This is a genomic window from Duganella fentianensis (genome assembly GCF_009857835.1).
Classification (GTDB): domain Bacteria; phylum Pseudomonadota; class Gammaproteobacteria; order Burkholderiales; family Burkholderiaceae_D; genus Rugamonas; species Rugamonas fentianensis.
In genome coordinates this window covers 860,527-918,197 of record NZ_WWCL01000002.1, presented here as the reverse complement: position 1 = coordinate 918,197, position 57,671 = coordinate 860,527, and the positions used below count along the sequence as shown (strand labels likewise).

Annotated in this window: 46 protein-coding genes and 4 tRNA genes (2 of these 50 only partly in view); 20 read left to right on the top strand and 30 right to left on the bottom strand. The window is 60.8% G+C overall.

Going from position 1 to position 57,671, the window contains the following annotated elements; genetic code table 11:
* The 5 genes in view from GTP23_RS11870 to mltG are tightly spaced (at most 10 nt apart) and all read right to left on the bottom strand, a layout consistent with a single transcriptional unit that may run on beyond the window.
* Nucleotides 1-420, bottom strand: partial view of a GNAT family N-acetyltransferase gene (locus tag GTP23_RS11870; protein WP_161035303.1) — the 5' portion only. 102 nt of this gene lie to the left of the window's left edge; the window shows 420 of its 522 coding nt (coding positions 1-420); the start codon lies at nucleotides 418-420; its stop codon lies beyond the left edge, outside the window.
* A gap of 6 nt (nucleotides 421-426) precedes the next feature.
* A complete protein-coding gene (locus GTP23_RS11865) occupies nucleotides 427-807 on the bottom strand; it encodes a PilZ domain-containing protein (RefSeq protein WP_155435978.1) in 381 nt (126 codons plus the stop codon).
* 10 nt (nucleotides 808-817) lie between these two features.
* Nucleotides 818-1,852, bottom strand: coding sequence for a DNA polymerase III subunit delta' (locus tag GTP23_RS11860; RefSeq protein WP_161035302.1), 1,035 nt, complete (start codon nucleotides 1,850-1,852; stop codon nucleotides 818-820).
* Between the two features lie 3 nt (nucleotides 1,853-1,855).
* Complete coding sequence (gene tmk / locus GTP23_RS11855) at nucleotides 1,856-2,479, bottom strand: dTMP kinase (RefSeq protein WP_161035301.1); 624 nt, start codon at nucleotides 2,477-2,479, stop codon at nucleotides 1,856-1,858.
* A gap of 3 nt (nucleotides 2,480-2,482) precedes the next feature.
* Nucleotides 2,483-3,472 carry an endolytic transglycosylase MltG gene (gene mltG, locus GTP23_RS11850; protein ID WP_161035300.1) on the bottom strand — a complete coding sequence of 330 codons (990 nt, stop codon included), beginning with the start codon at nucleotides 3,470-3,472 and terminating at the stop codon, nucleotides 2,483-2,485.
* A 164-nt stretch (nucleotides 3,473-3,636) separates the two neighbouring features.
* Between mltG and ygfZ the strand changes: the two genes are divergently transcribed.
* The 3 genes from ygfZ to GTP23_RS11835 are packed head-to-tail and all read left to right on the top strand — an operon-like array spanning nucleotide 3,637 to nucleotide 5,676.
* Nucleotides 3,637-4,653: a CAF17-like 4Fe-4S cluster assembly/insertion protein YgfZ gene (ygfZ, locus tag GTP23_RS11845; RefSeq protein WP_161035299.1), complete on the top strand. Its 1,017-nt coding sequence runs from the start codon at nucleotides 3,637-3,639 to the stop codon at nucleotides 4,651-4,653.
* 1 nt (nucleotide 4,654) lies between these two features.
* A complete protein-coding gene (locus GTP23_RS11840) occupies nucleotides 4,655-4,942 on the top strand; it encodes a DUF4936 family protein (RefSeq protein WP_161035298.1) in 288 nt (95 codons plus the stop codon).
* Nucleotides 4,933-5,676: an NRDE family protein gene (locus GTP23_RS11835; protein ID WP_161035297.1), complete on the top strand. Its 744-nt coding sequence runs from the start codon at nucleotides 4,933-4,935 to the stop codon at nucleotides 5,674-5,676. The genes GTP23_RS11840 and GTP23_RS11835 overlap by 10 nt, the downstream gene beginning before the upstream one ends.
* A 33-nt stretch (nucleotides 5,677-5,709) precedes the next feature.
* On the opposite strand, the gene GTP23_RS11830 is transcribed toward GTP23_RS11835, so the two are convergent.
* From GTP23_RS11830 to GTP23_RS11805, 6 genes are all read right to left on the bottom strand, one after another.
* On the bottom strand, nucleotides 5,710-7,068 hold the full coding sequence (locus GTP23_RS11830; RefSeq protein WP_161035296.1) for a 3-oxoacyl-ACP reductase: 1,359 nt from the start codon (nucleotides 7,066-7,068) through the stop codon (nucleotides 5,710-5,712).
* 64 nt (nucleotides 7,069-7,132) lie between these two features.
* Nucleotides 7,133-7,564 (bottom strand): GNAT family N-acetyltransferase, encoded by a 432-nt coding sequence (locus GTP23_RS11825; protein ID WP_161035295.1) that lies wholly within the window; start codon nucleotides 7,562-7,564, stop codon nucleotides 7,133-7,135.
* Nucleotides 7,564-8,562, bottom strand: coding sequence for an MDR family NADP-dependent oxidoreductase (locus GTP23_RS11820; protein ID WP_161035606.1), 999 nt, complete (start codon nucleotides 8,560-8,562; stop codon nucleotides 7,564-7,566). The genes GTP23_RS11825 and GTP23_RS11820 overlap by 1 nt, the downstream gene beginning before the upstream one ends.
* Before the next feature lie 8 nt (nucleotides 8,563-8,570).
* Nucleotides 8,571-9,353: an SDR family oxidoreductase gene (locus GTP23_RS11815; RefSeq protein ID WP_155435968.1), complete on the bottom strand. Its 783-nt coding sequence runs from the start codon at nucleotides 9,351-9,353 to the stop codon at nucleotides 8,571-8,573.
* Between the two features lie 6 nt (nucleotides 9,354-9,359).
* On the bottom strand, nucleotides 9,360-9,662 hold the full coding sequence (locus GTP23_RS11810) for a Dabb family protein (protein WP_161035294.1): 303 nt from the start codon (nucleotides 9,660-9,662) through the stop codon (nucleotides 9,360-9,362).
* Nucleotides 9,663-9,767: 105 nt separating this feature from the next.
* Nucleotides 9,768-10,946: an acetyl-CoA C-acyltransferase gene (locus GTP23_RS11805; RefSeq protein WP_161035293.1), complete on the bottom strand. Its 1,179-nt coding sequence runs from the start codon at nucleotides 10,944-10,946 to the stop codon at nucleotides 9,768-9,770.
* Nucleotides 10,947-11,141: 195 nt separating this feature from the next.
* On the opposite strand from GTP23_RS11805, the gene GTP23_RS11800 reads away from it, so the two are divergent.
* Nucleotides 11,142-12,851 (top strand): MFS transporter, encoded by a 1,710-nt coding sequence (locus GTP23_RS11800; RefSeq protein ID WP_161035292.1) that lies wholly within the window; start codon nucleotides 11,142-11,144, stop codon nucleotides 12,849-12,851.
* A gap of 54 nt (nucleotides 12,852-12,905) precedes the next feature.
* Here the strand turns inward: GTP23_RS11800 and GTP23_RS11795 are convergent, their stop codons facing one another.
* The 3 genes from GTP23_RS11795 to GTP23_RS11785 form a co-directional block, all read right to left on the bottom strand.
* Nucleotides 12,906-14,993 carry a 3-hydroxyacyl-CoA dehydrogenase NAD-binding domain-containing protein gene (locus tag GTP23_RS11795; protein ID WP_161035291.1) on the bottom strand — a complete coding sequence of 696 codons (2,088 nt, stop codon included), beginning with the start codon at nucleotides 14,991-14,993 and terminating at the stop codon, nucleotides 12,906-12,908.
* A gap of 136 nt (nucleotides 14,994-15,129) precedes the next feature.
* Nucleotides 15,130-15,924 (bottom strand): PEP-CTERM sorting domain-containing protein, encoded by a 795-nt coding sequence (locus GTP23_RS11790; RefSeq protein WP_202412147.1) that lies wholly within the window; start codon nucleotides 15,922-15,924, stop codon nucleotides 15,130-15,132.
* 63 nt (nucleotides 15,925-15,987) lie between these two features.
* Complete coding sequence (locus GTP23_RS11785) at nucleotides 15,988-17,640, bottom strand: 3-(methylthio)propionyl-CoA ligase (protein ID WP_161035290.1); 1,653 nt, start codon at nucleotides 17,638-17,640, stop codon at nucleotides 15,988-15,990.
* 155 nt (nucleotides 17,641-17,795) lie between these two features.
* Here GTP23_RS11785 and GTP23_RS11780 point away from each other — a divergent pair, with 155 nt between their 5' ends.
* The 7 genes from GTP23_RS11780 to GTP23_RS11750 all read left to right on the top strand — a co-directional run bounded on the left by GTP23_RS11780 (nucleotide 17,796) and on the right by GTP23_RS11750 (nucleotide 23,097).
* Complete coding sequence (locus GTP23_RS11780; RefSeq protein ID WP_161035289.1) at nucleotides 17,796-19,265, top strand: protein adenylyltransferase SelO; 1,470 nt, start codon at nucleotides 17,796-17,798, stop codon at nucleotides 19,263-19,265.
* Nucleotides 19,266-19,293: 28 nt separating this feature from the next.
* Complete coding sequence (gene msrB / locus GTP23_RS11775; protein ID WP_161035288.1) at nucleotides 19,294-19,689, top strand: peptide-methionine (R)-S-oxide reductase MsrB; 396 nt, start codon at nucleotides 19,294-19,296, stop codon at nucleotides 19,687-19,689.
* A 10-nt stretch (nucleotides 19,690-19,699) separates the two neighbouring features.
* Nucleotides 19,700-20,329, top strand: coding sequence for a septation protein A (locus tag GTP23_RS11770; RefSeq protein ID WP_161035287.1), 630 nt, complete (start codon nucleotides 19,700-19,702; stop codon nucleotides 20,327-20,329).
* Nucleotides 20,326-20,598: a BolA family protein gene (locus GTP23_RS11765; RefSeq protein WP_155435959.1), complete on the top strand. Its 273-nt coding sequence runs from the start codon at nucleotides 20,326-20,328 to the stop codon at nucleotides 20,596-20,598. The genes GTP23_RS11770 and GTP23_RS11765 overlap by 4 nt, the downstream gene beginning before the upstream one ends.
* Nucleotides 20,599-20,718: 120 nt before the next feature.
* Complete coding sequence (locus GTP23_RS11760) at nucleotides 20,719-21,498, top strand: peptidylprolyl isomerase (protein WP_155435958.1); 780 nt, start codon at nucleotides 20,719-20,721, stop codon at nucleotides 21,496-21,498.
* A 99-nt stretch (nucleotides 21,499-21,597) separates the two neighbouring features.
* Entirely contained in the window at nucleotides 21,598-22,374 is a 777-nt protein-coding gene (locus GTP23_RS11755) for a peptidylprolyl isomerase (protein WP_161035286.1), read from the top strand.
* 63 nt (nucleotides 22,375-22,437) lie between these two features.
* On the top strand, nucleotides 22,438-23,097 hold the full coding sequence (locus tag GTP23_RS11750; protein WP_161035285.1) for a DNA alkylation repair protein: 660 nt from the start codon (nucleotides 22,438-22,440) through the stop codon (nucleotides 23,095-23,097).
* A 54-nt stretch (nucleotides 23,098-23,151) separates the two neighbouring features.
* Here GTP23_RS11750 and purL read toward each other — a convergent pair whose 3' ends face one another.
* Complete coding sequence (purL, locus tag GTP23_RS11745; protein WP_161035284.1) at nucleotides 23,152-27,201, bottom strand: phosphoribosylformylglycinamidine synthase; 4,050 nt, start codon at nucleotides 27,199-27,201, stop codon at nucleotides 23,152-23,154.
* A 328-nt stretch (nucleotides 27,202-27,529) separates the two neighbouring features.
* Here purL and GTP23_RS11740 point away from each other — a divergent pair, with 328 nt between their 5' ends.
* The gene (locus GTP23_RS11740; protein ID WP_371866914.1) at nucleotides 27,530-29,221 is read left to right on the top strand and encodes a response regulator; all 1,692 of its coding nucleotides are present in this window, start codon (nucleotides 27,530-27,532) and stop codon (nucleotides 29,219-29,221) included.
* Between the two features lie 206 nt (nucleotides 29,222-29,427).
* Here GTP23_RS11740 and GTP23_RS11735 read toward each other — a convergent pair whose 3' ends face one another.
* Nucleotides 29,428-33,039, bottom strand: a complete 3,612-nt coding sequence (locus GTP23_RS11735; protein ID WP_161035282.1) for a hydantoinase B/oxoprolinase family protein — start codon at nucleotides 33,037-33,039, stop codon at nucleotides 29,428-29,430.
* A gap of 98 nt (nucleotides 33,040-33,137) precedes the next feature.
* Here GTP23_RS11735 and GTP23_RS11730 point away from each other — a divergent pair, with 98 nt between their 5' ends.
* On the top strand, nucleotides 33,138-34,643 hold the full coding sequence (locus GTP23_RS11730; protein WP_161035281.1) for an NAD(P)H-hydrate dehydratase: 1,506 nt from the start codon (nucleotides 33,138-33,140) through the stop codon (nucleotides 34,641-34,643).
* Here the strand turns inward: GTP23_RS11730 and GTP23_RS11725 are convergent.
* Nucleotides 34,640-35,380, bottom strand: a complete 741-nt coding sequence (locus tag GTP23_RS11725; protein WP_161035280.1) for an ABC transporter ATP-binding protein — start codon at nucleotides 35,378-35,380, stop codon at nucleotides 34,640-34,642. The genes GTP23_RS11730 and GTP23_RS11725 overlap by 4 nt on opposite strands.
* A gap of 79 nt (nucleotides 35,381-35,459) precedes the next feature.
* On the opposite strand from GTP23_RS11725, the gene GTP23_RS11720 reads away from it, so the two are divergent.
* Both GTP23_RS11720 and mnmH read left to right on the top strand, forming a co-directional pair.
* The gene (locus tag GTP23_RS11720; RefSeq protein WP_161035604.1) at nucleotides 35,460-36,053 is read left to right on the top strand and encodes an arylesterase; all 594 of its coding nucleotides are present in this window, start codon (nucleotides 35,460-35,462) and stop codon (nucleotides 36,051-36,053) included.
* Nucleotides 36,050-37,108, top strand: coding sequence for a tRNA 2-selenouridine(34) synthase MnmH (mnmH, locus tag GTP23_RS11715; protein WP_161035279.1), 1,059 nt, complete (start codon nucleotides 36,050-36,052; stop codon nucleotides 37,106-37,108). Before GTP23_RS11720 ends, mnmH begins: the two co-directional genes overlap by 4 nt.
* A 159-nt stretch (nucleotides 37,109-37,267) precedes the next feature.
* Here mnmH and GTP23_RS11710 read toward each other — a convergent pair whose 3' ends face one another.
* The 12 genes from GTP23_RS11710 to GTP23_RS11655 all read right to left on the bottom strand — a co-directional run bounded on the left by GTP23_RS11710 (nucleotide 37,268) and on the right by GTP23_RS11655 (nucleotide 51,323).
* Nucleotides 37,268-39,178, bottom strand: a complete 1,911-nt coding sequence (locus GTP23_RS11710; RefSeq protein WP_161035278.1) for a SurA N-terminal domain-containing protein — start codon at nucleotides 39,176-39,178, stop codon at nucleotides 37,268-37,270.
* Nucleotides 39,179-39,697: 519 nt separating this feature from the next.
* Nucleotides 39,698-39,774 (bottom strand) — tRNA-Asp (locus tag GTP23_RS11705).
* 22 nt (nucleotides 39,775-39,796) lie between these two features.
* A tRNA-Asp gene (locus tag GTP23_RS11700) sits at nucleotides 39,797-39,873 on the bottom strand.
* Between the two features lie 67 nt (nucleotides 39,874-39,940).
* A tRNA-Val gene (locus GTP23_RS11695) sits at nucleotides 39,941-40,016 on the bottom strand.
* A 50-nt stretch (nucleotides 40,017-40,066) separates the two neighbouring features.
* Entirely contained in the window at nucleotides 40,067-40,339 is a 273-nt protein-coding gene (hbs, locus tag GTP23_RS11690) for a non-specific DNA-binding protein Hbs (protein ID WP_155435929.1), read from the bottom strand.
* A 232-nt stretch (nucleotides 40,340-40,571) separates the two neighbouring features.
* Complete coding sequence (gene lon, locus GTP23_RS11685; protein WP_161035277.1) at nucleotides 40,572-42,983, bottom strand: endopeptidase La; 2,412 nt, start codon at nucleotides 42,981-42,983, stop codon at nucleotides 40,572-40,574.
* A 287-nt stretch (nucleotides 42,984-43,270) separates the two neighbouring features.
* Nucleotides 43,271-44,539 (bottom strand): ATP-dependent Clp protease ATP-binding subunit ClpX, encoded by a 1,269-nt coding sequence (gene clpX, locus GTP23_RS11680; protein WP_155435927.1) that lies wholly within the window; start codon nucleotides 44,537-44,539, stop codon nucleotides 43,271-43,273.
* A 173-nt stretch (nucleotides 44,540-44,712) separates the two neighbouring features.
* Entirely contained in the window at nucleotides 44,713-45,330 is a 618-nt protein-coding gene (gene clpP / locus GTP23_RS11675) for an ATP-dependent Clp endopeptidase proteolytic subunit ClpP (RefSeq protein ID WP_371865907.1), read from the bottom strand.
* Between the two features lie 74 nt (nucleotides 45,331-45,404).
* Nucleotides 45,405-46,745: a trigger factor gene (gene tig, locus GTP23_RS11670; RefSeq protein ID WP_161035276.1), complete on the bottom strand. Its 1,341-nt coding sequence runs from the start codon at nucleotides 46,743-46,745 to the stop codon at nucleotides 45,405-45,407.
* A 32-nt stretch (nucleotides 46,746-46,777) separates the two neighbouring features.
* Nucleotides 46,778-46,864: transfer RNA gene (locus tag GTP23_RS11665), tRNA-Leu, on the bottom strand.
* A gap of 230 nt (nucleotides 46,865-47,094) precedes the next feature.
* Nucleotides 47,095-50,187: an efflux RND transporter permease subunit gene (locus tag GTP23_RS11660; protein ID WP_161035275.1), complete on the bottom strand. Its 3,093-nt coding sequence runs from the start codon at nucleotides 50,185-50,187 to the stop codon at nucleotides 47,095-47,097.
* Nucleotides 50,184-51,323 carry an efflux RND transporter periplasmic adaptor subunit gene (locus GTP23_RS11655; protein WP_161035274.1) on the bottom strand — a complete coding sequence of 380 codons (1,140 nt, stop codon included), beginning with the start codon at nucleotides 51,321-51,323 and terminating at the stop codon, nucleotides 50,184-50,186. Before GTP23_RS11655 ends, GTP23_RS11660 begins: the two co-directional genes overlap by 4 nt.
* Nucleotides 51,324-51,479: 156 nt before the next feature.
* Here GTP23_RS11655 and hpnC point away from each other — a divergent pair, with 156 nt between their 5' ends.
* The 5 genes from hpnC (at nucleotide 51,480) to GTP23_RS11630 (ending at nucleotide 56,417) form a co-directional block, all read left to right on the top strand.
* Complete coding sequence (gene hpnC, locus GTP23_RS11650; protein WP_161035273.1) at nucleotides 51,480-52,322, top strand: squalene synthase HpnC; 843 nt, start codon at nucleotides 51,480-51,482, stop codon at nucleotides 52,320-52,322.
* Nucleotides 52,323-52,387: 65 nt separating this feature from the next.
* On the top strand, nucleotides 52,388-53,221 hold the full coding sequence (gene hpnD, locus GTP23_RS11645; protein WP_161035272.1) for a presqualene diphosphate synthase HpnD: 834 nt from the start codon (nucleotides 52,388-52,390) through the stop codon (nucleotides 53,219-53,221).
* Nucleotides 53,222-53,279: 58 nt separating this feature from the next.
* On the top strand, nucleotides 53,280-54,617 hold the full coding sequence (gene hpnE / locus GTP23_RS11640) for a hydroxysqualene dehydroxylase HpnE (protein WP_161035603.1): 1,338 nt from the start codon (nucleotides 53,280-53,282) through the stop codon (nucleotides 54,615-54,617).
* Nucleotides 54,618-54,762: 145 nt separating this feature from the next.
* On the top strand, nucleotides 54,763-55,599 hold the full coding sequence (locus GTP23_RS11635; RefSeq protein ID WP_161035271.1) for a DUF1700 domain-containing protein: 837 nt from the start codon (nucleotides 54,763-54,765) through the stop codon (nucleotides 55,597-55,599).
* 11 nt (nucleotides 55,600-55,610) lie between these two features.
* Complete coding sequence (locus tag GTP23_RS11630; protein ID WP_161035270.1) at nucleotides 55,611-56,417, top strand: head GIN domain-containing protein; 807 nt, start codon at nucleotides 55,611-55,613, stop codon at nucleotides 56,415-56,417.
* A 61-nt stretch (nucleotides 56,418-56,478) separates the two neighbouring features.
* Here the strand turns inward: GTP23_RS11630 and GTP23_RS11625 are convergent, their stop codons facing one another.
* On the bottom strand, nucleotides 56,479-57,671 hold the 3' portion of the coding sequence (locus GTP23_RS11625) for a TIGR03862 family flavoprotein (RefSeq protein WP_161035269.1). Its footprint extends 61 nt past the window's final position; the window shows 1,193 of its 1,254 coding nt (coding positions 62-1,254); the start codon falls outside the window, past its right edge; its stop codon occupies nucleotides 56,479-56,481.

The following is a 57,671-nucleotide window of genomic DNA, read 5'->3' as shown; positions in this document are numbered from 1 at the left end:
CAGCCCCAGGCTGGGCTGGTTGTGGCCGAAGATGAAGCCCAGCAGCGTGTGCACCTTGATGGCCGGCGCATGGGCAATGGCCTGAGCGATGCAATAGCCGCCTACGCCCTTGCCGCGCCATGCCTCGGCAATATAGATGGAGATTTCCGAGGTACCCGAATAGGCCGGACGGCCGTAGAAATTCGAATACGACATCCAGCCCAGTATCTCGGGCTGGGCAGCGCTATCGTCTGCCCGTTCGATGATCCACAGCGGGCGGCGCTCCGGCGTGTGCTCATGGAACCATGGCAGGCGTGATTCGACCGACACGGGCTCGGTATCGGCAGTCACTTCGCGCGAAGCGACGGTGCTGTTGTAAATCGCAACGATGGTGGGTAAATCTTCTAGCGTGGCTATGCGGTGACGAAATTCGGTAGTCATGGAAACTCAGATGGTGTGGGTAGCACGGGCCGAACGCATGGCCGCGCCGAGAAACTCTTCGATGCGCTGGCGCGCCCGCTGGCCGCTCTCGTCATCGGGAAAATGCACGCCTATGCCTTGCGCGCGGTTGTTATTGGCACCGGCTGGCGTAATCCACGCGACCTTGCCGGCAATAGGGTATTTATTCGGATCATCCATCAGCGACAGAATCAGATAGATCTCGTCGCCGATCTTGTAGGGCTTCTGGGTCGGCACGAACATGCCGCCATGCTTGAGGAACGGCATATAGGCCGCGTACAGGGCGGCTTTTTCCTTGATCGCCAGCGACAGCACCGTAGGCCGCGCCTGAGGCGTCGCAGTCTGGGTGATGGGGTTGACGGTGGACATGGTATTTTCCTCAGGCACAGCTAGCCGCATAATCGAGCAACATATCCTCAAGGAACAGCTTAGGCGACAGCGGATGGTCCGCCACGGCCCGGCGTTCATTGGCCCGCTTGATCAGCGCCAGCAGACGGCTGACATGGATCTTGTCGGCCAGCTGCGCCAGTTCCTTCTGGTAGCGTGGATAGTAACGGATGTTTCCTGCCAGTTTGTAGGAAAACACGTCATAAAGCCAGCGCTGCAAGCAGGAAACTTGCGTACTCAACGGCAATTTCTGCAATTTGTCGGCCACCCGCAGCGCGTTTTCCACCGCCGGGCGGGCCAGCATCTGCAGCAATAGTTCGAGTTCTTCGCGGTTGCCGCCTTCCGACTGGGCCAGCGCCGTCAGCGGCGCACCGCCCTGCTCGCGCAGCCAGCTATCGGCGTCCGGCACACCCTGCTCCCTGAGCCAGGCCAGTGCTTGCGCATGCGTAGGCATGGGCAGGGCAAACTTGCGGCAGCGCGACAGGATGGTAGGCAGCAGCCGGTCCAGACTATTCGAGGCCAGCAGGAACACTGTGCCCGGTGGCGGCTCTTCCAGCGTCTTCAGCAAGGCATTCGACGCCGGCAGATTCAGCGCTTCGGCCGGATACAGCACCACCACGCGCAAGCCCTGGCGGTGGGTGGAAATATTCATGAAATCGGCCAGATTGCGGATCTGCTCGATCTTGATTTCGCGCGAAGGGGTCTTGCTGGACTTGGCCGTCTTTTTAGTTTCGCCCTCGCCTTCCTCACCCTCGGCCGGCAGATCATCTTCCAGCGCTTCCGGCCGCACGCGGCGGTAGTCCGGATGGTTGGCCTGCAGGAACCAGCCGCAGGAAGCACACTGGCCGCAGGCATGGCCGTCCGGCAACACGGCTTCGCACAGCAGGCTCTGGGCAAAAGCTTCGATGAAGTGGGACTTGCCGGTACCGGCCGCGCCATGGAACAGGATCGCATGCGGCATGCGGCTGCGCAGGGTTTGCAGCTGCTGCCACGCCGCTTGCTGCCATGGGTAGATATTGGCGCTCATCGCTCAGGCGGCCAGCAAGGCGTCAAGGATGGTGGCCAGCTCGGCCTGTATGTCGGCGATGCTGCGGGTCGAATCGATGATACGGAAACGCTGGGGGAACTGGGCGGCACGGCGCAGATACTCGTTGCGGGTGGCGGCAAAGAAATCGGCCTGCTCCTGCTCGAACTTGTCCAGCTCGCGGGTGGCATCGAGCCGCGCGCGCGCTACATCAAGTGGCACATCGAACAGGAAAGTCAGGTCCGGCTGCAGATCGGGATGCACCCACTGTTCCAGTGCATCGAGCTTGGCCAGCGGCAGGCCACGGCCGCCGCCCTGATAGGCAAAACTGGCATCGGTGAAGCGGTCGGACAGGGCCCAGCTACCACTCGCCAACGCCGGTGCGATGACTTGCGCGATATGTTCGCGGCGGCTGGCAAACATCAGCAGGGCTTCCGTTTCCAGATGCATTTTTTCATGCAGGACCAGATCACGCAGCTTTTCGCCCAGCGGCGTGCCGCCCGGCTCGCGCGAGCTGACCAGCGCTATGCCGGCCCGCTGGATGTGGGCGCTGACAAAAGCGATATGGGTGGACTTGCCGGCACCATCTATGCCTTCGAAAGTGATGAATTTACCGCGTTGTTGAGTCATTGCTTATCTTTGGTACTTGTTGACGGCCCGGTTATGGTCCGTCAAATTATCGGAGAACTGGCTGGTGCCGTTGCCCTTGGAAACGAAATACAGGGCGCCCGTTTTGGCCGGCGCCAGCGCTGCGGCCAACGATTGCAGGCCGGGCAAGGCGATAGGCGTGGGGGGTAAGCCGTTGCGCGTATAGGTATTGTACGGGGTGTCCGCTTCCAGATCGGATTTATGGATCTTGCCATCGTAGCGCGCGCCCATGCCGTAGATCACGGTGGGGTCGGTCTGCAGCATCATGCCGATTTTCAGGCGGTTGACGAATACGCCGGCGATCATGCCGCGCTCGGATTTCTGTCCCGTCTCCTTCTCCACGATGGACGCCATGATCAGCGCATCGTATGGCGTTTTATAGGGCAGCGCCGGATCACGCCGTGCCCATGCATCGTTCAGACGGGTCAGCAGCATGGCGTGGGCCTGACGGTAGATATGCAGGTCGCTCGAACCTTTGGCGAACAGATAGGTGTCGGGGAAGAACAGCCCTTCCGCCTGATTGAATTCGGAACCGATGGCGCTCAGCAGCTCCTTGTCCGTGAGTGTGATGGAATCATGCTTGAGGCCCTGATGGGCCGCCACGGCCGCCCGCATCTGGCGGAAGGTCCAGCCTTCGATGATGGTCAGCTGTTCCTGCGCAAATTCGCCGCGTACCAGCTGATCGAGCAGGCCCAGCGGCGTGGTGCCCGGTTTCAGTTCATAGGTGCCTGCCTTCAGCTTGCCGCTCTTGTTGGTGATGCGGGCCAGCAGATTGAACAGCAAGGGCTGGACGGGTGCGCCCGCTTCAGCGATTTGCTGCCCTGCAGCATGAGCGCCGCTACCGGGCGCAATGGAAAACTCTATCGGTTCGATTTCATCGCCGACGATGGGATGCTGCGACCAGTACATAAAATAGCCTGCACCGGCCAGCGTGCCCAGAAAGAGCAATATGAATATTTTCTTAACAAATGCCATGGTCGGAACGGATAGGGGGTCTATTGTCTACCAAATCGCACAGCTTGCCAGTTCTTGGCTGGCAACGCCAGTGTCATGTTTTGCGCCGTATCCGACGCGATCTGCTCGACATCACTATAATGAGCCCGTAATGATAATGCCTTAATCGTTAAATCGAAAAAATTATGTCTCTCTGGAATGAATTATTAGCGCCCAAGGCGCAGTCCCTGAATACTACCCAGTTGGCCGTTGGCTTTGTCGCGCCCATCACCGATCAGGGTCTGATCGCCCTCGACGGCGAAGAATCGGCCCATTTCCTGCATGGCCAGCTGACTAACGATGTCGAGCATCTGGCTGCCGGTGAAGCCCGTCTGGCCGGCTATTGCTCGCCCAAAGGCCGGCTGCTGGCCTCCTTCCTCATGTGGCGCAACGATAGCACCCTGCTGCTGCAGCTGCCGCGTGATATCCAGGCTGCCGTCCAGAAGCGCTTGAGCATGTTCGTGCTGCGCGCCAAGACCAAGCTCAGCGACGCAACCGAACAGCCGGCCCATCAGGTCGTCATCGGTCTGGGTGGCGGGCTGGCCGAAGCCGTGCTGCAAACCTGGTTTGAGCCACTGCCGGCCCGTCCGTATGGCCTGCTGCTGCATCCGCTGGGCACCCTGATCCGTCTGGCCGATGCTTTCGGCGCGCCGCGCTACCAGTGGCTGATGAGTCAGGAAGTCGCGCGTACGGTGCTGCCGGAACTGGCCGAGCGCCTGACCGTGGGCGATGCCGCCAGCTGGCAGCTCAGTTGCATCCACGCCGGCGTGCCGCAGATTAGCAAGGCTACGCAGGAACAGTTTGTGCCGCAGATGATCAATTTCGAACTGCTGGGTGGCGTGAACTTCAAGAAAGGTTGCTACCCCGGTCAGGAAATCGTCGCGCGCAGCCAGTATCTGGGCAAGCTCAAGCGCCGCACCACGCTGGTCACCATACCGGATCAGGCTGCCGTGGCCGGTGCCGAAGTGTTTGCCACCGCCGATCCCGAGCAGCCTTGCGGCATGATCGTCAATACGGCGCCGAATGGCCGTGGCGGTATCGACGCACTGGTGGAAATGAAGCTGGCTGCCATCGAGGCGGCCTCCGTGCGGCTCGGTTCGGCCGAAGGCACGGCGCTGGAATTCCACAGCATGCCCTACCTGCTGGACGCACTCGACGTCTGATATGGACCTGTACATCTATTACCGCGTCGCCGAGGCGCAGGCGGCTGCATTGCTGCCGCAGGTACAGGTCATGCAGGCCGCGCTGGGCACCCGCCACGGCGTGCAGTGCGCGCTGAAACGCCGTCCCGACGCCAAGGAGGGCTTGCAGACCTGGATGGAAGTGTACGGCGGCTGCGCACCGGCCTTCGAAGCGGAACTGGCGCAGGCCGTCTTGGCGGCTGGTCTGGCCGCGCATATCGACGGTGCGCGCCATACCGAAGTATTTGTGGATATTGCCCCATGTGCCTGATCGTTTTTGCCTGGCAGGTGGTGCCAGCCGTTCCCCTGATCGCCGCCGCCAACCGCGACGAGTACTACCAGCGCGCCACGGCGCCGGCCGGTTACTGGCCCGAACATCCGCGCATCTATGCGGGCCGCGACCTGCAGGCCGGCGGTAGCTGGATGGGTATCACCCGCGCCGAAGACGGTGGACCGGCCTCGCGCTTTGCCGCCATTACGAATATCCGCGCGCCAGCCGAACAGCGCGACGATGCGCCTTCGCGCGGCGGACTGGTGGCCGATTTTCTGGCGGGGAACATGACGCTGGAAGAATATGTGGCGCAGATCCGTCCGCAGGCGCAGGCCTACAATGGCTTCAATCTGGTGCTCAGCGATGGCCAGACCCTGATCTGGTATTCCAATCGCGGCGATGGCGATGCGCGCAACGGCAAGCCACTGGAACCGGGCGTATATGGCCTATCGAACGCGCTGCTGGACGCGCCATGGCCCAAAGTGGTGAAGACCAAAGCCCAGTTCGCCAGTCTGCTGTGTCTGGGTGCGCCGGACGAAGCCTATTTCGAAATGCTGTCCGATACCACTCAGGCACCGGACATGCGCTTGCCGGAGACCGGGGTGTCGCTCGACGTCGAGCGCATGTTATCCGCCGTGCGTATCGAAAGTCCGGCATACGGCACCCGCACTTCCACCGTGGTCAAGCTGTACACCAACGCGCCAGCCTGTCTGCACGAAATGCAGGTGCACTAGCCTGACTCAGGCTAATGCACCTCCCCTGCGGCTTCAGGCGCCGATCAGGCCCTGACCGCAGACGCGGATGGTGTTGCCCGTAAGGCCAGAGGCGCCGGGCGTGGCGAGGAAGGTAATCAGCTCGGCCGCATCGCGCGGCTGGCCGCCCTGCTGGACGGAATTCAGACGCCGCCCCATTTCCCGCATGAAGAACGGCATCTTGGCCGTCATGGCCGTTTCGATGAAACCGGGTGCCACCGCATTGATGCAGATGCCGCGCGCACCGAGCCGGCCAGCCTGCGCCGCCACATAGCCGATCAGGGCCGCCTTGGTGTAGGCATAGTTGGTCTGGCCAAAATTTCCGGCGATACCGCTGATGGACGACAGGCAGACCACGCGCCCGCCATCACGTACCGTGCCATCCTGCAGCAGTACCTTATCGATTTCCGTGATTGCGGCGAAATTCACGGCCAGCACCTGATCCCACTGAACTGGCGTCATATTGGCGATGGTGCGGTCACGCGTGATGCCGGCGTTGTGGATCAGGATATCGAGCCCGCCAAAACGCTCGCGGAAATAGGCCGACAGCCGGGCCGGTGCATCGGGCGCGGCTATATCTAGCGCCAGCGGCAACGCACCGATGCGGGCGCAGGTCTGTTGCAGTTCCTGCTCCACGGCGGGCACGTCGAGGCAAACTACTTGCGCACCTTCCTGCAACAGCCGCTCGGCCACTGCCAGGCCAATACCACGTGCACTACCCGTCACCAGCGCGACCTTGCCGGCCAGTGCAGAACTGTATGCCGGTGCAGGCGCTGCCGGCGCTACGGCGGCAGTGGCCGTCACGCGCACGGCCTGACCAGATACATAGGTGGTCTGGGTGCCGCAGAAGAACCGTACCACGCCCTCGAGCCGTTCAACCGCATCGGGCGCGACATAAGCCAGATTGACCGTCACGCCTTTGCGCCCCAGCTCCTTGCCCAGCGAACGGGCAAAACCTTCGACGCCGCGCGCCGTGGCCACGGCCACAGGGGCGGCGCTGTCGTCGTGCAGGGCTGCAACGATCAGCACACGGCCGTTCACGGCCAGCTTGCGTGCCAGTCCGTGAAAAGTTTCATACAGCGCCTGCGCGTCGGCAGGCGTACTACAACCCGTAGCATCGAACACCGCGACATCGAGCTTTTCGCTGAACCCTGACAGCACCGGCTCGCCGCCACCGTTACGCACGGCCTGCAACAGGGACGCGTGCGCATAGCTATTCGGCGCTGCCTGCAGCAGTACCGCCTTGCCAGCATACGGAGTAGTCTCATAACCGGTGGCCGAACGGGCCAGCGGCACCGGGTTAGGCAGGCCCAGCGCCTTGGCCAGCGGAGCCGTCAGCGGATTGCGGTTGAGGGTGGTGAGAAAATCAGCCATCAGTTATTGCCCTTCAAAAAATGCGGGGCCAGAACTGACCCGGAAGCTGGCGCAAGAACGCTAATTAATAGCGGTACACCATGTTGATATGGGCAATGCCCGCTTCATAGAATTCGTCGCCTTCGATCACGAAGCCGTGGCGCTGGTAGAACGGTGCTGCATGGCTCTGGGCACTGAGCGCCAGCACGCGGTCGCCCCGCGCATGGGCACGCGCCATCAGCGCCTGCAGCAGCTGGCCACCGACGCCTGTGCCACGCGCGCTCTTGCGCACTGCCATGCGGCCGATGTGACCATCCGGCAGCAAACGGCCCGTGCCAACCGCAACACCTGCGCCATCGTAGGCGATGGCGTGGATGCACACAGCATCCATCTGGTCCATTTCGAGTTCGGCCGGAACATTCTGTTCCTGCACGAAGACTTCCATGCGGATGGCCTGCGCCTGTTCCTTCAGGCTAGGCCAGTCGCCTACTGTCACACTGCAATTGGATAGCGTCATCAGATCAGTTTCACCAGTTGTTTGCCCAGATTCTGCCCTTGCAGCAGTCCCATAAATGCTTGCGGCGCGGCTGCCAGCCCTGCCGCAACGGTCTCATGATATTTCAGCTTGCCCTCGGCTACCAGCGCAGCGAGCTGTTCCAGCCCTTGCGGCCACAGGTCCATATGCTCGGTCACGATGAAGCCGCGCAGGCTCAGGCGGTTGATCAGCAGGATGCGCGAATTCTTGATCGGCATCTCCTGCCCGTTGAAGCCGCCTATCAGCCCGCACAGGGCGATGCGGCCAAACGCATTGCTGCGCGCCAGCGCGGCATCCAGCGTGGCGCCGCCCACATTCTCGAATATGCCATCGACACCATCCGGCGTGGCCGCCGCCAGATCGGCTTCGAGCTGACCCGCCTTGTAGTCCACGCAGGCATCAAAGCCCAGCACCTCGCGCACATGGGCGCATTTTTCTGGTCCGCCGGCGATGCCGACCACGCGGCAGCCCTGCAGCTTGGCCAGCTGGCCCACCACGCTGCCCACCGCGCCACTGGCGGCGGACACTACGATGGTTTCGCCAGTCTTGGGCGCGATGATCTGATTCAGACCATACCAGGCAGCCATGCCCGGCATGCCGGCCGCGCCCAGATACACGGAAAGGGGAATCCGGCTGATATCGAGCTTGCGCAGCAAGCTACCGTCGGCCACGCCCATCTCGGCCCAGCCCAGCAGGCCGCCAGCATAATCGCCCACGGCAAAATCGGCATGGCGGCTAGCCACCACCTGCCCGACAGTATTGCCTATCATGGTGTGATCGAGCGCCTGCGATGCCGCATAGCTCTTGGCTGCGCTCATGCGGCCGCGCATATACGGATCAAGCGACAGGTAGTGGTTGCGCACCAGAACTTCGCCATCGGCCAGCGCCGGTACGGCAACGCTTTCGAGGCGGAAGTTCTGTTCGGCCACCGGCCCGCGCGGACGGGCAGCCAGTACGATGCGCTGGTAAGTTGCGGGAATTTCAGGCGTCATACTGCCGACACCCCGCCATCGACTGCGAGTATCTGGCCGGTGATATGCTTGCCTGCATCCGAGGCGAACAGCACGGCCGCCCCTTTCAGGTCTTCATCGTCGCCCAGACGGCCCAGCGGCGCATCTTTGGCCAGCTGATCGGCGCCCATCTGGGCCAGCAGACCATGGGTCATCTTGGACGGGAAGAAGCCAGGCGCCAGCGCATTGACGGTGATGCCGAAACGGCCCCATTCGCCGGCCAGCGTGCGGGTAAAGTTCACCACCGCGCCCTTCGAGGTGTTGTAGGCAATGGTCTGCATGGTGCCGGGCGGATTGCCGGCCAGACCTGCAATCGAAGCAATGTTAATGATGCGGCCGTACTGGCGCGGAATCATCGAGCGCTTGCCCACCAGTTGCGAGACGAGGAAGATGCCGCGTATATTCAGGTTCATCACCTTGTCCCATGCCGCCACGGGATGATCCTCGGCCGGTGCGCCCCAGCTGGCGCCGGCGTTGTTGATCAGAATATCGATGTGGCCCAGCTGCGCCAGTGCGGCGGAAACCAGCGCTTCCGCGTCTGCTTCGCTGGACAGATCGGCCGCTACGCTGCTGGCATCGATGCCGCGCTGCTTGAGCAAGGCCACGGCCTCATCCAGTTCAGCCTGTTTGCGTGCCGAAATCACTACGCGCGCCCCCTGCTCGCCCAGCGCCAGCGCCATCTGCAGGCCCAGACCACGGGAGCCGCCCGTTACCAGTGCCGTTTTACCGGCCAGAGAAAACAATTCCTGAGTAGTACGCATGATGGTTCAGACCTCATAGTCCATGCACTGGCGCGCTTCGCGCACGGCGCCGAAGAACGGCTTCAGTGCCACATGTTGGGGATGATGCTGATAGGCGTCCAGTGCCGCCTGATCAGCAAATTCGGAGTACAGCAGCACATCGTAAGTCGCTTCCAGCCCCGGCTGGGCCACCACGGCTTCCAGCTTGAGGATGCCGGGCACAATGCCGGCGCAGGCGTCCAGCATGGCCTTCATCCTGGCGGCATTGGTGGCGCGGTCGGCCCCTTCGGCGTGCTCCTTGAGCTTCCACATGACGATGTGCTTGATCATAGTGTTCCTATCTGGCGCGGCAAGGGCGCCATCCTTGTTGACGTGGCGCGCAGCATACCGCTTTTACGGCGCTTGCACCACCACCGGCAAGGATGGCAGCCCGGCTCAGACCACTTCGAACAGGCCGGCAGCGCCCTGGCCGCCACCTATGCACATGGTGACCACCACATATTTCACGCCGCGCCGCTTGCCTTCGATCAGGGCGTGGCCCGTCAGGCGAGCACCGGAAACGCCATACGGATGGCCTACAGCGATGGCGCCGCCGTTGACGTTGAGCCGGTCCATCGGTATGCCCAGTTGGTCGGCGCAGTACAGCACCTGCACGGCAAACGCTTCATTGAGCTCCCACAGGCCGATGTCCTCGACCTTCAGACCGGCTTTCTTGAGCAGTTTGGGAATGGCGTAGACCGGACCTATGCCCATTTCATCAGGCTCGCAGCCGGCTACGGCAAAGCCGCGGAAGATGCCCAGCGGCTGCAGCCCTTTGGCTGCGGCCGTGGCGGCGCTCATCACGATGGCCATCGAGGCGCCATCGGAAAACTGGCTGGCATTGCCGGCGCTGATCACGCCGCCCGGCAGCGCCGTGCGGATCTTGGCCACGCCTTCATAAGTGGTATCGGCCCGTATGCCTTCGTCGGCGCTGATCGTCACTTCGCGCGACAGCAGCATGCCGCTGGCCTTGTCGGCCACGCCCATTACCGTCGTCATGGGCGCAATTTCTGCATCGAACAGACCGGCCGCCTGCGCCGCAGCAGCGCGCTGCTGGCTCTGCACGCCGTATTCATCCTGACGCTGGCGGCTGATGCCGTAGCGCTTGGCCACGGTTTCGGCCGTCTGCAGCATGGGCCAGTAGAGTTCCGGTTTGTGTTGCGCGAGCCACACTTCCTTGTACATATGCAGGTTCATTTCCTGTTGCACGCAGGAGATGGACTCCACGCCGCCGGCCGCATAGATGTCGCCTTCGCCGGCAATGATGCGCTGGGCCGCGGTAGCGATGGTCTGCAGGCCGGACGAACAGAAGCGGTTGATGGTCATGCCGGCCGTGCTGACGGGGCAGCCCGCGCGCAGGGCGATCTGGCGGGCGATATTGCCGCCCGTGGCGCCTTCCGGATTGGCGCAGCCTACCAGCACGTCTTCCACTTCACCCGCCTCAAGTCCGGCCCGGCTGATCGCCGCCTGCAGGGCATGGCCGCCCAGCGTGGCGCCATGGGTCATGTTGAAAGCGCCTTTCCACGATTTGGCCAGCGGGGTACGTGCAGTCGAAACGATTACAGCATCCATCATCGGAGTCTCCGTTATAGGTTAGAAAACCCAGCATAGCACACTTGGAGACAAATAAGCACGATCGTTCGCAAACCCCGTGTAAGCGGGCGGTAAGTTCACCGCAAGCACTGCGTAAGTTACGCGGCTCACACTAGCAGCAGGCTGATGAACTAGCAATCTTTCCAGCCATAACAATAAAAGACTCAGGAGACCAACATGGTGCGAGGCGCTGCAGTACGCCCACAGCATCCATCACCGCCGTTAACTGCGCAGGAACGCAAGGTCATCATCGGATCGTCGCTCGGCACCGTATTCGAATGGTACGACTTCTATCTGTATGGTGCGCTGGCGCCGATTATCGCCAAACAGTTCTTTGTCAGCGATAGCGCGACCAGCTTCATCTTCGCCCTGCTGGCTTTTGCCGCCGGCTTTCTGGTGCGCCCGTTCGGCGCGCTGGTGTTTGGCCGTCTGGGCGATCTGGTGGGCCGCAAGCACACTTTTCTGATCACCATTTTTATCATGGGCGGCTCGACTTTTCTGGTCGGCCTGCTGCCGGCCTATCACGCCATCGGCATTGCGGCGCCCATCAGTCTGGTCATCCTGCGTGTGCTGCAAGGGCTGGCACTGGGCGGCGAATATGGTGGCGCGGCGACCTATGTGGCCGAACATGCGCCGGACGGCAAGCGCGGCCTGTTCACCTCGTGGATACAGACTACCGCCACGCTGGGCCTGCTGCTTTCCCTGCTGGTAATACTAGGCACACGCATGGCCACGGGCGAAGCCGAGTTTGCCCACTGGGGCTGGCGCGTGCCTTTCCTGGTTTCCGTGATCCTGCTGGGGATCTCCGTATGGATACGCATGTCCATGGGCGAATCCCCCATGTTCGCGCGCATGAAGGCGGAAGGCCGTGGTTCCAGCGCGCCGATACAGGAAGCCTTCGGCCGCTGGTCCAATCTGCGCCTGGCCATCATCGCCCTGTTCGGGCTGACCATGGGCCAGGCCGCCGTGTGGTACACGGGCCAGTTCTATGCCTTGTTCTTCATGACCCAGACGCTGAAGATCGATGGCGCCACGGCCAATCTGATGAGCGCCATGTCGCTGGCACTGGCCACACCATTTTTCGTAGTGTTCGGCAAACTGTCGGACCGTTACGGGCGCAAATGGATCATCCTCAGCGGCTGCGTGCTGGCCGCCGCCACCTATTTCCCCCTGTTCGGCGCCCTCACCCATTACGGCAACCCTGCGCTCGAGGCAGCGCTGGAAAAAGCGCCCGTCACACTGATCGCCGATCCGGCTTCCTGCCATTTCCAGTTCAGCCCCAGCAACACCATCCGCTATCCTTCATCCTGCGATATCGCCGCCAGCCTGTTATCGAACGCTTCGGTGGCCTATGCCCATGAGGATGCGCCGGCCGGCAGCATCGCCCGCATCCGTATCGGCACGACTGAACTGGAAGCCTTCAACGCCAGCATGACAGCCAGCGGGGTCGATTTCGATCAGCCCAGCAAACTGGCGGAAACCCAGCTCAAGAAGGCACTGGCGGTGAGCATCAAGGCGGCCGGCTACCCTAGCCGGGCCGATGAAGGCCAGATCCACAAGCCCATGGTGGTGGCCATCCTGTTTGTACTGGTGCTGTATGTGACCATGGTGTACGGCCCCATCGCCGCCATGCTGGTAGAGATGTTCCCCACCCGCATACGCTACACGGCCATGTCGCTGCCCTACCATCTGGGCAATGGCTGGTTCGGCGGCCTGCTACCAACGGTGTCGTTTGCACTGGTGGCCTACAAGGGCGATATCTACTACGGCCTGTGGTATCCGATTGCCATCGCCTTGCTGACGGCCGTGGTCGGTACACTGTTCCTGCGCGAGACGCGTGGCGCCGGCGCAAAACACAAGGCCGCACAGGGCGGCCTTGAAGACTAATACGGCAAAGCGCTGGCGCGACCGAGATCAGCCGCCCAGCAGCAAGGTTCCAGCTTAGCTGTTAAAGCCCTTGCCTTCGCCCGCCAGTTTGACCAGCAGCGGCGCCGGCTGCCATGCACTGCCCTGATAGCCGCGCGCATACTGCGCCATGGCTGCCAGTACATTCGCCAGCCCCACCGTATCGGCATAGAACATCGGGCCGCCGCGGAACAGCGGGAAACCATAACCGGTCAGGTAGACCATATCGATATCGGAAGCCCGCAGGGCAATGCCCTCTTCCAGAATATGGGCCGCTTCATTGACCATGGAGTACACCAGACGTTCGACGATTTCCTGGTCGCTGATCTGGCGCCGGGTAATGCCTAGCTGGGCCGAGTGCTGAACGATCATCGCATTCACCTGCTCGTTCGGATAGGCTTTGCGGTCGCCCGCCTTATAGTCATACCAGCCGCCGCCCGTCTTCTGGCCGAAACGGCCCATTTCGCACAGCAGGTCGGCGCTGCGCGAATAAGTGATCTCGGGGCTCTCGATGGCGCGGCGCTTGCGGATCGCCCAGCCGATATCGTTACCGGCCAGATCGCCCATACGGAAAGGCCCCATGGCAAAGCCGAACTTCTCGATGGCCTGATCGACCTGCTCGGGCAGCGCACCTTCGTCCAGCAGGAAACCGGCCTGACGGCTGTACTGCTCTATCATGCGGTTGCCGATAAAGCCGTCGCACACACCGGACACCACGCCGGTCTTCTTGAGTTTTTTCGCCAGCGCCAGCGCCGTCGCCAGCACATCCTTGCCGGTCTGGGCGCCGCGCACGATTTCCAGCAGCTTCATTACGTTGGCCGGGCTGAAGAAATGCAGGCCGATCACGTCCTGCGGACGGCTGGTGAAGCTGGCGATGCGGTTCAGGTCCAGCGTGGAGGTGTTGGAGGCCAGAATGGCACCCGGCTTCATCACGCTATCGAGCTGACGGAACACGGTTTCCTTGACGCCCATGTCTTCGAACACGGCTTCCACCACGATGTCGGCCTGGGCGATATCGGCATAAGCCAGCGTGCCCGTCAGCAGAGCCATGCGCTGCTCCAGCTTCTCGGCCGTCAGCTTGCCCTTTTTCACCGTGTTGTCGTAATTCTTGCGGATGGTGGCCATGCCCTTGTCCAGCGCTTCCTGCCGGGTTTCCAGCAGTACCACCGGAATGCCTGCGTTGAGGAAGTTCATGGCAATGCCACCGCCCATGGTGCCGGCGCCGATCACGGCCGCCTGCTTGATGCTGCGCACCGGCGTATCGGCCGGCACATCGGGCACCTTGCTGGCCACGCGCTCGGCGAAGAAGGCGTGACGCAGGGCTTTCGATTCAGTGGTCTGCATCAGATGCAGGAAACGCTCGCGCTCGAATTTCAGGCCATCTTCGAATTTGCGGGTGACGGAAGCGGCCACCGTTTCGACGCACTCGAGCGGCGCAGGGAAAGGACCGGCCATGGCTTTGACGGTATTGCGCGAGAATTGCAGGAAAGCTTCATGATTCGGATAGTCGACCTTGCGCTCGCGCACTTTCGGCAGCGGACGCGCATCGGCCACTTTATCGGCAAAGGCGATGGCTTGCGCCAGCAGATCGGAACCGGCCTCGTAGACCGCATCGAACAGGGCCGTGCCGGCCAGCTTTTCCGACGCCACCGGGGTGCCGGAGACGATCATGTTCAGGGCCATCTCCAGCCCCAGCACGCGTGGCAGACGCTGGGTGCCGCCGGCACCGGGCAGCAGGCCCAGCTTCACTTCCGGCAGCGCAATCTGGGCGCCCGGCAGCGCCACGCGGTAGTGGCAGCCCAGTGCCAGTTCCAGCCCGCCGCCCATGCAGACCGTGTGGATGGCCGCTACCACCGGCTTGGTCGAGTTTTCCACCGTGGCGATCAGGGTATGCAGGCTGGGCTCGGCCAGTGCCTTGGGCGAATTGAATTCCTTGATATCGGCGCCGCCCGAGAAGGCTTTGCCGGCGCCGGTGATGACGATGGCCTTGACTGCTGCATCGGCCAGCGCCTGCTGTATTCCCTGCACCGCAGCCGTACGGGTTGCCAGGCCAAGGCCGTTGACGGGAGGATTGTTCAGCGTAATGACGGCTACTGCGCCGTGAACCTGATATTCAGCAGTCATGTCTCTTCCTTATAGTGTTGGTGCATGGAGTCCATGCCACTATACCGCATAAAAGAACGGTCGTATTATTATTTTTACTGACGGAAGTCAGGTGGCCAGCGCGGCGGCCGGCCACCAAAGCGCAGCGGGCGCTGCCTCAGGCTTGCGGACGGCGGCGGCGGGCGGCGATGCCCAGTACGCCCAGACCACCCAGCAACAGCATGGCGGAGGCCGGTTCCGGCACAGCTGCTGCATAGCCTTCGTATTGCAGCTGGGCCGATGCGGGGTCCCACACCAAGGAGCCTTGCAGCCCGTAGCTAAAGCCTTTCTGGCTATTCAGGCTGGCCAGCGTGGCACTATCGAGCTGCACCTGCAGCGTCAGGCGCTGACGGTCATACTGCAGCAGATAGTCCTGGGTGGCATAGTTGGAGGTGGTCAGCAGATACTGGTAGATAGGTGTGGCGACGCCGTTGGAATCGAAGTTGTAGCCGAATACCACATCCTGTGCAGCACTCGACGAACTATCTTCTGCGTAATTACCCGCCACTTTGTTAATCAGCGTCAGCGGCGCACCGTTGTTGTTGCCGGCCACCGAGGCGCTGCCCACGGTCAGACGGGCCGACTGGCTAGTGGGTACATATTCGCGCACCTGTTCGCGCACATAGCTCCGCACCACCCCTTCGCAGAACAGATAGCTGCCGCCTGCGGGGCATGGCGTGGAACCATGGGTTTCATTGGCCAGCTGGTAGCCGCCCAGCGCCGGGGCGCTGAGCTCGAAGCCGGCGGCCTGCACCTGCACGGTCAGGGTGGCTGCCGTGAAGGTGAAGTTGCTAGGCAGCAGACTGGCCATGCTCACATTCGATTTCAGTGGATCCAGCTCGAAACTGACCGTAGCAGCCTGGGCCGAACAGAGGGCGGAGCTCAGGGCCGCGGCCATCAGTACATTCTTCATAATGATATTAAAAATAAACTTTGAATAATGAAATGATAACCTATTGCAGGCTGCCGGTCGAGTTCAGGTAGCCGCCTCGCCCAGCAGATGGCTGCGGTACTGTTCGCGCAAACGGTTCTTCTGAATCTTGCCAGTGCCGCCTACGGGCAGGTGCTCGGCGAACACCACATCGTCCGGCAGCCACCATTTCGCCACCTTGCCCTCGAAGTGGGCCAGCAGGCTGTCGCGGTCCAGCGTCTGGCCGGGGCGCAGCACTACCACCAGCAGCGGGCGCTCATCCCACTTCGGATGGGCCACACCGATGCAGGCGGCCTGCATGACCGCCGGGTGCGACATGGCGATGTTCTCGAGGTCGATAGTGCCTATCCACTCGCCGCCGGACTTGATGACGTCCTTGCTGCGGTCGGTAATCTGCATGAAGCCATCGGCATCGATGGTGGACACATCGCCGGTGGGGAACCAGCCATCTTCCAGCACCTCGCCACCCTCGTCCTTGAAATAGCGCGCCACTATCCACGGGCCGCGCACCATCAGATGGCCATAGCTGACGCCATCCCACGGCAGTTCCTTGCCATCGTCGTCGACAATCTTCATATCCACGCCGTAGATGGCATGGCCCTGTTTCTGCAGGATTTTGCGCTGTTCTGCGCGACTCATGGCCAGATGCTTGCTCAGCAGCCCGCCCGTGGTCCCCAGTGGCGACATTTCCGTCATGCCCCAGCCATGGATGACTTCCACCCCGTATTCGTCGATCAGGGTATTCATCATGGCCGGCGGACAGGCCGAACCGCCGATCACGGTACGGCGGAAAGTGGAGAACTTCAGGCCATGTTCGGTCGCATAATTGATCAGCCCCAGCCAGACGGTCGGCACGCCGGCCGAGAAAGTCACGCCTTCGCTTTCCATCAGTTCGTAGACGGATTTGCCATCGAGCGCACCACCGGGGAACACCATCTTGGCACCGGACAGGGGTACGGAATACGGCAGCCCCCAGGCATTCACATGGAACATGGGCACCACCGGCATCACCGTGTCGCGCGAGGACACGTTCAGCACGTTCGGCAGCGCCGACGCGTAGGCGTGCAGCACGGTGGAGCGGTGCGAATACAGCACGCCTTTCGGGTTGCCCGTGGTGCCCGAGGTGTAGCACAGCGTGCAGGCCGAGTTCTCGTCGAACTGGGGCCACTGGTAATCGTCCGAATGGGCATTGATCAGGTCTTCGTAGCACAGCAGATTCGGGATCGCCGTGTGGGCCGGCATACGCTCCTTGCCACCCATCAGGATGTAGCCCTTGATCGTGCTGCAATGGGGCGCAAATGCTTCCACCAGCGGCAGGAAGCAGAAATCGAACATCAGGTACTGGTCTTCCGCATGGTTGCAGATGTAGGCCAGCTGTTCCGGATGCAAACGGGGGTTCATCGTGTGCAGCACGGCGCCCGAGCCGGATACGGCGTAATACGCCTCGAGATGGCGGTAACCATTCCACGCCAGCGTCGCGACCCGCTCGCCCATGCGCACGCCCAGCGCATGCAGTGCATTGGCCAGCCGCCTGGCGCGCTGATGGCAGTCGCGGAAGGTATAGCGGTGGATATCCCCCTCGACCCGGCGTGACACGATTTCGCTGCTGCCGTAATGGCGCGCAGCAAATTCGAGGATGCTGGAAACGATCAGGGGCTGGTTCATCATCTGGCCCATGACAGGACTCTGAGGGTACATGGCTATCTCCGAAAACATTGGTAAATGATGAACGAGTGTGGTTTGCCGGCAGCTACACCGTCAATGGTTTTCGATGCTGCAACGCAGCAGCAGCAAACACGGTAGAATCGCGCACGCTGCAATCTGCCACGCTACCGAACAGGAAATCAACTGCCATGCCTCTGCCGCTGGACCATACGCTGGACAACTCCTACGCTGCCCTGCCGCCAGCCTTCTATACCCGGCTGATGCCTACTCCGCTGCCCGCGCCCTATCTGGTGGCCGTCAGCGACCAGGCCGCCGAGCTGATAGGCCTGAACGCTGCGCAGGCCGCTGAAGGGCTGGAGGTATGGATAGGCAATGCCGTGCCACAGGGCGCCACGCCGCTGGCCGCCGTGTATTCGGGCCACCAGTTCGGCGTGTGGGCGGGCCAGCTCGGGGATGGTCGCGCCATCCTGCTCGGGGATGTCACCACGGCTGCCGGCCCCATGGAACTGCAGTGGAAAGGCGCGGGCCAGACGCCCTACTCGCGCATGGGCGACGGCCGCGCCGTACTGCGCTCGTCCATCCGCGAATTTCTCTGCTCGGAAGCCATGGCGGCGCTGGGCATACCGACTTCGCGCGCGCTGGCGCTGACCGGCTCCGATCACGGCGTGATGCGCGAGACCGTGGAAACGGCCGCCGTGGTGGTGCGCATGGCGCCCAGCTTTGTACGTTTCGGCTCGTTCGAGCACTGGTACTACCGCAAGCAGCCGGAACAGCTGAAAATACTGGCCGATTACGTGCTCGCGCGCTTCTTCCCCGCCCTGCTGGAGCAGGAACAGCCTTACGCGGCCCTGCTGCAGGAAGTCACCGAGCGCACGGCGCGCCTGATGGCGCAATGGCAAAGCGTGGGCTTCATGCATGGCGTGATGAATACCGACAATATGTCCATCCTCGGCCTGACGCTGGACTACGGCCCGTTCGGCTTCATGGAAAGCTTCGATCCCGGCCATATCTGCAACCACACCGACCAGCACGGCCGCTACAGCTATGCCAACCAGCCCGAGATCGGCCACTGGAACTGCTACGCGCTGGGGCAGGCGCTAATGCCGCTGATCGACGACGTGGCACTGGCGCAAGCGGCGCTGGACCGTTACCAGCCCGTGTTCGGCGCAGAGATGGAGCGGCTGCTGCATGCCAAACTGGGACTGAGCCAGCTGCCCGAACAGGCCGAAGCAGACCGCAGCCTGTTCGATGCCATGTTTGGTGTGATGGAAGCCAATGCCGTCGATTTCACCCTGTTCTTCCGCCACCTGTCCCAGCTAAAACGGGGCGACGCCAGCGGCGACAGCGCCGTGCGCGATCTGTTCATCGACAGGGAGGCGTTCGATCGCTGGGCCGCGCAATACCGCGCCCGCCTGCAGCACGAAGCAGCTGACGATGGCCAGCGCGCTGCGGCCATGAACCGTGTCAACCCGAAATACGTGCTGCGTAACTATCTGGCGCAAGTAGCCATTGAAAAGGCGCAGAATAAGGATTTCAGCGAAATTCACCGCCTGCTGTCAGTTTTACGCCACCCGTACGACGAACAACCGGAACATGCGGCGTATGCCGCATTGCCACCCGACTGGGCCAGCCATCTTGAGGTAAGCTGCTCATCCTAGCACCCCACTTTTAAGCGAGTGATAAGCCATGCAAGATAAAGTCATCCGTACCGACGCCGAATGGCGTGCCATGCTAGAACCTATGGAGTATCAGGTCACCCGCCACGCCGCAACGGAACGCGCTTTCACAGGCAAATTCTGGGATCACCACGCTGCCGGCGTGTACACCTGCGTCTGCTGCGACACGCCGCTGTTCCGTTCCGACGCCAAATTCGATTCCGGCTGCGGCTGGCCCAGCTATTTCGAAGCCATCGATCCGCGCCATGTGATCGAAAAAGTCGACCGTTCCCATGGTATGCTGCGCACCGAAATCCTGTGCGCCGTGTGCGACGCCCATCTGGGCCATGTTTTCCCGGATGGCCCGCCGCCTACCGGTTTGCGCTACTGTATTAACTCTGCTTCCTTACGCTTCGACCCACAATAACCGAGACACCATGAAATTCCTGTTCGATCTGATTCCCCTGATACTGTTTTTCGCAGCATACAAATTATCGGGATGGAATGCCGAGGCGGCCCAGCACTTTATTAACACCTATCTGAGCGGCATCGTGTCGGGCGGCTCCGTCACGCCCGATCAGGCTCCCATCGTGATCGCCACGCTGGTCGGCATACTCGCCACCATGGCCCAGATCGGCTATATCAAACTGCAGGGCCGCAAGGTCGATTTCGTGCTGTGGTTCTCGCTGGCCATGTTCATCTTCTTCGGCGGTCTGACCATCTATCTGCATGATGAAGACTTCATCAAATGGAAACTCAGCATCGTCTACTGGTTCTTCGCTTCCGGCCTGCTGGTGAGCGAGCTGGTGTTCAAGAAAAACCTGATGCGCAAGTCCATGGAAGAAATCGTCGAACTGCCGGACCTGATCTGGTCGCGCCTGAATCTGGCATGGATTTGTTTCTTCACTGCAATGGGCTTCCTCAACTGGTATCTGGCTTTCGTCCTGTTCAAAGGCGATACCAGCGCGTGGGTCAGCTTCAAGGCTTTCGGCTCTACGGCCATCATGTTTGTGTTCATCGTGGCACAGACCATCTATCTGTCGCGCCACATAAAGGATCAGGTATGAGCGATACCCGACTCGAACGCATGCGCAGCCGCATGCAAGCGGCCCTGCAGCCGCAGGAACTGGTGCTGGAAGACGATTCCGCCCTGCACGCCGGCCATGCCGGCGCAGCCTCCGGCGGTGGCCATTACAACGTCAGAATTGTTTCGTTACAATTTGAGGGGCTCAAACTCGTCACAAGACATCGACTCGTGTATGATTCTGTGCACGATATGATGCATAAAGAAATACATGCATTAGCCATTACTGCATTGGCACCGTCCGAAGTATGATGTAACGCGAGGTATGGGCGCTGTCCTATTCGTTGCAAAATAATTGAACAGAACAACAAATAGCTGATCCAACTCCCTGCCTAGCACTCCGCTTAATCTTTCCCCTTACAGGAATAAATAATGACTTTCAAGCCAGCCAAGTTGCTGATTGCACTTCTCGCCGTTATCGCCGTACCTGCTTTCGCACAGAACGTTGCCGTTGTTAATGGCAAAGCTATCCCGACCTCGCGCGTGGACGCCGTGGTCAAGCAAGTTGTTGCACAAGGCCAGCAGCCAGATTCGCCACAGCTGCGCGAACTGATCAAGAAAGACCTGATCGGCCGCGAAGTGCTGATGCAGGAAGCGGAAAAACAGGGTTTCGCCAAGGACGCCGCAGTCAAAGCACAAGTGGAAAATGCCCGTCAGGCCATCATCATCAACGCACTGGTGGGCGACTATATTAAGAAAAATCCGGTTACCGATGCCGACATCAAGGCGGAATACGACCGCTTCGTGGCCCAGAACGGCGACAAGGAATACCATGTACGCCACATCATGATGGCCACCGAAGCGGAAGCCAATGACGTGATCGCCAAGATCAAAGGCGGCGCCAAGTTCGAAGAACTGGCCAAGAACTCGAAAGACACCGGTTCGGCTGCCAACGGCGGCGATCTGGACTGGGCAGTGCCAGCAGCCTTCCCGCCTGCCTTCTCGGCCGCTTTCGTAGCGCTGCAAAAAGGCCAGGTTACCGAGAAGCCAGTACAGACGCCTAACGGCTTCCACGTGATCAAAGTGGACGACATCCGCGCTGCCAAACTGCCTACCCTGGAAGAAGTCAAACCACAGGTTGCTGAAGCGCTGGCACAGAAGAAAGTTCAAGCCTATCAGGAAGAACTGGTCAAGAAAGCAAAAGTGCAGTAATGTTGCACTAGGCGGCGCCCTGCGGGGCGCCGTTTTTGATTTAGCGTTGGTACCATGCACCGCCGAGTGCGATTTCTTGTTTTTTTATAGGATTTAATAATGATGTTGAAGCCAACCCGCATGATGTTAGCCCTGATCGCTGTTGCTGCAGCGCCAGTCTTCGCGCAAAACATAGCGACCGTGAATGGCAAAGCCATTCCAGCGTCCAAGGTAGATCAGGTGGTCAAACAGGTGGTGGCCCAGGGCCAGCAGCCAGACAGTCCGCAGCTGCGCGAAATGATCAAGAAAGACCTGATCGGCCGCGAAGTGCTGATCCAGGAAGCGGACAAGCAAGGTTTCGGCACCAAGGCTGAAGTCAAGGCCGCCATCGAAAATGCCCGTCAGAGCATCATCATCAACGCCATGCTGGCCGATTACCTGAAAAAGAATCCCGTCAAGGATGCCGACATGAAGGCCGAGTACGACAAGTACAAAGCTGCCATGGGCGAAAAAGAATACCACTCGCGTCACATCCTGGTGGGCACCGAGCAGGAAGCCAAGGACATCATCGCCAAGCTGAAGAGCGGTGGCAAGTTCGAAGAACTGGCCAAAGTATCGAAAGACGGTTCGGCTAACAACGGCGGCGATCTGGGCTGGATGACCCCGGGCAAACTGGTCAAGCCTTTCGCTGATGCCATGGTCGCTCTGAAAAACGGCGAAATCACCCAGACCCCGGTGAAAACCGAATTCGGTTTCCACGTGATCAAGATGGAAGAATCGCGCGCAGTCAAACTGCCATCGTTCGAAGAAGTCAAAGGCCAGATCAACGAAGCCATGCAGCAGCGTAAAATCGCCGCACTGCGTGAAGAGCTGATGGCCAAAGCCAAAATCCAGTAAACCGTTTATACGGTAAAACCAAAGCGCCTCACGGGGCGCTTTTTTATTGCCTGCTCAAACGCCATGACGACCGATACGCTGATCACCCTTCGCACCACCCTGCTCGCTGCAGCGGAAGCTGAACATGCACCAGCCATGCGCGCCTATATGCGCGACCAGTTCGAATTTCTCGGCGTGCGTACGCCGCAGCGGCGAGCCGCCTGCAAACCCGTGCTGGCAACGCTGAAAGGCCAGCCTGCATCAGCGCTGCTGGAACTGGCAGGCGCCTTGTGGCAGCAGCCGGAACGAGAATTCCAGTACGTCGCCATCGATCTGCTGGCGCTGCACTGGAAGCAGCTCGATGACAGCCACCTGCCCGCCCTGCTGCAGCTGGTGCAGCAGCGTTCGTGGTGGGATAGCGTGGACGGGCTGGCCGGCGTGATCGGCGACGTGCTGCGCTACCAGCATGCGGGCATGGATGACGCCATCGCCCATCAGAACTTGTGGGTGCGCCGCATCGCCCTGCTGCACCAGCTGGGCTGGCGTGGCAGAACCGACTGCGAACGGCTGTTCCGCTATGCGCTGCAGTGCGCCCACGAGCAGGAATTCTTCATCCAGAAAGCCATAGGCTGGGCCCTGCGCGACTATGCGCGCCACGACCCGCAGGCGGTGCACCGATTCACCAGCGAACACCAGCAGCAGCTGGCGCCACTCAGTTATCGCGAAGCGCGCAAGCACCTGTAAGCAGGCGGACGAAAAAAAGGCCGGCATCTGCCGGCCTTTTTGCAATCTCGCGGCTTAGCCGACGAACTTGCGGGCGTTACGGAACATGCGCATCCACGGCGAATCCTCGCCCCATGCGTCCGGATGCCACGATTGCTGCACGGTGCGGAATACGCGTTCGGCGTGCGGCATCATCACGGTGAAGCGGCCATCAGCCGTGGTCACCGAAGTCAGACCCTGTGGCGAACCGTTAGGGTTGTACGGATAGGCTTCCGTCGCCGCGCCACGGTTGTCGATGTAACGCATGGCGGCCACGGCCTGAGCGATGTCGCCGGTCTGGCTGAAGTCCGCATAGCCTTCGCCGTGGGCGATGGCGATGGCCGTCTGGGTGCCAGCCATGCCGCTGAAGAAGATAGACGGCGAATCCAGCACTTCCACCATGGCGAAGCGGGCTTCGAACTTCTCCGACTTGTTGGTGGTGAACTTAGGCCACGCGTGAGCGCCCGGAATGATGGACTTCAGATTGCTCATCATCTGGCAGCCGTTGCACACGCCCAGGCCGAAGCTGTCGGTACGGGCAAAGAAGCGCGCGAACTGGTCGGACAGTGCGTTGTTGAACAGGATGGTCTTGGCCCAGCCTTCGCCTGCACCGAGCACGTCGCCGTAGGAGAAACCACCGACAGCGATAATGCCCTGGAAGTCATCGAGCTTGACGCGGCCAGCAATCAGGTCGCTCATGTGCACGTCGACAGCAGTGAAGCCTGCCTGATGCATCACGTAAGCCGTTTCGATATGCGAGTTGACGCCCTGCTCGCGCAGGATAGCCACGAGTGGACGCACGCCGGTAGCGAGGAATGGCGCGGCCACGTTCTCGCTCAGATCGAAAGTGATACGCGGGGTCATGCCCGGATCGGTTTCGTCCAGCAGACGGTCGTATTCGGCATCGGCGCAGGCCGGATTGTCGCGCAGGCGGGCGATACGCCAGCTGGTCTCGCTCCACAGACGGTGCAGCGCCGAACGTGGCTGTGCGTAGATGGTCTTGGCATCGCGCGTGAATTCGATCACACCGCGGTCATTCGGCTTACCGATGATGTGGCTGCAGGCACCGAGGTTGTAGCTGCGCAGTACATCCATCACCAGCGACTTCTCTTCGGCGCGTACCTGAATTACCGCACCCAGTTCTTCCGAGAACAGCGCGCGCAGGGTCTGCTCGTTGCGGCGCTCGGCGATCTGGCCAGCCCAGTTCTTGGCGTCGCCCTGATCGGCACCATGGCCCTGATCCAGCGTCAGGATGTCGAGATTGATCGACAGGCCGGCACGGCCAGCGAACGCCATTTCCGTCAGCGTGCCGTACAGGCCACCATCCGAACGGTCGTGGTAGGCCAGCAGCTTGTCTTCCTTGTTCAGTTGCTGGATGGCGGCGAAGAAGCCTTTCAGGTCTTCCGGGCTATCCACGTCCGGCGTTTCATTGCCCAGCTGGCCCATCACCAGCGACAGCGCCGAAGCACCCATACGGTTTTTGCCGCGGCCCAGATCGATCAGGATGATGGAAGTATCACCGAGGTCGGTGCGGATCTGCGGGGTCAGCGACTTGCGTACGTCGTAGACAGGCGCAAACGAGGACACGATCAGCGATACCGGCGAAGTCACGGCCTTGCTCTCGCCTTCGTCTTTCCAGGTGGTGCGCATCGACAGCGAATCTTTACCAACCGGGATGGAGATGCCCAGTGCCGGGCACAGTTCCATACCCACAGCTTTCACCGTGTCATACAGCGCCGCATCCTGGCCGGGCTGGCCGCAGGCAGCCATCCAGTTGGCCGACAGCTTGATGTCGGAGATATCGTTAATCGGTGCGGCAGCGATATTGGTCACGGCTTCTGCCACGGCCATACGGCCCGAAGCAGCAGCGTCGATCACGGCCAGCGGGGTACGCTCGCCCATGGCCATCGCTTCGCCCTGGTAGCCTTCGAAGCTCATGGCCGTCACAGCGCAATCAGCCACCGGCACCTGCCATGGACCGACCATCTGGTCGCGCACGGACATGCCGCCCACGCTACGGTCACCGATGGTGATCAGGAAGGATTTGTCGCCCACGGTAGGCAGCAGCAGCACGCGCTTGGCCACTTCTTCCAGATCCATGCCGGTCAGGTCGATGGCAGGGAAATCGTTCTGCACATGGTGTACATCGCGCTGCATCTTCGGCGGTTTGCCTAGCAGGACTTCCATCGGCATATCGACCGGCGAGTTGCCCAGTTCGGGATCGATCAGCTTGAGCTGGCGTTCTTCGGTGGCCGTGCCGACCACGGCGAACAGGCAGCGCTCGCGCTCGCACAGACCTTTAAACAATTCCAGATTTTCCGGAGCGATCGCCAGTACATAGCGTTCCTGCGATTCGTTCGACCAGATCTCTTTCGGTGCCATGCCGCTTTCTTCCAGCGGAATCTTGCGCAGATCGAAGATGGCGCCACGCTTGGCGTCGTTGGTGATTTCAGGGAAGGCATTCGACAGACCACCGGCGCCCACGTCGTGGATGGAGATGATAGGGTTCTTAGGCCCCAGCTGCCAGCAGCTGTTGATCACTTCCTGGGCGCGGCGTTCCATTTCCGGATTGCCGCGCTGTACCGAGTCGAAGTCCAGATCAGCCGTATTGGTGCCGGTCGCCATCGACGAAGCAGCCGAACCGCCCATACCGATGCGCATGCCCGGGCCGCCCAGCTGCACCAGCAGGCTACCGACCGGGATATCGTTCTTGTGGGTGTGCTGCGCCGAGATATTGCCGATACCACCGGCAATCATGATCGGCTTATGGTAGCCCATCACGGTGTCGTGCGCGCCGGCGAACTGCTTGCCGATGTTCTGTTCATAGGTACGGAAGTAGCCGCCCAGTACCGGACGACCGAATTCATTGCTGAAGGCGGCGCCACCGAGCGGGCCTTCGATCATGATCTGCAGTGCCGAAGCGATGCGGTCAGGCTTGCCGTAGGCTTTGCCGCTGTCGCGGTAATCGGCCACGGCACCGGTCACGCTGGCATCGTTTTCCCATGCCTGCACGGCACCCGGCAGCATCAGATTCGATACGGTGAAACCGGTCAGGCCAGCTTTCGGCTTGGCGCCACGGCCCGTTGCACCTTCGTCGCGGATCTCGCCGCCGGCACCGGTAGAGGCGCCCGGGAATGGCGAAATCGCGGTCGGGTGATTGTGGGTTTCCACCTTCATCAGCGTGTGGGTCAGTTCCGTCACGGGCGCGTACTGGTGCGCTTCGCCCTGCGGGAAGAAGCGCATCACTTCCGCGCCTTCCATGATGGAGGAGTTGTCGCTATACGCTACCACGGTGCCCTTAGGCTGCAGCTGGTGGGTGTTCTTGATCATGCCGAACAGCGATTTGGGCTGGGCTACGCCGTCGATGGTCCAGTCGGCGTTGAAGATCTTGTGGCGGCAGTGCTCACTGTTCGCCTGCGCGAACATCATCAGCTCCACGTCGGTCGGGTTGCGGCCCGCTTTGGTGAAGGCGGCGTCCAGATACTCGATTTCATCGTCCGACATGGCCAGACCGAGGTCGGTGTTGGCTTTTTCCAGCGCGGCCTTGCCGGCGCCGATCACGTCCACGGTTTCCAGCGGACGCGCTTCCAGCGTGCGGAACAGGCCCGCTGCTTCATCCGGATGGCGCAGCACGGATTCCGTCATGCGGTCGTGCAGCAAAGCTGACACGGCCTGGGCCTGTTCGGCGTTCAAGTGCTTGGTCGCGCCTATGCTGCTGCCCAGTATGCCGGCCTTGAGGTTGATACGGTAGGCAATCCCCCGCTCTACCCGCTTCACATGGGCCATGCCGCAGTTGTGCACGATATCGGTCGCTTTCGAGGCCCATGGCGAAATGGTGCCCAGACGGGGAATCACGAAGAATTCCTCGACAGCGCCTTCCGTGTTGTCCGGATGGGCAGGCTCACCGTAGGTCAGCAGTGCGCCGAGGCGGCGGCTGTCGTCGTCGGACAGGGGCGCGGAGGCATCGATAAAGTGAACGAAGCGCGCCTGAACGGCGGCAATGGCAGGCAGCACAGCTTGCAGTTGGGTCAACAGGCGTTGGCTACGGAATGCGGACAGGGCATTGGAGCCCGGCAGAATCAACATGGTTGGAAGATGGTTGATGCAGCAAGGCTGCGGATTAAAGGGCGATGAGGCATGAGGACACGATTGCTACTTATGTCTTACTACGGATGTCTTACTACCTGAGTGGCAGAATTCCTTTGCGCGCATTATACCCTTTACCACGCTGTCTATACAGCGCCACAACAGACAAAAACTGCTTTCAAAGCAACATTTTCCACCTTCTACGGCCCAAATATTGACCAAAAATGGCGCTTTCAGCGTGTTTTGGTAACATTTTAGGTTGCCTTAGAGTATGCTAGATTCAACATTAACTTAATGCGCTAAGATGGCCGAAAATAGTGATTTGTCAGTGTTGATCGTGGACCCTAATCCGGGCATGCGCGGCAACCTGCACAATATGCTCGCCCAGGCCGGCATCACCAAGATCGATTACGCGGTCAGTTCTGGTACTGCTATCCGGCAACTGGCGAAGAAACCGTTCGATATCGTGCTCTGCGAGTACGACCTGGGCAATGGCAGTGGCGAGCAGAATGGCCAGGATGGCCAGCAGCTGCTGGAAGACTTGCGCGCCCATAAATTACTACCGCCCTCGAGCATCTTCATCATGCTGACTTCGGAAGGCGTGTACAGCAAGGTTATCGGGGCGGCCGAACTCACTCCCACCGACTACGTCCTCAAGCCGTTCACGGTGGATATGCTGCAGCAGCGTATGCGCCGCGCCATTACCCGTCGCGCCGTATTTCTGCCTGTGCACCAGCTGGCCGAAGCGGGCAATATCGGCAAAGCCATCGAAGAATGCCGCAGCCGCGAGGCGGCCAACCCGGCCTATGCCACCGATTTCGCCCGCCTGCGGGCGGAACTGCTGATGAGCAAAGGCGAATACGCCGAAGCGGAACTGGTGTATCAGATCATCGTCATCAATCGCGCCATCGCCTGGGCGCAAATGGGCGTAGCACGCTGCCAGTTCGCGCAGGAGAAATATGCCGACGCCTGCGCCACGCTGGAGGGCCTGCTGTCCGCCTATCCCAAATTCATGGCCGCCTACGACCTGCTGGCACGCACCCACGAAGCGCTGGGTGCGCAGGAAACGGCCAAGAAAATCCTTGAAGACGCGGTAGCTATTTCGCCCAATCTGGTGGGACGGCTGCGCCATCTGGGCGAAGTGGCGCTGGAGACAGGCGACGTGGTGGCCGCCGAGAAAGCCTTCAAACAGGTGGTGGCCAAAGCCAAGTATTCGGAATTCCGCGATCCGGAAGATCACGTCAAGCTGGTCAGGACGCTGGTGGCCAAGGGCGACACGGGCCAGATCAGCGGCGTGATCCGCGATATGGAACGTTCGCTACGCAGCAGCGCCAATGTGGATGCCTGCCGCGCCGTGGCGGCCGGCATGCTGCACGAGATGACGGGCAACCGCAAAGGCGCAGCCACAGAATTTAGTAACGCCGTCAGCGCGATCGCCGTCAGCCGCGGCCTGTCGACAGAGCTGAAAGTGGGCGTGGTACATAGCTGTCTGAATGCCGAGCTGGATGCGCAAGCCTCCGAGCTGATGCTCAACCTGATGAACGACACGGACAGCGGCGTGTCCATGGATGATGCGGTGCAGGTGTTCGAGAAAGCCGGCCGCCATGATCTGGCCGAAGGCATGAGTAAGGAAATCAAGCATCAGGTGGAAGAACTGATAGAGCACGCTTCCGAACAGCGCAGCCAGGGCGATCTGCGTGCGGCAGTCGATACGCTCAATGCCGGTCTGCGCAAGGCGCCGGCCAATATGTCGCTGGCGCTGGCCGCTACCTCGGCCATCCTCAAGCAGCTCGATGATCTGGGCTGGGAAGCCCAGCTAGGCAAGCACTGCGCCACCCTGCTGGGGCGCATGCGCCTGCTCGATCCCCATCACGCTGCACTGGCCCAGCTGGAAGCCCAGTTTGCCCACACCCAGCGTAAATACGGGATAGCTGCGCTGGTGGAATCAGAGCATCAGCGTGCCGGGGATGTTAGACCAGTAGGCGATCAGGTACCACGAGATAAAGTACAGAGCGCATAAAGCCGCCGCCGACTGGATGGCAGCATGGGTCTGGGCGCCGGCGCGCAATAATCGGGTAAGCGTACGCACAGTCTTCTCCGCTAGTGTCATTAAGTGAAGCCATGACTGTACGCGCGCTACTCTGCAGCAGCAAGCCGGCGCCGCCGGGTACCGCCAGACGGTACCGGGGGTAGCGCAGCGCCGGCCCGAATTGCGACCGGCTCTGGCTACTCGCTGGCGGCGGCACCATAACCGCCGCCGCCCGGCGTTTCGATCACAAACATATCACCGGCCTGCATATCGGCTTTGCCGATGTGCGGCAAGTGTTCCACCCTGCCGTCGGCCCGCACCACGCTATTCAGGCCGCAGGCACCGGCGCTGCCCCCCGCCATGCCGAACGGCGCATACACGCGGTTATTCGACAGGATGGCTGCCGTCATGGCTTCGAGGAAGCGCACTTTGCGTACCCCGCCATCGCCGCCATGCCAGCGCCCTGCTCCGCCGCTGCCGCGCCGTATGGTGTAGCTCTCCAGCCGCACGGGGAAACGGAATTCCAGTATCTCGGGATCAGTCAGGCGCGAATTGGTCATATTGGTCTGGACTACGCTGGTGCCGTCGAAGCCGGGGCCCGCACCGGAACCGCCGCTGATGGTTTCGTAATACTGGTAGCGCGCGTTACCGAAGGTGAAATTATTCATGGTGCCCTGCGCAGCGGCCATCACGCCCAGTGCGCCATACAGCGCATTGGTGATGCAGGTCGAGGTCTCCACATTGCCCGACACCACCGAGGCCGGATAGTGGGGATTGAGCATGGAACCGGCCGGTATGCTGACCTTGAGCGGCTTCAGACAGCCAGCGTTAAGGGGAATGTCGTCATTGACCAGGGTGCGGAACACATACAGCACGGCCGCCATACAGACGGCGGAAGGCGCATTGAAGTTGTTGTCCAGCTGCGCCGAGGTGCCGGCAAAGTCGATTTCGGCGCTGCGCTCGGCCTGATTAACGCGGATCGCCACCTGTATGCGCGCGCCGTTGTCCAGTTCCAGCGTGTAACTGCCATCCTGCAGTGCGCTGATCACGCGCCGCACGGCTTCCTCGGCATTGTCCTGCACGTGACCCATATAGGCCTGTACCACTTCCAGCCCGAAGTGGGCCACCATCTTGCGCAATTCTTCAACGCCCTTCTGGTTGGCCGCCACCTGCGCGCGCAGATCGGCCATGTTCTGGTCGGGATTGCGGGCCGGATGGCGCGCCGCAGCCAGCAGCGCACGGGTTTCTGCTTCGCGCAAACGGCCACCGGCCGCGCCATCAACCAGCTTGAAGTTATTGATCAGCACACCCTCGTCCTCGATCACGCGCGAATCGGGCGGCATGGAGCCGGGCGTGGTGCCGCCTATGTCGGCATGGTGGCCACGTGATCCAACATAGAACAGCAGCGTGCTGCCCGCTTCATCGAACACCGGCGTAATCACCGTGACGTCAGGCAGATGGGTGCCGCCGTTGTAGGGATCGTTGAGCATGTACACATCGCCGGCCTGCATGCGGCCTGCGTTTTCCCGCATCACGGTCTTGATGCTCTCGCCCATGGAACCCAGATGCACAGGCATATGCGGTGCATTGGCGATCAGGTTGCCGTCGGCATCGAAGATGGCGCAGCTGAAGTCCAGCCGCTCCTTGATGTTGACCGAATAGGCCGTATTCTGCAGCCGCAAACCCATCTGCTCGGCGATGGACATGAACAGATTGTTGAAGATTTCCAGCATCACGGGGTCAGCGCTGGTACCGATCGCGCGCCGTTCGGGCAGCGCCGCGATACGGCGCAGCACCAGATGATCGTGCGGCGTGACTTCGGCCTGCCAGCCCGCTTCCACGATGGTGGTGGAGTTCTGCTCGGCGATGATGGCCGGTCCTTTGATCAGATCACCGATGCGGGTATGTTCGCGCGAATACAGGCTGGTCTGGCGCCATTTGCCGCCCGTGTACATGGGCACCACGGCTTGCGGCAGCAGGCCGGTCATGCGGCGCGGTGCCGGCTCCACAGTTTCGCCAGGGGCGTCGGATTTGCCTATGGCTTCCACCGATACGGCTTCGACGATCAGGCCACGGGCCGGCATCAGGAAGGAATAGCGCTTGCGGTAGGCCGCTTCAAACTGGGCCTGCATGCTGTCCAGCGTATCAAACAGCACGATCAGCGCACTGTCCGTTCCTTCGTAGCGCAGGTGCACGCGGCGCATCAGGCTGATACGCTCCGGCGCCACACCCTGTGCCTGCAGATCGGCCGTGGCCAGCGCCCCCAGCTGCTCGAGACGCTGTGCCACCGGCTCCAGTGCCTCCTGCGCCAGCCTGATTTCCACTGCCGCTTCGCGCATCGCGCTCTGGTCGGCCAGTCCCATGCCGTAGGCCGACATCACGCCGGCCAGCGCATGCACGAACACCGTCTTCATGCCCAGCGCATCGGCTACCAGACAGGCATGCTGGCCGCCGGCACCGCCAAAGCTGGTCAGCACATATTCCGTGACGTCATGACCGCGCTGCACCGAAATCTGTTTGATGGCATTGGCCATATTGCCCACTGCGATATCGAGGAAGCCTTCCGCCACCTGCTCGGCGCTGGTTGCGCGCCCCGTTGCAGTGGCAATCTCCTCCGCCATGGCGGCAAAGCGGGCGCGTACGGCCGCCGTATCGAGCGCCTGCTTGCCATCGGCGCCAAACAGATGGGGGAAAAAGCGTGGCTGTATCTTGCCCAGCATGACGTTGCAGTCCGTTACCGCCAGCGGGCCGCCACGCCGGTAGCTGGCCGGCCCCGGATTGGCACCGGCACTGTCGGGGCCTACCCGATAGCGGCTGCCATCAAAATGCAGAATGGAGCCACCGCCGGCGGCCACCGTATGGATGCTCATCATGGGCGCGCGCATGCGCACACCGGCCACCTGCGTCTCGAACACGCGCTCGAACTCGCCGGAAAAATGCGACACGTCAGTCGAAGTGCCGCCCATATCGAAGCCGATGACCTTATCGAAACCGGCTAGCTGGCTGGCCCGGACCATGCCGACGATGCCGCCGGCCGGGCCACTCAATATGCTGTCCTTGCCCTGAAAGGCCCGCGCATCCGTCAGGCCGCCGTTCGACTGCATGAACTGCAGGTTCACGCCGGGGAGCTGCTGCGCCACCAGATCGACATAGCGCCGCAGTATTGGCGACAGATAGGCGTCGACCACCGTGGTATCGCCGCGCGCCACCAGCTTCATCATGGGGCTGACCTGATGCGATACTGAGATCTGGCTAAAACCGATCTCGCGCGCCAGTGCTGCCACCTGCGCCTCGTGCTCGGTATAGCGGTAGCCGTGCATGAAAACGATGGCCAGTGTACGCAGGCCTTCGTCAAAGGCCGCCTGCAGCCCTGCTCTGGCCTGTACCAGATCAAGCGCCTGCACCGTCTCGCCATGGGCGCCCATGCGTTCGTCGATCTCGATCACGCGCTGGTACAGCAGTTCGGGCAGCACGATGTGGCGGTCGAACAGGCGCGGACGGTTCTGGTAGGCGATGCGCAAGGCATCGCCGAAGCCGCGCGTAATCGCCAGTGCGGTAGGCTCGCCCTTGCGTTCCAGCAGCGCGTTGGTAGCGACCGTGGTGCCCATCTTGACGGCGGCGATCTGCCCGACCGGCACGTCCTGGCCCGCAGCGACACCCATCAGCTGGCGTATGCCGGCCACGGCAGCATCGGCATAATGTTCAGGATTCTCCGACAGCAGCTTCAGGGTGCGCAGACGGTTATCCGGCATCTTCGCCACGATGTCCGTAAACGTACCGCCACGATCTATCCAGAACTGCCAATCCATACCTGCCTCACGACGATGAAAATAAGCGCCTATTGTAGTAGCACCCGCAGCTCCCGTGCGAGGCCGGAAACACATAATTTCGATGCTAGAATTGCAGCATGAATCCACTCTATACCGTCGCCGAAATCCGCGCCATCGAGCAGGCTGCCGCTGCCACCCTGCCACCCGGCGTACTGATGCAACGGGCCGGTCAGGCCGCTGCCAATGCTGCGCTGGACCTGCTGCCCGTTGCCGCCTCAGGTGCGCGCGTGCTGGTACTGGCCGGCCCTGGCAACAACGGCGGCGATGCACTGGAGGCTGCCGCCCATCTGGCATTTGCCGGCGCCCGCGTCAGCGTGATCCACTACGCACCGCCTGGCGATAGTTCGCCCGAGCGCCAGGCCGCGCTACAGCGGGCGCTGTCCTGTGACGCCCTGTTTGCCGACTATACGGCGGAACTGGTGGGCAGCCAGCCATGGTCGCTGGTGATTGACGGATTATTCGGCATCGGCCTGCAACGGCCGCTGGCCGGCGCCATCCGCCAGCTGGTGGAACAGGTGAATACGCTGCGCTGCCAGATACTGGCACTCGATGTACCTAGCGGCCTGGATGCCGATACGGGGCAGATAGTCGGGCCGCAGGGCATCGCACTGCGCGCCAGCCACACCCTGACCTTCATCGCCAACAAGCCCGGCCTGCATACGGCCGATGGCCGCGACTATGCCGGGCTGGTCGATGTGGCCAGACTCGATATCGATTGCACGCTGGTGCCGCCCGCGCGCCTGCATCTGAATGACGTGGCCTACTTCGCCCGCCACCTGCGCAACCGGCGCCAGAACAGCCACAAAGGCAGTTACGGCAACGTCGCGGTGATCGGCGGTGCAGAAGGCATGTGCGGCGCACCGCTACTGGCAGCACGCATGGCGCTGCACGCGGGGGCCGGACGGGTGTACGCCCTGTTTGCGGGCACGCCCCTGCCCTATGATGCAGGCCAGCCAGAGCTGATGTGCAGCGCCGCGGCAGGCTACGATTATGCCAGTGCCACGGTGGTTGCCGGACCGGGGCTGGGCAGTTCGGCCCATGCCCGCCAGCTGCTGGCGCAAGCCATCGCTGCCGATACGCCGCTGCTGCTCGACGCCGACGCGCTGAATCTGCTGGCGGCCGATGGCGCGCTGCAGCAGGCGCTGTGCGCACGCACGCAAGCGGCCGTACTGACTCCGCATCCGCTCGAGGCAGCCCGTCTGGCAGGCGTGAGCATAGGCGAGATACAGGCCGACCGGATACACTCGGCGCGCCAGCTGGCGGCACGCTATCAGTCCGTCGTGATCCTCAAAGGTTCGGGCACGGTGATCGCCACCCCGGCGGGCGATGCTGTCATCAACAGCACCGGCAATGCGGCGCTGGCTACGGCAGGCACGGGCGACGTGCTGGCCGGTCTATGCGGCAGCCTGCTGGCGCAAGGCTGGCCGCAATGGCAGGCCGCACTGGCAGCCGTCTGGCTGCACGGCATGGCTGCCGACGTACTGGTGACGGAAAGCGGCAACGCCATCGGCCTGACGGCCAGCGAGCTGATACCGGCCATACGTACGGCCATCAACCGCATGGTGGCACACCACGCTATCTAGACCAGCCGTCCCGCCGCAATCGTCAGGGTGCGGTCGCAGCGCGCCGCCATGCTCTGGTCGTGGGTGACCAGTACCAGCGTCGAACCATGCTGGCGATTCAGTTCGAACATCAGCGCGATCACGGATTCTCCCGTGGCCGCATCCAGACTGCCGGTAGGTTCGTCGGCAAACAGCAAGGGGGGCTCGGTGACGAAGGCCCGCGCCAGCGCCACGCGCTGCTGCTCGCCACCGGACAGGTATTTCGGATAGTGGCGCAGACGGCTGGCCAGCCCGACGCGCTCCAGCATGGCCTCGGCCCGCGCTCTGGCATTGGCGATGCCGCGCAGCTCCAGCGGCAGCATGACGTTTTCCAGCGCCGTCAGGTGGGACAGCAGCTGGAAGGACTGGAACACAAAGCCCAGCCTCTCCTTGCGTAGCAGGGCGCGCCCGTCCTCGTCGAGCCCATAGATATCCACGCCGTCGATCAGTACCGTACCTGCGCTGGGCGTATCCAGCCCCGCCAGCAGCCCCAGCAAAGTGGACTTGCCGGAGCCGGAAGCCCCCACTATCGCAAGCGTCTCGGCCTTTTGCACGGTAAAATCGAGGGGATGAAGTATGGTCAGCTCGCCGCTGGCATCAGCCACGCGCTTGGCGAGGCTGCGTACTTCTATGGCTCCATGGGCTGGCAGCGCAGCGTTTGTGGCATTATGGACCGTCGTAGTATCCAGTCGGGCAGAACGTTCAGGAAAATCAGGCATGCTTGAAAGCTTAATTCGTTTATCGGGGTTGAACACCATACCTCGCCGTTGTACACAGTGGTTGACCATAGCGTTGGTGATGGCGCTGGCCACCGCCTCGGGCAGCGCCTATTCTGCACCAAAAACCGTTCTGGTGCTGGGCGATAGTTTATCGGCCGAGTACGGGCTGGCGCGCGGCACGGGCTGGGTGGCTCTGGCCGACGAAAAGCTGCGCAGCCAGAAAATCGAAGCCACCATCGTCAACGCCAGCGTCAGTGGCGAGACCACCAGCGGTGGCCGCAGCCGCCTGCCGGCGCTGCTGGAAAAGTACAAACCTGCGCTAGTGGTCATCGAGCTGGGCGCCAATGACGGCCTGCGCGGCCTACCCGTCGCCGCAGCAGAAGCCAATCTGCTGGCCATGAGCAGCGCAGCTCGCAAGGCCGACGCGCGCGTGCTACTGATCGGCATGCGCATGCCGCCGAATTACGGCCGTGATTATGCCGAGCGTTTCTATGCCATGTATGGCACGCTGGCCAAGCAGATCCAGGCCCCACTGGTGCCCTTTATGCTGGAAGGCGTGGCCGACAAGCCCGAGCTGTTCCAGCCTGACCGCCTGCATCCGCTGGCCAGCGCCCATCCCGTCATACTTGCCAATATCTGGCCTACCCTGCAGAAGTCCATCAGAGCCAAATGAAATACCCCGAAGTTCTAAAGCTGGAGCAGGTCCTCCCCCAGCTCGAGCAGTTCGATGCCATCATCGATGCGCGCAGCCCTTGCGAATATGTGATCGACCATCTGCCGGGCGCCATCAACGCGCCCGTGCTCGACGACGCCCAGCGCATCACGGTGGGCACCATGTACAAGCAGGTAGGCTCGTTTGAAGCCAAGAAGCTGGGTGCAGCGCTGGTGGCGAAGAATATCGCCCAGCACATTGAAACGCTGTGGATCGAGCAGCCACGCGAATGGCGTCCGCTGGTCTACTGCTGGCGCGGCGGCAACCGTAGCGGCGCCATGGCGCACATACTGGCCAAGATAGGCTGGCCCGTGGTGCAGCTGGACGGCGGCTACAAGGCCTTCCGCGCGCACGTCAATGCGGAGCTGGAACAGCCCCCGCAATTCGCTTTCAAAGTCATCTGCGGCACTACCGGCAGCGGCAAGAGCCGCATGCTGGAGGTATTGGCCGGTCAGGGTGCGCAGGTGCTCGATCTGGAGCAGCTGGCGGCCCACCGTGGCTCGGTACTGGGCGGCCTGCCTAGCCAGCCGCAGCCCAGCCAGAAAGCGTTCGAGACGGCGATCTGGAATGCCTTGCGCCGCTTCGACTCTGCCCGCCCCGTGTTTGTGGAATCAGAGAGCAAGAAGGTAGGCAATCTGCGCGTCCCTGCTGCGCTGATGGAGCGCATGCGCGGTTCCGATTGCATCGCCATGACGCTGAGCCGCGCCGACCGCGTGCGCCTGCTGATGGAGGACTACCAGCACTACACCAGCGATGCCGCTGCACTCAACGAACAGCTTGCGTATCTGACGCCGCTGCATGGCCACGAACGCATCAAACGCTGGCAGCAAATGGCCAGCAGTGGCGAAATGGCCGCACTGGTGGAAGAGCTGCTGGCCGAGCACTACGATCCGGCCTATCTACGCTCCATAGACCGCAACTTCGTGCGCTATGAACAGGCGCAGGAGTTAAAACTGGACGCGATCGATGCTGCCAGTTTCGCCACCGGTGCGCGCAAGCTGATCGAACTATCCTGAGATACATATTGGCAGCCAGCCAAGGCGCTCTTCGCGCTCTGCCGGAAATGTAGACCGGACAAAGCGCTCAAATAGAAAAAGCCGGCATTGCCGGCTTTTTCTTTATCACCTGATTTTAGCACCGGATACTGGCCAGTCTGCACCAGCCAGTGATCGCGCTTACTTGACTTCCACCACCGTCGCCGTGGCGATAGGCTTGAGGATCTTGACCTTGGCCTTCTGCTTCAGCAATTCGATGTAGTCGTGCATTTCCTGTTGCGCCACGATGTTGTTGATCTGCTCGGCTTCTGCCTTGCGACGCTCTTCATCCTGTACGGCTGGCTGCTGTACTTTGCTGATACGGTACACGCCATAACCCATGCCCGGCACGTCCACGCCCACATAGGCTGGCAGCTTGGTGGTATCAGCCTTCATGATTTCCTGCATGGCCAGACCATTGATGCCTTCAGGCTTGGAACGCGATACCAGCTTGGCGCCAGCGAAGCCGGCTGCATCGCCCGATTTCTTGAAGGCGGCAAGCTTGTCGGCACCCGATTTGGCAGCCAGCTTGGCAGCTTCTTCCATCGTCACGCGCTGACGGATGGCGGCATCGACTTCGGCCAGCGGACGCTTGGTCGCTGGTTTGAATTCGACGATACGGCCGGCCACCAGGGTGCTCGGTGCAGTCTCCACCGCTTCCGTATTGCGCTTGCTGCTGATCGATTCGTTCGAGAACAGTGCAGTCAGGAACTTGGCGTTGTTGTAGGGTGCAGCGCCAGCTGCAGGGCCCGGTGTACGACTCACGTTGACGGCCGTTTCAATTTTCAGGCCCAGCTTGTCAGCCACAGGCTTCAGGCTGTCAGCCTGTTCGTACACGGTGTTCGAGAAGGTCTCGGCCATTTCCGAATACTTCTTGGCAGCTTTCTGCTTCTTCAGCACGGCGGCCACTTCGGTTTTTACTTCGTCCAGCGGTTTTACCACCGCAGGTTTCAGCGCGGTCACGGTCAATACGTGGAAACCGTATTCCGACTGCACAGCATCGCTGATTTCGCCCTGCTTGAGCTTCATCACAGCCGCTTCCACTGGTGCTGGCAGCGCACCTTTGGTCACGATATCGAGGTCACCGCCCTGCTCGGCCGATACGGCATCATCCGATTTGGTCTTGGCCACTTTAGCGAAGTCGGCCGGCGCTTTGCGCAGTTCGGCCACGATGGCTTCCGCCTTGGCTTTGGCAGCAGCGACTTCGGCAGCACTAGCGCCTTTTTTCACAGCCACCAGCACGTGGGCAGCACGGCGGCTTTCCGGCGTGGTGAAGCCAGCCTGGTTGGCATTGTAGTAGGCAGCTACGTCTGCATCGGTGACGCTGATCTGGCTCAGCACCGAGTCGCTATTGAAGACCACGTATTCGATCTTGGCCTGCTCAGGTACTTCGAAGAATTTGGCGTTCTTGTCGTAGAAGGCCTTGACCATGTCGTCGGTCACTTTGACCTGTGGCACGAAATCCGCCACTGGCAGCAGCAGTTCCTGCACTTCACGCTCCTGCGCGCCGATATCGGACAGGGTTTTGGCCACGGCACGCGGCGCGAAGCCGGTGGCCTGAATGGCGTTACCCAGCTGCTGCAGGGTCAGGTCGCGGCGCAGACGCTGGTCGTACATGCTGGGCGTCATGCCCTGTGCCGCCAGTATCGATTTATAACGTTCCATGTCGAAAGCGCCTTCGCCACCGAACTGTTCCTTGATCACGCGCTGCAGCAGCGTATCGCTCACGGTCAGGTGCGAACGCACGACTTCGGCAGCAATGGCACGCTCGGCGATCAGCTGGTCCAGCAGATTCTGCTTGAACTCGGGCGTATCGAACATTTTCTGGTCGAACTGGGCGCCCAGACGCTGGCGGTAATTGTCCAGCTGGTTACGCACGGCATTATCAAATTCCTGCTGGGTCAGCGGCTTGCCATCGATTTTGGCGATCGTATTGGCGTCGTCGCCGAAGCTCTTATAACTACCGATGCCGACGAAAGCAAACGACGGCACGATGATAATCGCCAGGAAAATCTGCATCAGGCGTTGATGGGTACGAATAAATTCAAACATGGTCTGCCAATTCGGATTGAGTGGGACTTGCACATACAAAAAAGGCGAACTCGCGTTCGCCGATTCCAGTTGGCCGATTTTACAGTGCAGCCCCCTCTATAGCAAGTGTAAATCCTTGGCAAAACAGACACATTGCAACGGCACCAAAACGAAACGCCCTCCAGAACCAGCCCTCCAGTTCGCTTGCACCACCCCGCTGCTGGCGACCGTTACATGAAATGAATAAAAAATATCCAATTCAAAACTACTACCGGGCAGTTCCAGCCCTGGCCAACAATGCGCGTTACAAAACCGCCTCAATAACGATTTTATAAAATCCCCTAGCGCGACCTGTTAACCATGCATAACTATAAAAGTGGTTGACGTTCAAACATCTTACAAGGGAGCTAATAAAAGCCTGCGCACGATACGATAAGTTAATTTTCATTTGCGCATGAATAAAAATCCGGAAAATGAATAATCGGACGCGCAAAAAGAAAAACCCCGTAGCTAATTATTAGCTACGGGGTATCTTGTTCTTGGCGGAGCGGACGGGACTCGAACCCGCGACCCCCGGCGTGACAGGCCGGTATTCTAACCAACTGAACTACCGCTCCTATACGAGTACTGTGGTTTTGTTGGCGGAGCGGACGGGACTCGAACCCGCGACCCCCGGCGTGACAGGCCGGTATTCTAACCAACTGAACTACCGCTCCAGCAAAACACACTAGGTACTACTAACTACTTTTTACTGCTTGCTACTTCTTACTACTACCGCAAAACTGGTGGGCGGTGAGAGGCTCGAACTCCCGACCTAAGCCTTGTAAGGGCTCCGCTCTACCAACTGAGCTAACCGCCCAATTTCGCGCTTTGGTGAGCTAGCTAACATCTGCTGCTCACCGAAGTCCGTTAGTTTACAGCATCTTTCAAAGCTTTACCAGCTTTAAATTTAGGAACTTTTGCTGCTTCGATGGTGATCTCTTCTTTGGTGCGTGGATTGCGGCCGGTACGGGCAGCACGCTCGCTCACCGAGAAGGTGCCAAAGCCGACCAGGGTGACGCTGTCGTTCTTTTGCAGGGTGGTGGTTACGCCATCGATCACCGCGTCCAGTGCGCGAGCCGCAGCCGCTTTCGAAATATCAGCGGTCGCTGCGATATGGTCGATCAATTCAGTCTTATTCAAAGCAATTCCCCGTCACAAAGGTTATATCGTTTTAGCCCGCGAGCATGCATTTAACTGCATCTTGCAGGTCTGGAAAAATCTCAGGCCGTATTAAACAAGCCAGCCTGCACTTGTGTCAAGGACTGCACTATAGAAATACCCCTCAAAATAACAAACGGGCACTATAAAAGTGCCCGTTTGTGGCGTTAGCGAGAATTAATCGCTATTTGCCCGATGAATGGTCTTCGGCTGATTAGTGCTTCACCACTTCCGTCTGGCCGTCCGATTTCGCGGCAGCAGCGGCCACCGCTTCGACCGGCGCCGTTTCCGTCAGCGGTTCAGGCAGACGTTCAAGCGCGATTTCCAGCACTTTATCGATCCAGCGGACCGGCACGATTTCCAGCTTGTTCTTCACGTTGTCCGGAATGTCGGCCAGATCCTTGACGTTCTGCTCGGGGATCAGCACGGTCTTGATGCCGCCGCGCTGGGCCGCCAGCAGTTTTTCTTTCAGACCACCGATAGGCAGCACTTCGCCGCGCAGCGTAATCTCGCCCGTCATGGCCACGTCAGCACGCACCGGGATGCCGGTGAAGACCGACACCATGGCCACCGTCATCGCAGCACCAGCGGATGGGCCGTCTTTCGGCGTCGCACCTTCCGGCACGTGGATGTGGATGTCGCTCTTCTCGAACACTTCGTTCTTGATGCCGAGGCGCTGGGCACGGCTGCGCACCACCGTACGCGCCGCTTCGATCGACTCCTTCATCACGTCGCCCAGTGTACCGGTGCGTATCACGCCACCCTTGCCCGGCATCGACACGGCCTCGATGGTCAGCAGATCGCCACCCACTTCCGTCCAGGCCAGACCCACCACCTGACCGATCTGGTTATCTTTCTCGGCCACGCCGAAATCGTAGCGGCGCACACCGAGGAATTTATCCAGATTTTTCGAGGTGACGGCAATCTTCTTGTCGGATTTCTTCAGCAGCAGCATCTTCACCACCTTGCGGCAGATCTTCGACACTTCACGCTCGAGCGAACGCACACCGGCTTCCCGCGTGTAGTAGCGGATGATGTCGCGCAGAGCCGATTCGGCCACGGAAATCTCGTCCTCTTTCAGACCATTGTTCTTGATCTGTTTCGGCAGCAGATAGCGCTGGGCAATGCTGGTCTTCTCGTCTTCCGTGTAGCCGGACAGGCGGATCACTTCCATACGGTCCAGCAGTGCCGGCGGGATGTTGTACGAGTTCGAAGTCGCGACGAACATCACATCGGACAGATCGAAATCGACTTCGATGTAGTGGTCCGAGAAGGTATGGTTCTGTTCCGGATCGAGCACTTCCAGCAGCGCCGAGGAAGGATCGCCACGGAAGTCCGCACCCATCTTGTCGATTTCGTCGAGCAGGAACAGCGGGTTGCGCACACCGACCTTGGCCAGCGATTGCAGCACCTTGCCCGGCATCGAGCCGATATAGGTACGGCGGTGACCGCGGATCTCGGCTTCGTCACGCACGCCGCCCAGTGCCATACGCACGAACTTGCGGTTGGTAGCGCGGGCAATCGACTGGCCCAGCGAAGTTTTACCCACGCCCGGAGGACCGACGAAGCACAGGATAGGCGCTTTCAGCTTGTCCACGCGCTGCTGTACTGCCAGATATTCCAGGATACGTTCTTTGACTTTTTCCAGACCGTAGTGGTCGCCTTCCAGCACTTTTTCAGCATTGGACAGATCGTTGTTGACCTTGGACTTTTTCTTCCATGGCAGGCTGACCAGCGTATCGATGTAGTTGCGCACCACCGTCGCTTCGGCCGACATGGGCGACATCAGCTTGAGTTTCTTCAGCTCGGCATTGGCCTTGTCCAGTGCCTCTTTCGGCATCTTGGCAGCGGCGACTTTCTTTTCCAGCTCATCCAGATCGGCGCCGTCTTCGCCCTCGCCCAGTTCTTTCTGGATGGCTTTGACCTGCTCGTTCAGGTAGTACTCGCGCTGCGATTTCTCCATCTGGCGCTTGACGCGGCCACGGATACGCTTCTCCACCTGCAGAATATCGAGCTCGCCTTCGAGCTGGCCCAGCAGATGTTCCAGACGCTTGGTCACGCTGAAGATTTCCAGGATCACCTGTTTCTGCTCGAGCTTGAGCGGCAGATGGGCAGCCACCGTATCAGCCAGGCGGCCGGCATCGTCGATGCCCGACAGCGAAGCGAGGATTTCCGGTGGGATTTTCTTGTTGAGTTTGACGTACTGGTCAAACTGCTGAACGATGGCGCGGCGCATCGCTTCGATTTCCGAATCGTCGCCCTGCTCGGAATCGAGCGGCGTCAGATCGGCCACGAAGTGGGCCGGCGTATCAGTAATGCGGTTGATGCGTGCACGCTGAGCGCCTTCCACCAGCACCTTGACGGTACCGTCCGGCAGTTTCAGCATTTGCAGAATATTGGCCACGCAGCCGATTTCATAAATATCGGAAGCAGAAGGTTCGTCCTTGGCAGCGGCTTTTTGGGCGGCAAGCATGATGCTCTTGCCTTGCTCCATTGCGGCTTCCAGCGCCTTAATCGATTTTGGGCGTCCTACGAACAGCGGTATCACCATATGCGGGAAAACTACAACGTCCCGCAACGGCAATAACGGCAGTTGAGTTTGCTCAGTTAATTTGGAAGTTGTCATGGCGTACCTTATGTGAAAGCGTGTTTATGATGTGGGCGCGAAGATCCAGATCACAAGACCGTCATCGTCAATTTGTTCTTATATACAAAGAATATTTCCGAATAACGATAAAACTCTAAGAGTGATAAACAGCACGTAAATAAAAAAGCCACGCGTGACAAACGATGCTGTCACGAGTGGCTTTCCGTTTGAAGCCTGCTTACTCTTATTGAGTCAAATTGTACCGCCTTGCCCCGCAGATGCGAAATGAAATTTGTCGAAGTGCGCGGCAAGTGTGCACAAGTTAATTAATTCTCACCAGAGGCTTTAGCAGCTTCTTCATAAATCAGCAATGGTTTCGCGCCGCTGGTAATCGTATTTTCATCGATCACTACTTTGGTCACATTGCTTTCATTCGGCAATTCGTACATGGTGTCGAGCAGCGCATGTTCGAGTATCGAACGCAGGCCGCGCGCACCCGTCTTGCGGGCCAGGGCTTTCTTGGCGATCGCATGCAGAGCGGCCGGACGCACTTCCAGTTCCGCGCCTTCCATGTCGAGCAGCTTGGCGTACTGCTTAACCAGTGCGTTCTTAGGCTCGACCAGAATCTGGATCAGCGCTTCTTCCGTCAGCTCGGCCAGCGTGGCCACAACCGGCAGACGGCCCACCAGTTCAGGGATCAGGCCGAACTTGATCAGATCTTCCGGTTCCGCTTCCTGCAGCACGTCGGAAGCGCTACGCTCTTCCTTGCTCTTCACGGTAGCCGAGAAGCCGATGCCGGATTTTTCCGAACGTTCGGAAATCACCTTGGCCAGGCCATCGAATGCGCCACCGCAGATGAACATGATGTTGGTGGTATCGATCTGCACGAAATCCTGATTCGGGTGCTTGCGGCCGCCTTGCGGTGGCACCGAAGCCATGGTGCCTTCGATCAGCTTCAGCAGCGCCTGCTGCACACCTTCGCCCGACACGTCGCGGGTAATCGAAGGGTTGTCCGATTTACGCGAAATCTTGTCGATCTCGTCGATGTAGACGATGCCGCGCTGGGCTTTCTCGACGTCATAGTTGCAGCTTTGCAGCAGCTTCTGAATGATGTTTTCCACGTCCTCACCCACGTAACCGGCTTCGGTCAGGGTGGTCGCGTCGGCGATCACGAACGGCACGTTGAGCATGCGCGCCAGCGTCTGCGCCAGCAGGGTCTTGCCGGAGCCGGTAGGGCCGACCAGCAGGATGTTGCTCTTGGCCAGTTCGATGTCGTCTTTCTTGCCCAGATGCTTGAGGCGTTTGTAGTGGTTGTACACCGCTACCGACAGGATGCGCTTGGCAGTCTGCTGGCCGATCACGTACTGGTCGAGCAGATCCTTGATTTCGGATGGCGTCGGCAGATCCGACTTGGCGCCCGTGACGGACTCGATGGCCGAGGTTTCATCACGAATGATGTCATTGCACAGATCGATGCACTCATCGCAGATGAAGACCGATGGGCCGGCGATGAGTTTCTTTACCTCGTGCTGACTTTTGCCGCAAAACGAGCAGTACAGTAATTTTTCGCCGCTGGAGGTTTTTTTGTCTGACATGGGGCTTTATCTAAGAGTTACAGTAGGATGCGTAGTCGCTGGTGAAGTTGCCTAAACCTTAATTTAACTTCCCCAACACTATACATCTACCTGACATGCTACCTGAAATAAAAACGAAACGCCCGAACGATGGATCGCCCGGGCGTCTCTTTAGCAATACGGTACTGGATGCATCAAGCCCGGTTGGTCAACATCTTGTCGATCAAGCCGTACTCTACCGCTTCTTCCGCCGACATGAAACGGTCACGATCCGTGTCTTTGGCGATCTGTTCCACGGTTTGACCCGTACGTTCCGCCATGATCGAATTCAGACGGTGACGCAAATACAGGATTTCCTTGGCCTGGATTTCGATATCCGAAGCCATGCCCTGCGAGCCACCCGAAGGCTGGTGGATCATGATACGCGAGTTAGGCAGCGAGAAACGCTTGCCCTTGGCGCCAGCGGCCAGCAGGAAGGCGCCCATGGAGGCAGCCATGCCGGTGCACAGCGTCGAAACATCAGGCTTGATGAACTGCATGGTATCAAAAATCGCCAGACCGGCCGACACCGAGCCGCCAGGAGAATTGATGTAGAGCGAGATGTCCTTGTCCGGATTTTCGCTTTCCAGGAACAGCATCTGGGCGACAATCAGGTTGGCCATCTGGTCGTGCACAGGGCCGACCATGAAAATGACCCGTTCCTTCAGCAGGCGCGAGTAAATGTCATACGAACGCTCGCCGCGACCGCTTTGTTCGACCACCATAGGCACGAGGCCGAGCATTTCAGTGTCCAGCGCTGGATTACGGTTCATACCAGTCATTCTATTTCCTTGTGAAGCAGCATAAAGCCGGAGTTGGCATCTTACCGCATCCGGCTTTTTCTGTATTACGCTTGAGCGTTGCTTCCCATCAGTTCGTCAAAGGCTACTTCCTTGGACGAGGTTTTCGACAGGCCCAGTACGTAGTTGACGACGTTTTCTTCCAATACAAGGGCTTCGACTTCAGCCAGACGACGACGGTCGCTGTAGTAGTACTTCAGCACTTCGCGCGGATCTTCGTAGCTCTGGGCGAAATCTTCAACCTGGGCTTTCACCTGTTCAGGCTGGGCTTGCAGATTGTTTTCGTTCACCAGTTGCGACAGGATCAGGCCCAGACGTACGCGACGTTCGGCTTTGTCTTTGAACAGTTCTGGTGGGAATGGTACGTCTTTCACGTTCATGCCGCGTTGCGCCATGTCCTGACGGGTCATTTCAGCCAGACGCTCGGTGTCCTGCGCGATCAGCACTTCTGGCACGTCCAGGGTGGCGGTTTTCACCAGCGCTTCCATCACGGCTTCCTTGTTGCGTGCTTTCACACGGCCAGCCACTTCGCGTTCCAGATTGACTTTGATGTCTTCGCGCATTTTAGCCACGTCGCCATCGGCTACGCCCAGCGATTTAGCGAACTCGGCGTCCACTTCCGGCAGGTGGGCCCATTCCAGTTTTTTCAGGGTGATGGTGAACGAAGCGGTTTTACCGGCCACGTCTTTACCATGGTAGTCCTCTGGGAAAGCCAGTGGGAAGGTCTTGGCTTCGCCCACTTTCAGGCCGACGGTAGCGGCTTCGAATTCTGGCAGCATGCGGCCTTCGCCCAGTACGAAAGCGTAGTCGTCCGCTTTACCGCCCGGGAATTCCACGCCGTCGATCGAACCAACGAAGTCTACGGTCACGCGGTCGCCGTTGGCAGCAATTGCCTCGCCGCCGTCGCCGTGTTCGCCAGCTTCGCCTTTGGTGTGGAAGTGCACGCGCTGTTTGCGCAGGATGTCGATGGTCTTGTCGATTTCGACTTCCGATACGGCCGCTTTCACGGTTTCGATTTCTACGGTGGTCAGATCGCCGATCACGACTTCCGGGTACACTTCGAAGGTAGCGTCGAAGCTCAGGATGCCTTCTGCCGAACCTTCTTTCGGTTCGATGCGCGGGTAGCCAGCAACGCGCAGCTGGGCTTCGTTAGCGGCGTCGTTGAACGCACGGCCAACTTTATCGTTCAGCACTTCGGTTTCGATCTGATAACCGTATTGTGCGGCGACCATTTTCAGCGGCACTTTACCTGGACGGAAGCCCGGTGCTTTAGCCGTTTTGGCTTGCACTTTCAGGCGCTTCTCAACTTCAGCGCGGACCTCGGTCAGCGGGAAGGAGATCGTGATACGACGTTCAAGTTTGCCCAAGGTTTCGACTGCAGTTGCCATGTAAAAATCGTCCAAAAAAATAGTAATACTGTTGGTGCGAGGAGGGGGACTCGAACCCCCACACCATTGCTGGCGTCAGGACCTAAACCTGGTGCGTCTACCAATTTCGCCATCCTCGCGGCTTGTTTGCACAAAAGCAAAGGGCGACCCGTAAGTGAAAACGGTCGCCCTTTTCCTGCGTGACCGGTAGTAATCCGCAGGAGCTTTCAACTTCAACGCGGTATTCTAACGGGTTTTTCGGCGGAATGTGGTGATTTTTATTAGCTCACCAACATTCCACCGGGTTTCTATTGCAATTCGGCCCGGTTTTGCATATTTCATAGGCAAAACCGGGCTGTTTTTAGCCTGTTCAGGCCACTCTTTGGGGCTTTTTGACACGGAACCAGGCTGCATACAGCGCCGGCAGGAACAGCAGCGTCAGCGCCGTCGCCAGTATCAGGCCGCCCATGATGGCCACGGCCATAGGTCCCCAGAACACGGAACGCGACAAGGGAATCATGGCCAGCGCCGCGGCAGCCGCCGTCAGTATGATAGGACGGCAGCGCCGCACCGCCGATTCCACCACTGCATCCCAGGGCTCGGCACCGCCGGCGATATCCTGCTCGATCTGGTCTACCAGAATCACCGAGTTACGGATAATCATGCCGAACAGCGCGATGATGCCCAGATTGGCCACGAAGCCCAGCGGACGCCCCAGCAACAGCAAGGCCATGGCGGCTCCGGCCACGCCGAGCGGCCCCGTCAGGAACACCAGCAAGGCGCGCGAGAAACTGTGCAGCTGCAGCATCAGCAAGGTAAAGATGATGAAGATGGCCAGCGGCAGATTGGCGGAAATCGATGCTTCGGCCGAACCGCTATCCGCCGCCGCACCTTTGACGCGGATGTCATAGCCGGCCGGCAGCTGCTCGCGCAGCGCCTTGAGTTTAGGCTCGATCTGGCTGGACACGGTAGGCCCCTGGATGTTGTCGCTCACGTCGGACTGCACGGTGATCGCCCATTCCCGCCCTTCGCGCCACACCACCCCCGGTTCCCAGACGAAATGGGCACGGGCCAGCTGGCTCAGTGCCACCGATTTGCCGCTGGCAGTAGGAATATTCGTATTGTTCAATACCGTAATACTGTTGCGCTCTTCCACTGGCTGGCGAATCTGGATATCGATCAACTTGATGTCCTCGCGGAATTGACCGATGGTGGTACCGGACAGTACGGTATTGGCCGCCCGCATCACCGTCTGCGAACTCACGCCCAGTGCCCGCATACGGTCCTGATCCAGATCGAGGCGCAGCACCTTGATGGACTCGTTCCAGTTATCGTTGACACCCACCGTATTCGGGTTGGCGCGCATGATGTCTTTGACCTGATCGGCAATCGCGCGCACCTTGGCCACTTCGCCGCCCGTAACGCGGAACTGCACGGGATATGGCACAGGCGGGCCGTTAGGCAGCAGCTTGACACGGCCGCGCACCTCGGGGAAATCGTGCTTGAACACGTCGACAATTTTCTCACGCAGGGCCGAGCGCGCCTGCAGATCCTTGGGCAGCACCACGATCTGCGACACATTCGACTGCGGGAAAATCTGGTCCAGCGGCAGATAGAAACGCGGACTACCCGTGCCCACATAGCTGGTGTAGCTGATCACCCCGTCCTGCTGGCGGATAAAGGCCTCGAACTTCTTCACCTGGGCTTCATTGGCGGCATAGGTCGTACCTTCCGGCATCCACATCTCCACCATCAGCTCGGGACGGCTGGAATCCGGGAAGAATTGTTTCTCGATGAATTTGAAGCCATACACGCCCAGCGCAAAGATCAGCATGGACGCGACGATGGTGGTCTTGCGGAATTCCACGCACCAGTTGACCATGGCGCGGAAGCGACGGAAACCCGGTGTATCGAACAGTTCGTGGCCGTGGTCGCCGGCCGCATGCGGTTTAACTTTCAGCAGCACATAACCGATGTAGGGCGTGAACACCACGGCCACCACCCAGGAAATCACCAGCGCCAGCGCGTTCACGGAGAACAGCGAGAAGGTGTACTCGCCCGCAGCCGACTTGGCCAGACCGATAGGCAGGAAACCGGCCACCGTAATCAGGGTGCCGGTGAGCATGGGAATCGCCGTGGACGTGTAGGCATAGGTAGCCGCATCGAAGCGCGACATGCCCTCTTCCATCTTACGCACCATCATCTCGACAGCGATGATGGCGTCGTCCACCAGCAGGCCCAGCGCGATAATCAGGGCGCCCAGTGAAATCTTGTGCAGATCGATGTCGAGCATGCGCATGCACAGGAAAGTCACGGACAGCACCAGCGGAATGGTCAGCGCCACCACCAGACCGGGCCGCGCATCAAGACGGAACGGTTTGCTATGCAGACCGAGTGCCACAAAGCTCACGGCCAGCACGATCAGCACGGCTTCGATCAGTGTATGGACGAACTCGCCCACCGACGCTTTGACGGCTTCCGGCTGATTGGACACGCGCTCGAGTTCGATACCAACAGGCAGCTTGGCTTTCAGTGCTGCCACTCTGGCTTCCATATTCTTGCCCAGCACAATGATATTGCCGCCCTTTTCCATCGATACACCCAGGCCGATGACAGCCTTGCCGTTGTAGCGCATGGTATTGCCGGGCGGGTCCTGATACTGGCGCTTGATGGTAGCAAAATCGCCGAGCCGGAAGGTGGTGCCGTTGGCGCGCAGCTCCAGATTTTCCAGATCTTTCAGCGTTCTGAGCGCCCCCGTCACGCGCACCTGCAGATTATCGGTCGGCGTCACCAGCACGCCGCTGGCTTCCACCGCATTCTGGGTGGCAATCTGGTTGGCGATCACCTCGATAGGCACACCGAGCTGGGCGAATTTATGGTGCGAGAACTCGATATTGATTTTCTCGTCCTGCACGCCGAACAGTTCGACCTTGGAAACCAGCTTCACGCCCAGCAGCTGCTGGCGCACGAAGTCGGCATAGTCCTTCATTTCGGCATAGGTATAGCCGTCGCCGGACAGGGCGAAGATGGAACCATAGGTATCACCGAATTCATCGTTGAAGAACGGCCCCTGCACGCCGCCCGGCAAAGTGCCGCGGATATCGCCTATCTTCTTGCGCACCTGATACCACGCTTGCGCCACCTCTTTGGGCGGTGCCGATTCGCGCAGTTTCAGCATGATGGTGGTTTCGCCCGGCTTGGAATAGCTGGTGATTTCATCAATGTCCGGCGTTTCCTGCAGCTTTTTCTCCAGCTTGTCCGTCACCTGCTCGGCCATCTGCAGCGAAGTGGCGCCCGGCCAGATGGCCCGCACCACCATCATGCGGAAGGTGAACGGCGGGTCTTCATCCTGCCCCAGATTGCTGTAGCTGAGCATGCCGCCTATCAGCAGCACGGCGATCAGGTAACGCGTCAGCGGAATATGTTCGAGCGCCCAGCGGGAAAGATTGAAGCCGCCCTTCATTTAGCACTCCCTGCTTGCGCCGCTGCACTGGCGCTGGCGGCGGCCGGCATATCCTGACCCAGTATCCGCACCTGCTGGCCCGGCTTGAGCAGATTGACGCCGGCCGTGACCACCGTCTGGCCAGCCTTGACGCCGCTGGACAGCACGATGTCGTTGCCGACGGCGCCGCCCACCATCACCGGCACCAGCTTGACGGCATTGCGTTCCACCAGCCAGACCGAGGTCGCCGATTTTTCATAGAACAGTGCCGTCAGCGGCACCTTGATCTGCGGCGCTGCCGTCTTGGCATTGAACTGCACCACGGCCGTCATGCCCAGTTTGGCGTCGTCCAGCGTATCGGGGATGGTGACCTTGACGGTATAAGTACGGGTGGCCGCATCGGCCACCGGCGAAATCTCGCGGATCTTGCCCGGCACCGTGCGCTGCGGATCGGCCCACAGGCGGATCTGCACATCGGACACGCGGCGCAGACTATCTACCTTGTCTTCCGGCAGGCCGATCACGACTTCCTTCTCGCCCTGTTTGGCCACCCGCACCACGGGCGTACCAGCCGCCACCACCTGCCCGACTTCCGCATCCACCGCCGTCACCACGCCATCGATATCGGCCACCAGCGCGCTATAGCCTGCCTGATTCGACTGGCCGCGATAGGCCGCATGTGCCGCATCGACATTGGCCTGCGCGGCCTTGAAACCGGCATCCTTGGCATCGAGCACGGCAGCGCTGACGAAGTTTTTGGCACGCAATTCCTGATAGCGTTTGAGTTCCGCCTGGGCCAGATCGCGATTGGTTTCCGCCGAACGCAGCCCCGCCAGCGCCTGAGCCTGGGCCAGCTGCAAATCCTGCGGGTCCAGCTGCATCAGCACCTGGCCTTTTTTCACCACTGTACCTACATCAACCTTGCGCGCGACAATCTTGCCGCCCACGCGGAAACCGAGGCGGGACTCTACTCGGGCCCGTACTTCGCCGGAGAATTCGGCATCCACAGCCACATCACTGGCGGCCAGCACCACGGCACGCACAGGACGCACTTCTTCCGTCTTCTCGACGGGTTTGGAGCAGCCTGCCAGCAAGGCGACCGCAAAAGCTACAATAGTGAGGGGGTAGATCTGCTGCTGTCTGGTGAAGTCGGTCACGGTTTCTTCCTTTAGCTTGCCCTAGAGTGTAGATGGCACTAAGATTACGATTTGGAAATTAATGACTTTCCGTTAATTTATTATAAGCCGAGCCCATCCGTTTGCAAATGACTTTGGCGTCATTAATTTTAAAATCTGCTTTTAGGCTTTGCTTTTATGTCGGTTGACCACTACGAAAATTTTCCCGTTGCCTCAATTTTGTTGCCTGGCCGGCTAAGGCCTGCGGTTGAAGCCATCTATGCCTTTGCCCGCAGTGCCGACGATCTGGCCGATGAAGGTGAGGCCACGCCCGAGCAGCGGCTGGCCGATCTGAACGCTTACGAGGCCGAACTGGCCCGCATCGATGCCGGGGGCGATAGCAGCGAATCCATGTTTGCCCGCCTGGCCGCCGCCATCCGCCGCCATGAACTGCCGATCAAACCTTTCTACGAGCTGCTGTCTGCCTTCAAGCAGGATGTGCTGGTCAGTCGCTACCAGACCTATGACGCCCTGCTCGACTACTGCTCGCGCTCAGCTAATCCGGTAGGCTATCTGATGCTGCACCTGTATGGCGCCGCCGATGAGGAAAACGTACGCGACTCCGATGCCATCTGCACCGCCCTGCAGCTGATCAATTTCCTGCAGGATGTGGCCATCGATCTGCACAAGGAACGTATCTACATTCCGCTGGAAGACCTGAACCGCTATGCCATTTCGCCAGCGGCACTGGACCATCCGAGTGCGCGGCCACGCTGGCGCTCGATGATGAAGTTCGAAGTGGAACGGGCCCGTGCCCTGATGCTGAGCGGCGCGCCGCTGGCGCTGCGCCTGAAAGGCCGCATCGGTTTCGAACTGCGCATGGTGGTACAGGGCGGCCTGCACATCCTCGACGCCATCGAAGCGGCCGAATACGATATCTTCCTGCACCGCCCCAAGCTGGGCAAGCGTGACTGGCTGCGCATCTTCTGGGCGGCCGTGCGCATGAAAAAGCAGATGCGCCTGATGTACGGACTGGCCTGAAGCCCCACAGGCCAGTCCATAACCGATAGAATAGCGGCTTCCAAGTCATTCTTGCTTTTTTATCCATGTCTCCCGACGACTACTGCCAGCAAAAGACCGCACAAAGCGGCTCCAGTTTCTACTACAGCTTTCTGTTCCTGCCGCCGGAACGTCGTCGCGCCATCACTGCCCTGTATGCGTTCTGCCGCGAGGTAGATGACACCGTGGATGACTGCACGGATGAATCGGTAGCCCGCATCAAGCTGGCCTGGTGGCGCAAGGAAATCGCCAATATGTATGCGGGCCAGCAAAGCCATCCGGTCACGCAGGCGCTGCAGCCCCACCTGGCCCAGTACGACCTCAAACAGGAACATCTGCAGGCCATCATCGACGGCATGGAAATGGATCTGAACCAGACCCGCTACCTCGATTACGCCGCACTCAGCAAATACTGCTGGCATGTGGCCAGCGTGGTGGGCATCCTGTCGGCCAGCATCTTCGGCGCCACCCGGCCGGAAACCCTGCGCTATGCCGAGAAGCTGGGCCACGCTTTCCAGCTCACCAACATCATTCGCGACGTGGGTGAAGATGCGCGCAAAGGCCGCATCTACCTGCCCATCAACGAATTACAGCAGTTCAACGTCACTGCGGCCGACCTGCTCAACGCACGCCACAGCGAGAAATTCGAACAGCTGATGGCCTTCCAGACTGCCCGCGCCCAGGCCGCCTACGATGAAGCTTATGCCCTGCTGCCCAGGGAAGACCGGCGCGCCCAGCGTCCCGGCCTGATGATGGCCGCCATCTACCGCACCCTGCTGACGGAAGTGGAAGCCGACGGCTACCACGTGCTGACCCAGCGCATCTCGCTCACCCCTATCCGCAAGCTGTGGCTGGCGTGGAAGACTTACATCCGTGGTTAAGCCCGTAGTGGAACAGCGCGGCAGCGGCGCGGCGGGCGGCAAGCCGGGCGCACCGGCCGTGGCCGTCATCGGCGGCGGCTGGGCCGGCTGTGCCGCAGCGGTGGAGCTGGCCAGCGCCGGCTACAAGGTCACGCTGCTGGAGGCAGCCCGCACGCTGGGCGGCCGGGCCCGCCGTATCGAAACCGACCGGCGCCAGCTCGACAATGGCCAGCACATCCTGCTCGGTGCCTACAGCGCCACCCTGAGCCTGTTGCGCCGCCTCGGCGTGGATGCCCGTCAGGCCCTGCTCACCCTGCCCCTGCAGATGCGCTACCCGCCTGCCAGCGGCGGCATGGATTTCATCGCGCCGCGCCTGCCCGCGCCGCTGCATCTGGCGTTCGCCCTGCTGCGTGCCAGTGGTTTGAGCCGCGCCGACAAACTCAGTCTGGCGCGCTTTTCCAGTACCGCGCGCTGGGCTGGCTGGCAACTCGATCAGGATTGCAGCGTCAGCGAACTGCTGCAGCGCTGGGACCAGACCGGGCCGCTGATCCGGCTGATGTGGCGCCCGCTCTGTCTGGCCGCCCTGAATACCCCGCCGGAACGGGCGTCGGCGCAGATTTTCCTGAACGTGCTGCGCGACAGTCTGGGTGCAGGGCGCAGTGCGTCCGACATGCTGTTGCCGCGCCACGACCTGTCGCGCCTGTTGCCGGAAGCGGCCGCCAGCTATATCAGCGAGCGTGGCGGTTCCGTGCGCACGGGCGCCAGCGTCAAAGCCATCCGCAGCATCGAAGGCCGGCTGTGGCAGCTCGATATCAGCGGCGCCGCCGTGGGCGGCAACTGGAGCACCTATTTTCCGCAAGTGGTGATCGCCACCGGCGCCAGCCAGGCAGCCGGCCTGCTGCACGCCATCCCGGAGTGCGACACCAGCGCCATCTGCCAGCAGCTGACGGCACTGGAGCCGGAAGCCATTACCACCTGCTATCTGCAATACGGCACGGATGTGCGCCTGCAGCAGCCGTTCTACGCCCTGCTCGACGATCCCAGCCGCCAGCACTGGGGCCAGTTCGTGTTCGACCGTGGCCAGCTCGACGCCCAGCAGCAAGGCTTGCTGGCCGTGGTGATCAGTGCGGCCGCCGAAGCCGCCACCCTGCCGCAGGAAGAGCTGGCCCGCGCCATTGCGTCCCAGCTGTCCGCCAGCCTGCACCTGCCGCAATTGCAGCAGCCCGGCTGGTTCAAGGTGATTACGGAAAAACGCGCCACCTTTGCCAGCAGCCCCGGCCTGCAGCGCCCCGCCAACGCCACCGGTCTGCCCGGCCTGCTGCTGGCCGGCGACTACACGGCCGGCCCCTATCCGGCCACGCTGGAAGCTGCCGTACGCAGCGGGCTGGCGGCGGCACGGGCCATCAGGCTGGGCTAGGCGGCAACCGTCTGGGCGGCGAATTTGGTCGTCTATTCCTGTATTTCTGCATTTCATCACATGGACGTGGAAACTGGACGGGGATCTCGATACAGTAGCACCATAGGCCATATTGCAAACGTTTGCTACGCACCACGAAGACGCTATGAACAAGCAGGCATACCTCGAACAACTCAGACTTGCGCTGCAGGGTCTGCCACCCCATACGGTGGCGGCCACGCTGGCCGACTATGAACAACGCTACATCGACGGGCTGGTGGCCGGCCGTAGCGAAAGCGAAATCTATCAGGAACTGGAGCCGCCACGCCAGGTCGCCATGGCCCTGCGCACGGCCGCCCATCTGGACGCCCAGCTCAATCAAGCGCAGAACGGCCAGCCGGCTGCCGATGCCAGCCCGAAGAAACGCCCCTTCCACCTGCTGCGCATGCTGGGCTCGCTCGTCGGACTGGCCCTGTTCAACCTGTTCATGGTCATCCCCGCCGCCGTCTACGCCTGCCTGCTGGGCGCCGTGTATATCTCGGCGTTCGCGTTTTACATCGGCGGTATCGCCCTGGTTTCCAGCGGCCTGTCAGGCCAGAACGAACTGGCGCTGGAAGGCCCGCTACGCCATGTGATGGCCTATACCAGCAGCCACTTCGACACCGACGAGGAACAGCAGGCCGGCGAAGGCTGGCGCATGTCCATCGATAGCATGGGCGTGCAACTGCATCAGGATACGGAATCGCCGCGCAGCCAGAACACGGACGACAATCTGAGCCGGGGCGGCCGCCTGCTCAACCGTGCCGAGGCCGTTGCCGCCGGCGATCTGCACATCACCACCGACTTCGATAGCGGCGCCCGCACCACCCAGAGCCTGATCGGCTTCGGCCTGATCCTGGGCGGCATAGGCTTCTGCCTGCTCGGCGTAGTGCTGAGCCGCTACACGATGACCGGCCTGAAACGCTACGCCGCCGCCAACCTCTCGCTGCTGCGCGGCCAATAGGAAACACTGTCATGCGCTCACTGCTTAAAATCGCGACCAGCCTGCTGTTACTGGCGTTTGTGCTGATCGGCATCAGCTACTCCATGCTCAAGGCTTATGGCACTACCAGCCCCGCCAGTTCGGCCGGGCGCGCGCTGGCCGGCGAAACCCGGCCGATAGACGGCATGGCCCATACCGTCGAAATCAATGGCCCCATCGATCTGATCCTCGCCCAGGGCCAGCCGGCCAGCCTGAAAGTACGGGGCGAGCAGCGTTCACTGGCAAATATCGAAACCATACAGGACGGCAGCGAGCTACACATCGGCACCAAGGGCATGCTGCTCAATCCGCGCCACCGCCTGCGGGTAGAACTGGTACTGCCCGATCTGCAGGAACTGGTGGTCAACAGCAGCGGCGAAACCCGCGTGCAGGGCTTTAGCGGCGACAAGCTGGACTTGCAGCTGCACGGTTCCGGCAATCTGGATTTCAGCGGACGCTACCGCACGCTCACGGCCGGTATCCATGGCAGCGGCCATCTGAATCTGAATGCCGGCAATAGCGATCACGTTACGCTGGAAATGATAGGCTCGGGCATGCTGACAGCTGCCGGCAGCTGCAAGGATCTGAATGCCGAAGTGACCGGCTCGGGCGACCTCGACGCGCGCCATCTGAGCGCCGATAAAGTGGTGCTGAACCAGCGCGGCTCGGGCGGCAGCCAGGTATTTGCCCGCCGCAGCGCCGACCTGACGTTGCGCGGCAGCGGCGATGTGCTGGTGCTGGGCCGTCCCGACCAGCGTACCGTGGACCGCAACGGTTCCGGCGATGTAAGCTGGGAATAGCCTGTCCGGCTGTGCTGCCGGACAGCGGCCGGACTTAGCCGGTCTTAGAATAGACCGACGGTCAGCGCGCCGCCAGCCATTGCAGCGCATCGCGCGCTGCAGCCTGGCCACCGGCCAGACAGGCGGTCAGCAGATAGCCCCCCGTGGGTGCCTCCCAGTCCACCATTTCACCGGCCACGAAGACACCAGGCAAGGCCGCCAGCATGCAGCCTTGCAATGCCTCCCAGCGCACCCCGCCGGCGCTGCTGATGGCTTCATCGATAGGCCGCGGCCGCAGCAAACGCAGCGGCAGCCGCTTGATGGCCTGCGCCAGCATTGCCGTATCGGCGTACGCTTCCTTGCTCAGGCATTCGCGCAGCAAACCTGCTTTCACGCCCTTAATGCCGAGCCGGCTCTGCAGATGGCTGGCCATGGAACGGGCGCCACGCGGGCGCTGCACTTCGGCCAGCACACGCTCGGCGCTAAAATCGGGCAGCAGATCGAGATAGATGGTGGCATGACCATCGGCGTTGATCTGCTCGCGCAGCGCGGCCGATAGTGCGTAAATCAGGCTGCCCTCGACACCGCCCGCCGTGACCACGAACTGGCCCTGGCGGTAAGCCATGGTAGCGTCGGCTGTACGCGCAGCTATCGCCACCGTGGTCAGAGGTTCGCCCGCATAGCGTGCGCTGAAGTGGCTGCTCCAGTCCACATCGAAGCCGCAATTGGCCGGCTGTAGCGGCGCCACTGCCACGCCGTGCCGGACCAGCACTGGCAGCCAGCTGCCATCCGAACCTAGCCGCGCCCAGCTGCCGCCACCCAGTGCCAGCACCACGGCATCGGCCTGCACCAGCACTTCGCCCTCGGGCCCTTGCAGCAGCAGTGCGCCGTCGCGCCAGCCCAGCCAGCGGTGGCGCATATGGAACTGCACGCCCGCGACACGCAGACGGTGCAGCCAGGCACGCAGCAGCGGCGCTGCTTTCATATCGGTGGGGAATACCCGGCCCGAAGTGCCGACAAAGGTTTCGAGGCCCAGACCATGCACCCAGTCGCGCACGGCCTGCGGGCCGAAGGCATCGAGCATGGGGCGCAGCGGCACCGCGCTGGCGCCATAGCGGGTGACAAACTGGGCATACGGTTCGGCGTGCGTGATATTCATGCCGCCCCGTCCGGCCAGCAGGAATTTACGGCCGACCGAAGGCATGGCATCGTACAGATCGACCTGCACGCCGGCCAGTGCCAGCTGCTGTGCGGCCATCAGGCCGGCAGGCCCGC

Coding starts and splice junctions, on each gene's coding strand:
- GTP23_RS11865 (WP_155435978.1), bottom strand. CDS start 807: ATGTCCACCGTCAACCCCATCACCCAGACTGCGACGCCTCAGGCGCGG.
- GTP23_RS11860 (WP_161035302.1), bottom strand. CDS start 1,852: ATGAGCGCCAATATCTACCCATGGCAGCAAGCGGCGTGGCAGCAGCTG.
- tmk (WP_161035301.1), bottom strand. CDS start 2,479: ATGACTCAACAACGCGGTAAATTCATCACTTTCGAAGGCATAGATGGT.
- mltG (WP_161035300.1), bottom strand. CDS start 3,472: ATGGCATTTGTTAAGAAAATATTCATATTGCTCTTTCTGGGCACGCTG.
- ygfZ (WP_161035299.1), top strand. CDS start 3,637: ATGTCTCTCTGGAATGAATTATTAGCGCCCAAGGCGCAGTCCCTGAAT.
- GTP23_RS11840 (WP_161035298.1), top strand. CDS start 4,655: ATGGACCTGTACATCTATTACCGCGTCGCCGAGGCGCAGGCGGCTGCA.
- GTP23_RS11835 (WP_161035297.1), top strand. CDS start 4,933: ATGTGCCTGATCGTTTTTGCCTGGCAGGTGGTGCCAGCCGTTCCCCTG.
- GTP23_RS11830 (WP_161035296.1), bottom strand. CDS start 7,068: ATGGCTGATTTTCTCACCACCCTCAACCGCAATCCGCTGACGGCTCCG.
- GTP23_RS11825 (WP_161035295.1), bottom strand. CDS start 7,564: ATGACGCTATCCAATTGCAGTGTGACAGTAGGCGACTGGCCTAGCCTG.
- GTP23_RS11815 (WP_155435968.1), bottom strand. CDS start 9,353: ATGCGTACTACTCAGGAATTGTTTTCTCTGGCCGGTAAAACGGCACTG.
- GTP23_RS11810 (WP_161035294.1), bottom strand. CDS start 9,662: ATGATCAAGCACATCGTCATGTGGAAGCTCAAGGAGCACGCCGAAGGG.
- GTP23_RS11805 (WP_161035293.1), bottom strand. CDS start 10,946: ATGATGGATGCTGTAATCGTTTCGACTGCACGTACCCCGCTGGCCAAA.
- GTP23_RS11800 (WP_161035292.1), top strand. CDS start 11,142: ATGGTGCGAGGCGCTGCAGTACGCCCACAGCATCCATCACCGCCGTTA.
- GTP23_RS11795 (WP_161035291.1), bottom strand. CDS start 14,993: ATGACTGCTGAATATCAGGTTCACGGCGCAGTAGCCGTCATTACGCTG.
- GTP23_RS11790 (WP_202412147.1), bottom strand. CDS start 15,924: ATGAAGAATGTACTGATGGCCGCGGCCCTGAGCTCCGCCCTCTGTTCG.
- GTP23_RS11785 (WP_161035290.1), bottom strand. CDS start 17,640: ATGTACCCTCAGAGTCCTGTCATGGGCCAGATGATGAACCAGCCCCTG.
- GTP23_RS11780 (WP_161035289.1), top strand. CDS start 17,796: ATGCCTCTGCCGCTGGACCATACGCTGGACAACTCCTACGCTGCCCTG.
- msrB (WP_161035288.1), top strand. CDS start 19,294: ATGCAAGATAAAGTCATCCGTACCGACGCCGAATGGCGTGCCATGCTA.
- GTP23_RS11770 (WP_161035287.1), top strand. CDS start 19,700: ATGAAATTCCTGTTCGATCTGATTCCCCTGATACTGTTTTTCGCAGCA.
- GTP23_RS11765 (WP_155435959.1), top strand. CDS start 20,326: ATGAGCGATACCCGACTCGAACGCATGCGCAGCCGCATGCAAGCGGCC.
- GTP23_RS11760 (WP_155435958.1), top strand. CDS start 20,719: ATGACTTTCAAGCCAGCCAAGTTGCTGATTGCACTTCTCGCCGTTATC.
- GTP23_RS11755 (WP_161035286.1), top strand. CDS start 21,598: ATGATGTTGAAGCCAACCCGCATGATGTTAGCCCTGATCGCTGTTGCT.
- GTP23_RS11750 (WP_161035285.1), top strand. CDS start 22,438: ATGACGACCGATACGCTGATCACCCTTCGCACCACCCTGCTCGCTGCA.
- purL (WP_161035284.1), bottom strand. CDS start 27,201: ATGTTGATTCTGCCGGGCTCCAATGCCCTGTCCGCATTCCGTAGCCAA.
- GTP23_RS11735 (WP_161035282.1), bottom strand. CDS start 33,039: ATGGATTGGCAGTTCTGGATAGATCGTGGCGGTACGTTTACGGACATC.
- GTP23_RS11730 (WP_161035281.1), top strand. CDS start 33,138: ATGAATCCACTCTATACCGTCGCCGAAATCCGCGCCATCGAGCAGGCT.
- GTP23_RS11725 (WP_161035280.1), bottom strand. CDS start 35,380: ATGCCTGATTTTCCTGAACGTTCTGCCCGACTGGATACTACGACGGTC.
- GTP23_RS11720 (WP_161035604.1), top strand. CDS start 35,460: ATGGCGCTGGCCACCGCCTCGGGCAGCGCCTATTCTGCACCAAAAACC.
- mnmH (WP_161035279.1), top strand. CDS start 36,050: ATGAAATACCCCGAAGTTCTAAAGCTGGAGCAGGTCCTCCCCCAGCTC.
- GTP23_RS11710 (WP_161035278.1), bottom strand. CDS start 39,178: ATGTTTGAATTTATTCGTACCCATCAACGCCTGATGCAGATTTTCCTG.
- lon (WP_161035277.1), bottom strand. CDS start 42,983: ATGACAACTTCCAAATTAACTGAGCAAACTCAACTGCCGTTATTGCCG.
- clpX (WP_155435927.1), bottom strand. CDS start 44,539: ATGTCAGACAAAAAAACCTCCAGCGGCGAAAAATTACTGTACTGCTCG.
- clpP (WP_371865907.1), bottom strand. CDS start 45,330: ATGAACCGTAATCCAGCGCTGGACACTGAAATGCTCGGCCTCGTGCCT.
- tig (WP_161035276.1), bottom strand. CDS start 46,745: ATGGCAACTGCAGTCGAAACCTTGGGCAAACTTGAACGTCGTATCACG.
- GTP23_RS11660 (WP_161035275.1), bottom strand. CDS start 50,187: ATGAAGGGCGGCTTCAATCTTTCCCGCTGGGCGCTCGAACATATTCCG.
- hpnC (WP_161035273.1), top strand. CDS start 51,480: ATGTCGGTTGACCACTACGAAAATTTTCCCGTTGCCTCAATTTTGTTG.
- hpnD (WP_161035272.1), top strand. CDS start 52,388: ATGTCTCCCGACGACTACTGCCAGCAAAAGACCGCACAAAGCGGCTCC.
- GTP23_RS11635 (WP_161035271.1), top strand. CDS start 54,763: ATGAACAAGCAGGCATACCTCGAACAACTCAGACTTGCGCTGCAGGGT.
- GTP23_RS11630 (WP_161035270.1), top strand. CDS start 55,611: ATGCGCTCACTGCTTAAAATCGCGACCAGCCTGCTGTTACTGGCGTTT.